Below are 55,822 nucleotides of genomic sequence, written 5' to 3'. Positions count from 1 at the left end.
GTTGAGCTTGGGGTCGCCCACGGCGGCGCGGATGCGGTCCATGTCGCGGGCGGCGTTCACGGTGCCGATGTAGGGCAGGATCTTGCCGGAGTTCTGCTGGCAGAGCGCGGCGAACTGCTTGTTGGCCGCCGCGGCCTCCTGGTGCGTCTGGGCGTCGGGCGGCAGCGTGTCCAGCGAGGTGAACCGGTCCATCTCGGCGCCGTCGCCGCAGCGTACGCCGGAGCTGCGCTCGACGCCGCGCGGGTCGAAGCTGACCAGGTCATAGCGGGCGCGCAGCGCCGTGAGCGCCTTGGCGGCCTGGTCGAGCGTGTCGACGCCGGAGGCGCCGGGGCCGCCGAAGTTGAACACCACCGAGCCCAGCCGCTTGCCCTTGCCGGTGGCCGGCAGCTTGATGAGCGCCAGGTCCAGCTTGTCCCCGTCGGGCTTGGCGTAGTCGAGGGGCACCGCGAGCTTGCCGCACCGTACCGTGGCGTCCTTGTTGGCCGGCGGCTCGCCGTCAGGGCGCTTGATGTCGGTGCAGGGACCCCAGGCGATCTTGTTCGGGTCGGCGGTGGACTCCGTGGCCGGCTCGGCGGGTGCGGTGGAACAGCCGGCGGCCGCCAGAAGCAGGGCGGCGGCTAGAAGGCGACGCATGACGAACTTCCCCTCACATCTCTCAGGGGGAAGTAGTGCCCACAATACGTGACCCTGCACCAAACCTGGGTGAGGCGGCACGTACCCCTCCTGAACGTGCCGCCTCACAGGCCCAACAGCGCGGACGGCCGGATATGACGGCGCTCCCGCGAAAACTCATTCGCGGGAGCGCCTCATTCGGATGACTCAGACCCCCATGGACTGGGTGTCGTTGCTCTCCGCGCCGCCCGCCTCGGTGACGCCGTTCTTGAGGTGGTAGCGGGCGATGGCCTCGCGCAGCACCTCGCCGTCGAGCTCACCCCGCTTGACCAGGCTGGTCAGCACGGCCAGCGTGATCGAGGCCGCGTCCACGTGGAAGTGGCGGCGCAGCGCCGAGCGGGTGTCGGACAGGCCGAACCCGTCGGTGCCCAGCGAGGACCAGTCACCCGGCACCCACTGCGCGATCTGGTCCTGCACGGCCTTCATGTAGTCGCTGACGCCCACGAACGGCCCCTGCGCCGGCGAGAGCACCTGGGTGACGTAGGGGACGCGCGGCTCGGCGTCGGGGTTGAGCAGGTTGTGCTCCTCGCACGCCAGCGCGTCGCGGCGCAGCTCGGACCACGACGTCGCCGACCACACGTCGGCCGACACGCCCCAGTCCTCGGCCAGCAGGCGCTGCGCCTCCATCGCCCACGGGCCCGCCACGCCCGAGGAGAGGATGTTGGCCTTGGGACCCTGCGTCTGCGGCCCGTCGGCGAACTTGTACAGGCCCTTGAGCAGGCCCTGCACGTCGAGGTCCGCGGGCTGGGCGGGCTGCAGGTAGGGCTCGTTGTAGACGGTCATGTAGTAGAAGATGTCTTCCGGCTGGTCGCCGTACATCCTCCGGAGGCCGTCCTTGACGATGTGCGCCACCTCGAACGCCCAGGACGGGTCGTAGGAGACGGCGGCCGGGTTCGTCGAGGCGATGAGCGGGGTGTGGCCGTCCTCGTGCTGCAGGCCCTCACCGTTGAGCGTGGTGCGGCCCGCGGTGGCGCCGAGCAGGAAGCCGCGGCCCATCTGGTCGCCCATCTGCCACATCTGGTCGCCGGTGCGCTGCCACCCGAACATCGAGTAGAAGATGTAGATCGGGATCATGTGCTCGCCGTGCGTGGCGTAGGCCGTGCCGGCCGCGATGGCCGAGGCCATCGAACCCGACTCGCTGATGCCCTCGTGCAGGATCTGCCCCTGCACGGCCTCCTTGTACGACAGCAGCAGCTCCCTGTCGACGGCCTCGTACGTCTGGCCGTGCGGCGAGTAGATCTTGGCCGTCGGGAACATGGCGTCGAGGCCGAACGTACGGGCCTCGTCGGGGATGATCGGCACGAACCGGTGGCCGATCTCCTTGTCGCGCATGAGGTCCTTGAGCAGCCGCACGAACGCCATCGTGGTGGCGACCTGCTGCTTGCCCGAGCCCTTGGCGAAGCCGCCGTAGACCTCGTCGCCGGGCAGCTTGACCGGCTTGGCGCGCATGACCCGCTTGGGCAGCACGCCGCCGAGCGCCGCGCGGCGCTCCTTCATGTACTGGATCTCGGGGTCGTTCTCGCCCGGGTGGAAGTAGGGAGGCAGCTCACCTTCGAGCGCCGAGTCGGGGATCGGCAGGTAGAGCCGGTCGCGGAACTCCTTGAGCTCGGCCTTGGTGAGCTTCTTCATCTGGTGCGTGGCGTTGCGCGCCTCGAAGTCCTTGCCCAGCGTCCAGCCCTTGATGGTCTGGGCGAGGATCACCGTCGGCTGGCCGACGTGCTCGCGGGCCGACTTGAACGCGGCGTAGACCTTGCGGTAGTCGTGGCCGCCGCGCGACAGCTTGCGGATGTCGTCGTCGGTCAGGTGCTCGACCATCTTGCGCAGGCGCGGGTCGGAGCCGAAGAAGTTGTCGCGGATGTAGCCGCCGGACTCGACCGAGTAGGTCTGGAACTGGCCGTCGGGCGTGGTGTTCATCTGGTTGACCAGCACGCCGTCGACGTCGGCCGCCAGCAGCGGGTCCCAGTCGCGGCCCCACACGACCTTGATCACGTTCCAGCCGGCGCCACGGAAGTACGACTCCAGCTCCTGAATGATCTTGCCGTTGCCGCGTACCGGGCCGTCCAGGCGCTGCAGGTTGCAGTTGATCACGAACGTGAGGTTGTCGAGCTCCTCACGAGCGGCCAGGCCGATCGCGCCGAGCGACTCGGGCTCGTCCATCTCGCCGTCGCCGAGGAACGCCCATACGTGGCTGCGGCTGGTGTCCTTGATCTGCCGGTTGAGCAGGTAGCGGTTGAACCGCGCCTGGTAGATCGCGCCGATCGGGCCCAGGCCCATGGAGACCGTCGGGAACTCCCAGAAGTCGGGCATGAGCCGCGGGTGCGGGTAGGAGGGCAGGCCGTGGAAGCCGTGCGACAGCTCCTGCCGGAACGCGTCGAGCTGGGCCTCGTTGAGCCGGCCCTCGAGGAAGGCGCGCGCGTAGATGCCCGGCGCCGCGTGGCCCTGGAAGAAGACCTGGTCGCCCGACTCCCCGTGGTCCTTGCCGCGGAAGAAGTGGTTGAAGCCGACCTCGTAGAGAGAGGCGGCCGAGGCGTAGGTCGCGATGTGGCCGCCCACGTTGGTGCGGGCGTTGGCCCTGGACACCATGATGGCCGCGTTCCAGCGGATGTAGGCGCGGATGCGGCGCTCGACATGCTCGTCGCCGGGGAACCAGGGCTCGCGCTCCGGCGGGATCGTGTTGATGTAGTCGGTGCTGCGCAGGCCCGGCACGCCGACCTGGTGCTCGCGCGCCCGCTCCAGCATGCGGAGCATCAGGTAGCGGGCTCTGGTGCGGCCCTCGGTCTTGACGACGTTGTCGAGAGACTCGAGCCACTCGTTGGTCTCGCTGGGATCGACATCAGGCAGCTGGCTGGGTAGGCCGTCGCTGATGATCGAAAAACGCTGGCGTCCGGAAGCCACTGGGTCTCGCCTTCCGAGATGGACTGATGTCTGGTCTGGGTCGCCTTCCATCCTGGTCGCTAGCCGTAGAAAACGCATCTCTACTAGCCAGTAACCAGAGTGTCCCTGCTGGCAGGGCCATCTACGATGGCCTAGACCACCGATGGTAGGACGAATCGCCACCAAAGGTTACCTCGCGGGAGCAATTTAACAAGACAGGAAAACGAACGAAATTTCGCTCGAATGTCCTGGCGTCCCGGATGCCGCCTCCGTAGCCTTACCCTCCCCCGCGGGAGAGGGTTCTCACCCGCGGCGGGCGAGTCTAGCCGCCGTGCCTCCCGCCTGCCTCGAGTGGGCCTAGAGTGCCTGGTCGAGCGGCACTAGCCCCTGCTGGAGCGCGTAGATCGCGGCCTGGGTGCGGTCGGCCACGCCGAGCTTGGCCAGGATGCTGGAGACGTGCGTCTTGACCGTCTCCCTTCCCATGCGCAGGTCCCTGGCGATCTCGGCGTTCGAGCGGCCGCGCGCCAGGGCGACCAGGACCTCCCGCTCGCGCGGGGTCAGCGTGTCGAGGGGCCGGCGCATGCGGCCCAGCAGGAGTGCCGCGACCCCCGGCTCCAGCACGCTGCCGCCGCGCGCGGCCACGCGCACCGCCTCGACCACGCGGTCGACGGCGGAGGTCTTCGACAGGTACGACAGCGCGCCCGCGCGTACCGCCGCCACCACCCTGTCGTCCTCCTGGAACGAGCTCAGCACGATCACCGCCGGCCGCCGCTCCAGCCCGCGCAGCCGCTCCAGCACCGCCAGGCCGTCCAGCCCCGGCATCACCAGATCGAGCAGCATCACGTCGGGCCGGCACCGCTCCACCGCGCGCAGCGCGCCCTCGCCGTCACCGCTCTCGCCCACGACCTCGACGCCGTCCTCCTGCTCCAGGACGAAACGCAGGCCCTGCCTGACGACCTGGTGGTCGTCCACGATGAGCACGCGGATCGTCGTGCCGGGCGCGTCGCCACCGGTCGTCGTGTCTCCGTGGGCCGTCGTGTCTCCGTGGGCCGTCGGGTCAGGCCCGCCGTCCCCGTCGCCGCCGATCGTCATGTCAGCCTCGCCGTCACCGTCGTACCGCTCTCGTCGCTGTGGAGGTCCAGCCGGCCGCCGAGCTCCGTGACCCGCTCGCGCATCAGCTTGAGCCCCATGCCGTGCCTGGTGGCCACGTCCGCCGGGTCGAAGCCGGTGCCGTCGTCCGACACCGACACGGTGATCGCGCCGTCGCGCTCGCGCAGGCGTACCTCTATCCTGCTCGGGTTCGCGTGCTTGACCGCGTTCCCGACCGCCTCCTGCACCAGGCGCAGCACCGCGTGCTCGGCGGCGGGCGGCAGCGTGACCTCGTCCAGCTCCGCCTCGACCGCGACGCCGAGCCGTTCCTCATAGGCGTGACAGAGCTCACGCAGGGCGGGCAGCAGGCCCGCGTCCTCCAGCGCCACCGGGCGCAGCTCCAGCAGCAGCGCCTGCATCTCGCGCATCGCGCGGGCGGCCGTGCGCTCCATCGCCTCGGACTGCTCGCGCAGGCCGCCCGGCGCCGCCCGGCGCATGCCCGCGGCCAGCAGGCTCAGCGAGAACAGGTCCTGGGAGATCGAGTCGTGCAGCTCCCTGGCGATCCGGCCGCGCTCGGCCTGCCTGGCCTCGGCGCGCGCGGTCGCCCTGTCCGCCTCCACGGCCGCGCCGAGCCGGTCGGCCATGAGGTTGACCGAGCGTTCGAGCGTGCTCACCTCGTCGGAGCCCGCCACCGGGACCCGCGGGCGGAAGTCGCCGGCCGCCACCGCCGTCGTCACGCCGGCCAGGCGGCGCACCCGGCTCGTCAGCCGGCGCGTGCTCAGCAACCCGAACACCAGCCCCACCGGCACCACCAGCGCCAGTGCCAGCCCGCCGGCCGCGACCAGGGGGAGCAACTCCCCGACCGTGGGGGTGGGCGCGGCGTCCGAGGGGGCCTGTACGTAGACGTACCCGATCGCGTCGAAGCCCGCCGAGCCGTCCGGCGACTTGATCAGCACCGGGCTGAAGTGCCAGGTCGTCGGCCCCGTCCTGGTGCTGCCCACGCCGGGGCCGCCCCGGAGTCCCGGCGGGGAGACGTCGAGCGTGCCTCCTACGGGGTAGATCGCGGGCGCCGAGCTCTCGACGACGGCGCCGGACATGTCCACCAGGGCGGCCAGCATGGCCAGCCCCTGCTTGTGCAGCGGCTCGGCGCCGCCCACGAGCGTCCGCGGCGGGACGTCCGTCCGCGGCGGGGGCACGCTCGGGACCGCCCGCGGCGGGTCGTCGCCCGGGACGGGCCGCGGCCGGACCTCGCTCGGGAGCGCCCGCGGCTGGACCTCGCCCGGGACCGCCCGCCGCCGGGCGTCGTCCGCGACCTTACTGTCCCGCGTCCCCGCCGCGACCGCGGCCAGGACTTCGGCGGGCGAGAGGCCGGGGCGGGTGGTGGAGATCCTGGCCACCTCCAGGTTCAGCACAGTGGTGTCGTTGGCCGCCTGCTCCTGCAGCACGGCCGCCAGATCGGTGGCGTTGGCCCAGGGGATCAGGTAGATGGCCGCGATCACGGCCTCGACCAGGAACACCGCAGTCGCGGTGACCAGCACGTACGAGGCCGCCATCTTGCCGCGCAGGCCGAAACGCCACATCCGCGCAGCGTAACGGTCTGGTCATCTTTCTTCCTCCCCCTCTAGGGGGAGCAAAACTTATGAATCGGTCTTTTCCTCCGGCATTCCGCGTACCAATGTGGGAGGTATGAATGCGACGGTAGGAGACCGGCTCCTGGTGCACGGGAATACCGTTGGCGAAAGGGACCGGAGCGGAGTCATCACGGAGGTCCAGGGCATGGACGGCGGGCCCCCGTACATGGTGAGGTTCGACGACGGGCACACCGGGCTGGTGTTTCCCGGCCCTGATGCCGTCGTTGTGCCTAAGTAAGATTTCCCTGTGAGATCTGAAATCATCTCTGTGGCCACTGGTTCCAGAGAGACGGTGCACGACATCACGGCAGAATGTGCCGACTTCGTTCGTGCCCAGGGTGAGGACGGGCTGCTGCACATTTTCGTGCCGCACGCGACCGCGGGCGTCGCCCTGCTGGAGCTCGGCTCGGGCAGTGACGACGATCTGCTGGCCGCGCTGCGCGATCTGCTGCCGGCCGACGACCGCTGGCGTCATGCCCACGGTTCGCGCGGCCACGGCAGGTCACACGTCATGCCCGGCCTGATCCCGCCGTACGCCTCGATCCCCGTGCTGGGCGGGCGAATGGCACTGGGCACGTGGCAGTCGATCGCGCTGGTGGACCTCAACGTCGACAACCCGCAACGTCAGGTTCGCCTGTCGTTTTTGTCTGATTGATTTTGCCTGGGCACAGGCCGGACCCGTGGCGACCGTTGACGACTGAGGGTCACAGCGTGTGGACTGTGCCGAAGCGATAAACCGCATAAGCGGGGCCACTCAAGCAGGAGGGATAAACGTGAGCGCGACCGCGGGTCAGGCGCAGGGCGAGCGCGGCCTGGCCGAACGACTCGGCCTCAAGCCGGGTCAGGTGGTGCAGGAGATCGGTTGGGACGAGGACGTCGACGACGAGCTTCGCGATTCCATCGAGGACCTGACCGGCAACGAGCTGCTGGACGAGGAGAGCGACGACGTCGTAGACGTGGTGCTGCTGTGGTGGCGCGACGGCGACGGAGACCTCTTCGACGCTCTGACCAACGCCATGCGAGCACTCGCCAACGAAGGCCAGATCTGGCTGCTGACTCCCAAGGCCGGGCGCGATGGCCACGTGGAGCCGAGCGACATCGGGGAGGATGCCGCTACCGCGGGTCTCTCGCAGACCAGCAGCATCTCCGCCGCACCCGACTGGTCCGGCACCAGGCTCGTCCCGCCGAAGGGCAGCCGCCGATAGGGGCCTGAGCGTCAGCCGTACGGCAGGATGTTGGTGTGAACGCACATCCTGCCGAGGTCGGCGCCCTGGCTCCGGATTTCGAGCTGCAGGACCAGCACGGCACTCCGGTGAGCCTTGCTCACTTTCGGGGCGAGAAGGTCGTGCTGGTCTTCTACCCGCTGGCGTTCAGCGGGATCTGTCACGGTGAGCTGTCCGCCCTGCGCGATCATCCGATCGAGGGGGCGCGGGTGCTCACCGTGTCCGTGGACTCCGTGTTCACGCACCGTGCATGGGCGGATCGCGAGGGTTATACCTTTGCCCTGCTCTCTGATTTCTGGCCACACGGACAGGTCGCGCGGGCGTACGGTGTGTTCGATGAGGCGAAGGGGCTCGCTCAGCGGGGGACCTTCATCATCGACGGCGAGGGCGTGATCCGGTGGTCGGTGGTCAATCCGATCTCCTCGGCACGTGACGTCGCCGACTACGTCAAGGCACTCGCCGACATTTCATGACCTCGGAGGGAAGGATGCCCTGCTACCGCTGCGGGGCCCGGCAGACAGACCCGGTGCGCGGTGCCAGCCCGTGGCAGCGCGGGGTGCGCAACGAGTCCCAGGTGCTGATCTGCCCGGACTGTCAACGGCTGCACGACCTCGACCTCGACTCCTGCGCCACCTGCAAGTCCACGGCGCTGATCTGCCGGTTGGGGGAGGTGGAGTGCCGGTCCTGCGGGGCCGTGCGGATGGCCCGTTCGTCGGAGACGCTCAGCCCGGCCTCGGTGGCTCCACCGCCCGGATTGTCGGCGGAGGTGGAGGCGGCGCTCAACCGGGTGCTGGGGCGGGCGTAGCGGCCCCAGGAGGCGTCGGCGGGCCGTCGTGGTGCACTGGGGGCTCACCGGGGGTTTCGGGGCTTGGTGAGCGGCTGAGGCCGCCCGCTCTCCCACACCTTTCCCGGACATTTACTGAGCTGCGCTATCGTCTCCTATCGTGTCCGCAATGAGTTCGTTCGTCGTCGCGCTCGACGTCGGTGGCACGTCCATGAAGGGCGGCCTGGTCAGCGAGTCCGGCGCGGTGCTGCTGAGCGAGCGGCGCCCGACTCCCCGCACGGAGGGGCCGGACGCGGTCGTGGCCGCGATCTCCGACTTCATCAGCCACCTGGCCGCCTCGGGCGACGGCATCCCCGCCGGCGTCGGGCTGGCCGTGCCGGGGCTGGTGTCCGAGAACTCGGCCGTGTACGCGGCGAACCTGGGCTGGCGCGACGTCCCCGCCACCGACTTCACCACCCTGGACATCCCGGTGCTGCTGGGGCACGACGTACGCACGGGGGGCCTGGCCGAGAGCATCCTCGGCGCCGGCCGCGGCGTCTCCGACTTCCTCTTCCTCCCCATCGGCACGGGCATCGCCGGCGCCTCGATCATCCGCGGCGAGCCGTACGGCGGCGCCTCCGGCTGGGCCGGCGAGATCGGCCACACGCCGGTGTTCCCGGACGGGGAGCAGTGCGCGTGCGGCCAGTTCGGATGCCTGGAGACGTACGCGTCGGCGGCCTCGGTCGGGCGCCGCTACAGCCAGCGGGCCGGCCTCGACGGCGTCAAGGCCGAGCAGGTGGTGTCGTCGGACGACCCGATCGCCATCGAGGTCTGGGACGAGGCCGTGGAGGCGCTGTCGCTGGCGCTGGCCACGTACACGCTGCTGCTGGACCCCTCGGTGATCGTCCTGGGCGGCGGCCTGGCGGAAGCCGGCCCGGCCCTGTTCGACCCGGTGCGTACGCGCCTGATCAAGCGCCTGGCCTTCCGCGAGGCGCCACCGCTGATCCCGGCCGCCCTCGGGGTGGACGCCGGGATGCTCGGGGCGTCCCTGCTGGGCTGGCGCGCGGCGGGGCGGCCTGAGCTGGGGCCTGGGTGGGTGATGGATGTGCGATCGGGGCCGTTGGTGTCGTAAGGTGTAGTGCCGATCAGGGGCGGTTAGCTCAGCGGTAGAGCACTCGCCTTACAAGCGAGGGGTCACTGGTTCGAACCCAGTACCGCCCACCTGTAGAAAGAGCCCCGTCTCCGATCATGGAAACGGGGCTTCGTGCCATTAACGTGCCATTAGCTCAGGCGGGCGGGCACTCCTGAAGATCCATCGCTTTGGTTGATCTTGTCGTTCATGGAATCGGCGATCTTGCGGTCGGCTTCTGCGGTGCTGTGCTGGTAGATGAGGGCGGCGCGGACGGAGTCGTGTCCCATGCGTTGCATGAGATCTTTGAGACTCGCGCCGGAGCTGGCGGCGATCGTGTTACCGGGCGAGGTGCTCGCGGAGTGCTGGGATGATCGCTTCCGGGATGGCAACCGTACGGACTTCCGCGCGGGACTTGGGTGGGCCGACGAGGAGTTCGTCCGTGTCGAGTTCGACGTGCTGTCGCCAACGCTGACCGTCCGTGCGACAAGCGGCGGCGCGCCGCCGTACCTCCGGCCCTCCGGCCGCCCGCCGTGCGGGCGTGCGACCTGGGGGCCGGTCCCGGACGGCGGCGGGACCCGAGCCGGGCACCGTGCGTCGGCCCCTCCGTAGCGACCGAACGCACCGACCAGGGTTGCCGCGCCGCCTGGCAGATGCAGCCCTACCATCGCCCCTACATGGCTGGCCGCCATACGTGCCTAGGGGCGATCGACGAGATCGTGGCGGAGGTCTGCCGATCTGGCAAGCCATGCTTATCGCTGCAGATGTGGATCCTGCTCATGCCGAACCGGCTCGGGCTGGGCGCGGCACCAGTCCACGACGCGGTACGTGATGCGGTCGAAAGGCGCGTCATCGGTGGGAGGGCGTTCGAAGTCGGCCAGACGTTCCAGGTCCATGGCCAATTCTGCCAAGGTCTCCTCGGTGAAGAGCCCCGACCTGGTGAGCGTCTCCCGCAGGTAGGCCAGGAGACGTTCGTAGTGCTCGTCCCAGTTGACGTTGCCGTTGCGCTGCGCCTCGTCTCGAAGCTTCTCGACTGCACGCAACAGTTCGCCTTGGACGGTGTCCGCCTGGCCTCGACGTGGTACATGGGTCAGCCAGATCCTGCGAGCATCGGCGGCATATGACGCGTCCATGGCGGCCACCGTACAACCATGCCGCTGGCGCGGCCTCCAGCACAGGGGTGGTCTCAGTCAGGGGTGGTGAGCCTTGCGCACCCGCTGGCTGACGCCAAGGCAAGCGACTACACGCGATGTGTCGGGAGCCAGGAAGAGCTGAAAGTGGTAGGCGGGCTCTGTGCTTTTGACGACGCCCAGGATGAGGTGCTGAAGTCCGCAGGCGCTGAGCTGCGCGACCGCCTCCGCAAAGCCGAGGGATGGGATCTCAAGCCGGTGGGTAAGACGTGCGCGACGCTGGTAAGTCCTAGTCAGGTGGAGGGCCTCGACCGGGTCCGGCCATATCTCGAAGTACGCTCCAGCCGCGAGGGCCCGACGGCACGCATGGCGTGCTTCCCCTCCTGCGCTGTCGAGGAGTTGAACGAGCGTCTCTCTATCCACGAAGGCAGCGTATGTACAGCGCAGTGTCTAGGAGCCCATGTGGGTGGATCGCCCGTGACGGCCCACAGGTACGGGAGTGCAGGTCCAGGCGTACTGCCAAGGGGTCATGGCTCCTTGCAAGCGGGGGGGCACTGGTTCGAACCTAGTACCGCGCACCTGCGAAAACACCCCGTCTCCGCTCTTGGAAACGGGCGCGTGACAAACGGAGTTACATGTTGAACGGCTACATGTCGTCGGCTGGCCGTGTGACGACCGGCCGTATCGGCTGACGGTAGACCGGCTCCGTAACCACCGTGTTGGAGCGCCTTATCAGGCGCGAGATGTCCTCGATCGGGATGTCATGATCCGAAAGCAGAGACACACAAAGCCGTGTCGCAGCTCTCTCGGTGCCCCGTCCCTGCCGGTGAGATCCCGGCACGCGGGCCCGGGGCAGCCCCCGCGGCTGTCCCGCTGTCCCTTCGGGTGGGGCGACGGCATACGGGCAGACCAGGGCACATCCCTTGTGGCGCTTAGGCCTCAAGATCTAAGCTTCGGGTTGTTTGGAGTCTGGTCAGAGCGCCTTGGGGCCCGCAGCTCAAGGAGGGGTGGGTATGGAACCGCTCCCGGATACGTCTCGGAGCGTCAGAATCCCGTGATCCCACCCTCCTAGATCATCTTTGAGCGACAAGCTGAGTGACATCGACGTCGCCCACCACAACACGACCATGCACATACTGGCCGGGGCTGCTCACGTGGCAGATCCTGAGGAACTCGCAGGCACCCGTTCCCGCTCTACGAACGGTTCGGCGTCCCGGCGCGATGCTCGCTTGAGATCACCTGACTACACGCCGGCGGGCGGTTCTCGTCACCTGGCTCCGAGGCGCGCGTAGGGGCATGGGTTCCGTCAGTTGGCGAGAGCCCCGGCGATCACGGTTCGGCGGGGCTCCTGCCGCGTCTCCTACTCGACGTGCAACTGCGTCCAGTGCGACGGTGTGCCCTGGTACATCACGTCGTCACAGTTGCAGCTTCCGCAGCCTGGGATCATTCGGTGCCTCCTCCATTGACCGATTGGGCCTTGTACTCAGAGTGACTGATTCATGCGCTTCCGTACATGCCAGAGTTTCGAATCCCCGCAGTGGATCTACGCCCTTGTGACGCAGTCAGGGCCGGAAGCGGCCGGGGCTCGGTCTTCCGGCATGAGAAATGCTTCGGCGTCGGCGCGCCGACCTCCTCGGCTGATCACCGGATCGCGATCCGGTCCCGGCCGGTGGATGGGGCGGGTGCCGTATCGATGCGGCGGCGGGCCGCTGCGAGGGCCAGGGCCGCCAGCAGCGTGGTCACGCAGATCGTCACCGCGAGTGCGGTCCACGTGGCCGCGTCGGGGTGGATCAGGGCCTGACCGCGCAGCGCCTGCCACGCCGTGATGGCGAACAGCGCGGTGTATCCCAGGATGACGACCCCGGTCAGCTGGGCGCGTACGCGTTCGTGGCGGAGCCGGGTGATCCGGGTCGCGAGGGTGGTGAGGATGAGCACCGCCAGCACGAACACCTGGACGGAGTGCAGGCCGATGAAGTGCGGAACGCGCAGGTCGCCGCCCACGGTGCTCCAGTTCGTGATCGGCATGCCGCCACCGTCCGGCACGCCCACCCCGTGGCCCCCCACGAGTGACACCGGGTTGCCGTAGGCGTCCTCGACCGTCCGGGGTCCGTTCGCCGAGGTCGACCCGGTGATGAAGGACGCCAGCGCCATGCCCAGGACGGCCAGCCCGATCCCGGCGCGCAGGGCCCAGGTGAGAGCCGCGTCACCGGTCCGCTGGAACAGCAGCATGACGGCGATGAGCAGGGTCGCTCCGAACAGCCCTATCACGCCCGTGGAGAAGACCAGCTGCCCGATCGCGTTGAACGCGTCGGTTTCGGCGTTGAAGTGGCTGTACGTGCCGCGGGCCGCCTGCACCACGATGAAGCCGACGTCGATCAGACCGGCGACGGCGAAGGCCGTTCCGAGGGTCCACATCGTGCGCCTTGCCTTGCGGAGCTGCGGCAGCATCCAGGCGAGCGTGGCGCCGTACATGACGAACGAGACGCCGAACTTCAACGGCTTCGCCCAGACCGACTGCTCCATGAGCGCGCGGCCGTCCACGAAGAGACCGAAACCCGCGACGACGATGAGCGCCGACATCGCCGCCACCATGACCATCAACGGCCGGTGCCACAATCTGACTGCGTACGGTGTAAGAAGTGTCATGCGTACAGCGTATGCGCGGTATTTCCGCTATACAGCTGGCTAACGCTATAAAGTGAACTAGTAGCCTGAAGAAGTGAACTAGTACACCAAGGGGCCTCATGCAGTCGTCGAGCCAGGATCCGCCTTACCGGCGCATAGTCGAAGAGCTCCGTGCCCGGATCCTCTCCGGCGACCTGCGGTCAGGCGCGCGGATGCCGTCCATCCGGCAGATCGCTCAGCGCTGGGGCGTCGCGATCGCGACCGCGACCAAGGTGATGGCGGCCCTACGCGACGAGGGGCTGGTCGTGGCGAGGGTCGGCGCCGGTACGGTGGTCGCCGCCCGCCCGGACCTCCAGCAGCCGGAACCACCTCCCAGGCAGGCACTGAACCGCGAGCACGTGCTCCGCACCGCCATCGAGATCGCCGACGCCGAGGGGCTCGGTGCCGTGTCCATGAGGCGACTCGCGGCCGAACTCGGCGTCGGCCCGATGTCGCTCTACCGGCACGTGGCGAACAAGGACGAGCTGGTGACGCAGATGGTCGACCAGGTCTTCGGCGAATCGGAACTGCCCACCCCCGGGCCGGAGGGGTGGCGGGCCAAGCTCGAACTGGTCTCCCGCCGGCAATGGCAGCTGGGGCAGCGGCACATCTGGCTGCCCAGGGCCATCTCGTTCACCCGCCCGCTGCTCGTGCCCAACATGATGGCCCACACCGAGTGGACCCTGCGCGCGCTCGCCGGGCTGGGGCTGTCCATGACGACACGGATTCGAGAGGCACTCGCGCTGCACGCCCTGGTCGTCACCGTCGCCCTGTCCAGGGCCGACGAGGTCGAGGCGGAGCAGGAGACCGGTGTGACCCTCACGCGGTGGTGGCTCGAACAGCAGCACCGATCCGACGAACTCCTCGACAGTGGACGTTTTCCCCTGCTGGCCACGATTCCTGGGGAGGCGGTGTCAGATCTGGACGGCCTGTTCGAGTACAGCCTGGCCCGCCATCTCGACGGTTTCGCCGTACTGCTGCAGGAGCGGACGCCGGCGGGGCCCGTCCCTGCTCCAGGCGCCTCGCAGCCCTACGATCGCTCGCCATGAAGAACCGCGACATACTGCTCTGCTTCGTCGGGCTTGGCTTGCTCGCCCTCGTTGTCGCCGCGTTCACGTCTGGAGGCACTTCGGGCGTCACCTTCGCCCTCATCGGGGTTGCCTTCATGCTGGCGTCAGGGGCCATGGCGCTGGTGGAACGAAATGATCAGATGCATACGCCTCCGGCGGGGACTCGGCTCCCGGATGATCGGGAGAGCGGCCCTGGCCGTCCGTAGGGCGCCTAGGCGCGTGGGACGGTGCGCAAGACGGCGAACAGCCCTCGCGTGCGGGTGCCATCCGGCATGTGCCAGGAGCCGGCGACGTGGCCTATCGCGTCCGGTGGGAGGGCAGGCGTGTTGTCCGGGGCGCCGGGACGCAGGAGCCGGCGCAGGCGGAGGGTCGTACCCCGCGGTGCGGGCAGCTCGGTGCCCTCCTGGTCGTCGGTGGCGGTGGTGGTGAAGTCGGCGGGGGCGAGGCCGTCGCCGAGGCAGGAGCGGGTGACCTCCCGGTCGGGGGTGTCGCTGGCGTTCTGGTCCTGGGCCTGGACCCGGCCCTCGATCAGGGCCTGCAACTGGGTGACCAGCACCGGGTCGTGACAGCCGTCGTAGGCCCAGCGCCGCCCCAGCACCCCGTGCTCCATGGTGCCGATCAGGGCGTGCTCCGCCCCGTCGAGCGGGGCACCGCGATAGGTGAGCGGCACCAGGTAGCCGGCCGGGTCAGCGCCGGAAGTGTCGGTGACCACCATGAACTCGATCCCGACCGCACCCTGCGGGTCGTCCAGCCGGAAGCCGCCGGCCTTGGCCAGTTCGGGTACATGCGCGCCGCCGGAGTACCACGGGCGGGAGGGCAGCCAGGCGGTGAGCAGTTCCAGCTTGGTCGGCTTCAGGGCGGTGTTGTGGATGACGGCCATGCCGAGGATTCTCTTCCGTCGAGCGGGTACGGTCCTCAGATCTTCCCATCTGCCGCGGAGCGGGGTCGGGGCGGCAGGTCACCTCGGCCGGTTGCCCTTCCTCCTGCGGCTGGACGACGGCGCGGCCCGGCGGCCGGAGCCATTCTGTGCGGGCTTTCGCGCCTGCCGCTGCGGCGGCTTCTCCCCAGGCTTCTTCCCAGGCTTCTCCGCCGGCTTCTCCGCAGGGGAAGCCGGGGTACGGCCTCGCGAACTGTTCACCGTCCGGCCGCGGACGACGCCGATGAAATCCTCCACCAGGTCAGTGGTCGCGTCCGTGGGCCAGGCCAGCGCGACCTGGGACTGCGGCGCGTCAGCCACCGGGCGGTAGGTGAGGTCTCGGCGGTGGTGGAGGCGGGCCAGCGACTGCGGAACCAGGACGAGCCCGGTGCCGGCCGCCACCAGCTCGACCGCGGCCGCTGTGGTGGGCGGACGGGTGAACGCGGGCAGCCCGGGCCGGGCCGTCCACTCGATGGTGTCGTCCAGGGGATGGAACACCTCGTCGTCGGTCAGGTCGGCGAAGGTCACCTCGTCGGCGGCCGTGACCGCGTGGTCCTTGGGCACCATGACCACCGTGGTCTCCACGTAGAGGGGGATCACGCTGAGCCCGTCCCGGTCGACCGGCAGCCTGACGAACGCGGCGTCGGCGCCGCCGTCCCGCAGGAGTGCCACCACCTCGGCGGCGGGAACCGTGACCAGGGTGATCGGCACGTCGGGCATCCTCTCGGTCCAGACGTTGACCCATTTCGCGGGTGTCACCCCGGGCACGTACGCCAGCCGGAACTCTCTGCCGGTCTCCCCATCAGTCACTTCCTCAGCGTACCGATGTCAGAGAACCCGTTCCGACTGACTACGCTTGGCGCTATGACCTCGTCCAAATCGAAGACCATCCAGACGATGAAGCCCGAGACCGCGGCCAAGAAGCTGGGTGTCCTTCTCTCGGCGACTCCCGCCGAGTTCCAGGCGGGTGTCGTCTCCAGGGACGAGCTGAACGAGCTGCAGGCGACGCCGCCCGCGTGGCTCACCGACCTGCGCCGTAACGGCCCGCACCCCAAGCAGGTCATCGCCGCGAAGCTCGGGGTCTCCATCTCCGGCCTGATCAGAGGCGGGATCACCGAACCGCTCACCACCGCTGAGATCGACGCGCTGAAGGCGGAGAACCCGGCCTGGCTGGAGCGCGAGCGGGCCGTCCAGGCGGAGAACCGCAAGGAAGCGCTCCGCCTCAAGCAACGCTAGACAGCTGAGCTGCCGCACACCTCCGACCCGCCGCTCCGAGCGCTTCCCATGGCGTCCCTGTGGACACTCGGATCCGTGACCGAAGGCGGGGGCCGTTCAGGCCGCGTGACTGTCGGCATTGGGAAGCGCTTGCCAGGGCTTTGCTTTCGCGGCCTGATCAACTACAGGGCGGGTCGCTGCTTCTCGACGCGGAGCTTGCCGGGCACCATGTGTGCGCCCAGGTCCAGCGGGAGATGTTCGAGCCGGGCGGACCTGCCTGTCCGGACGTTGACCGCGTAATAGCCGAACGAGCCGACGGATTCCGGCGTATCGGCCTGGACGAGGAACTCGTCGTCGTCGAGCCAGCCGTACGCGATGGCGTCGCTCGGCTCCGAGAGGAGCCGGAGTCCGAGCTTGCGCTTGACCTTGCCGGTCCCGGCGTCCCGGAGGACGAGGTGTTCCTGGCCGTCCTCGCCGTAGGTGGCGAGCACCTCGGCCGTCCGGCGGCCGTCCGGGGAAAGGGAGCCGGTGAATTCCCCGCCGGTCCATTCACCGATGGTGGCGCCCTGGCGGTTCAGCAGGGTCATGGTACGGCCGGCCGGGTCGTCCTCTCCGGCGTCAAGACAAACGCGGTGGGCGGCTGTCGCGGTGGCGGCCCGGCTCAGGCCGAGTACGCCGCAGAAGCCGGGGAAAGTGGCGGTTCGGGCGGTGGCGAATTCGGTGAGGAGGAGCCGGGGTCGCGCGCCGGTGAACGCGACCGCGAAGAAGCGGCCGTCGGGTGAGATTTCCACGCCGCTCACGTCTGCGAGCGCTTTCGCGTCCAGCCGGGGCGAGATGGCCGCGCGTTGTCCGGTGCGCAGGTCCCACGCGACGTAGCGCATCCACGACTTGCTGAAGTACGCGATGAAGTGGCCATCAGGGGTGACGGCGAGTCGTACAGTTTGCCGGCGCCGATCGGCGTCCACCTGGAATTGGCTGACGGCGTCGGGGAGCTGGACATCGCTTGAGCATTCGTTTGGCTCGGCGTCGGCGCCGCTGCAGCCGGCGCCATAGGTGATGTCCAGGTCCTGTCTTCCCTCGCCCAGCGTGTAGTTGACGTGCAGTCGCCATTCGCTGCACGTGATGATGGCGGGTTCGGCACTCTCCTCCGGTGCCGCGGTGAGGTCGTTGTGGCAGTCGGTATTCTCCGGAATGAATGCGTACTGAACCGGTGGGTCGAACGGGCCCGGATTCCATTCCGGTGCCGCGCTCGGCGGCTCGTCGTCGTGGCCCAGATAGAAGGCTCCCGCGGACAGCAGTATGCAGGCGAGAAGGAACGCGAACAGCCGAGTCCGTCGCATCGCCGAGCCCCCCGTCGCCCCGTTTGGAATCCCGAAAGGAGCTTAGGCCGTACCCGGTATCAGAGCGATAGCGATGGGGGTTTTGGCGGGAGGTCCGCGGCTATTGATGTGCGTTTCCGTAGCTTGGATGAATGGCCTTGCCGGTTCGGTGCGGGTCGCGTTGACGGGGCCTCACCTGGCGGGTCTGAGCTGGCGGGGGATAGTTCTGTAACTTAGAGTTACTTTACATGTGCGATGCGTAGTAGCGTCCGGGGGTGCGAGGGAAGCAGTTCAAGAGACGCGCGGAAAGGGCGGATCGCTCGATGGAGAGGTTGCGCATCGTCAGATCGTCGCTCGCCGTACTGGCGGGGGTCGTCACGGCCGGTGGGTTGCTGCTGGGGGCGGGCGGGCCCGCCTCGGCGGCCGGGGCGGTCGCCGGGCGCGCCGCCGCTGCCGGGGCGGCTCCCGGGTGCGTCGCGCGGGTGGTGGACGAGCAGCCGCACGGCCTGATCGTGTGGCTGCGGAACGAGTGCGGCAGGACCGTGCGGGTCAAGGTCGTCATCAGCTGGGGGCCCGACGGTCCCTGCGCGACGCTCGCCCACGGCAGCTCGCGCGAATGGACGTTCAAGGTGGGGTCGTACGACAAGACGGTCACCTGCTGAAACGTGTCACCTCGCGGCCCCGTACCTCTATGGGCGGGGCCGCTCGGGGGTCGGCGGGTGTGTCGCCAGCGATCGCCGGACTCGGAGTGATCAGCCTGCTGGCCGGGCGATCGGGCCGGGCCGGATTGAGTAGGGGGTACTCATGACCCTCGTCCCGCCGGGGGCGACTCTGGTGGGGCGGGCGCGCAGGCGCCGCATTGCTGGTCACCCTGGGGGGAGAGTCATGGCGGACACGACTAAGCAGGACAACTGGCGGCACTGCCGCAAGTGCTTCGGTCTCTGGTGGAACGGGGCCCCGACGAACGGGGTCTGCCCCGCCGGAGGGTCGCACGACGGGGGCGGTAGCTGGAACTTCTACCTGCCGGCCAACCCGCAGCAGAGCCTGTAGGGCCGAGCCCCGCCCGTCCCCTGGTGGGGGCGGGCGGTGTTTTGTCGGTGGTCAGCCTCGGGTCTCGACCCAGATGTTGACCGTCGTGTGCGGGGTGATGCCCGTGTAGGAGACCGTGCCGACGGGCTGCCACGGGCCCTCGATCGGGATCAGGCCGACCTCCGGCAGGAAGTGCCGTTGCAGAACGCGGATCCGGTGCTCGCCGGTGCCCGAGGTGCACAGGCTCCACGCCCCGCGGGTCTGGGTGTCGAGTTGTGCGGTGCAGCCGGTGGGCGTGGCGGCGGCGCTGGGGGCGGCGACGGCCAGCAGGGCAGAGGTCAGGAGGGCCGAGGTGGCGCCGGCCGCCCATTTTCTCGCGTGCATGATGGCTCCTTGGGGGAAGGGTGGAGCTGGCGAGAATGCTTAGGAAAGTTTCCTAAATGTAGGCGGCGGCGTCAATGGTCACCAGCGGTCGTGGACCTGGGGCCGGATCAGGTCGTCGTAGACGGCGCGCACCGCGTCCAGGGTGGCGGCGTCCAGCGGCGGCACCGAGGCGGCGCTGCTGTTGGCCGCGGCCTGGGCCGGGTTGCGGGCCCCGGGGATCACGACCGAGACGCCCTCCTGGTCGAGGATCCAGCGCAGCGCGAACTGGGCCATGGTGAGACCCGCGGGCACCAGGGGAGCCAGGCGGCGGACCGCCTCCAGGCCCGTGGCGAAGTCCACGCCCGAGAACGTCTCCCCGACGTCGAACGCCTCGCCCTGCCGGTTGTAGTTGCGGTGGTCGTCGGCCGCGAACGTCGTGTGCTCGTCGTACTTGCCGGACAGCAGGCCGCTGGCCAGCGGGACCCGGGCGATGATGCCCACCCCGGCGGCGCGGGCGGCCGGCAGGACCCGCTCCAGCGGCTTGAGCCGGAACGCGTTGAGGATGATCTGCACGGTCGCCACGCCCGGCCGGGCGATGGCGGTCAGGGCCTCCTCGCAGGTCTCGACGCTGACGCCGTACGCGGCGATCTTCTTCTCCGCGACCAGCGTGTCCAGGGCGTCGAACACGGCGTCCGTCGAATAGACCAGCGTCGGGGGGCAGTGGAGCTGGACCAGGTCGATGGTGTCCACGCCGAGATTCCGCCGGGAGCGCTCGTTCCAGGCCCGGAAGTTGGACATCACGTAGTTGGCGGGGATCTGCTCCATCCGGCGGCCCATCTTGGTGGCCACGGTGAGCTCCGGGCGGTCCTTGGCGAAGCGGCCGACGATCTGCTCGCTGCGCCCGTCGCCGTACACGTCGGCGGTGTCGATGAAGGTGACGCCCCCGTCCACCGCCGCCTGGAGGGTGGCGACGGCCTCGTCCTCCGTCACCTGGCCCCAGTCGGCGCCGAGTTGCCAGGCGCCGAGGCCGACCACGCCGACTCGGCGCCCGGTACGTCCCAAAACGCGCTCTTCCATGGGTGTCAACCTTTCTCGTACGTGACCAGCACCAGTGTGCCGTGCGCAGGGAAAACCAGGTGTGGCCGGGGTCATCCCTTCAGTACCGTCGGCAGGGGCGCGGGTCGAAGCCCGTCGGTCATGGGATCAGTGGGTCGCGGGTTCGAGTCCCGCCGTCACGGTGGCCCCGGCGTCGCCGGACGTAGCTCAGATGGCAGAGCAACCGAAGAAAGCCGGTGGGCGATCCCACATCCGCGCCCCTCGATCCACGTGAAGGAGGTCCTCGTGGCCCGTGATCCGCTCGCGTCCGTATCGGCCCTCTCCACCCCGCAGCGCGTGCGCATGCCGGGACGAGCGGACCAGGTGCCCAACGCCGAGGGCGGCTACGTCTTCCCGAAGGACCTGTGGACGAAGCTGACGGACTTCCTGATCCTCGGCACCACGGGCGGCACCTACTACGTGCACGAGTGGGAGCTGACCAGGAAGAACACCAGCGTCCTGGACGAGGCGATCGAGGTGGACGGCCCGCGGGTCGTCGGGCTGCTCACCGAGATCTCCACCGCGCGGCCGCCGCGGGCCCCCAAGCCGCGGCCGGTGCTGTTCGCGCTGGCGGCGGCGTACGCCATGGGCGACGAGGCCACGCGCCGCGCCGCCAAGGCGGCGCTGCCGAAGGTGGCGCGCACCACCGACCATCTCGCCCAGTTCTTCGGCTACTACAAGAACCTCGGCGGCAAGCCCACGGCGCAGGGCGTGTCGATGGTCAGCGGGCGGTCGCTGCGGACCGCGCTCGGCTCGTGGTTCCTGGAGGGGACCGCGGACGACGTGGCGTTCAAGGCGTGCAAGGCGGCGCAGCGCCGGACGCCCCAGGGTGAGAGCTTCTCGCTGCGGGACGTGCTGCGCGTCGCGCACCCGGTGCCGGACGACGAGCAGCGCGCGGTGCTGTTCGGGTGGATCGCCGGGAACGTGCCCGACGAGTCGGCGCGGGAGGTCCTGCCGGCGGTGGACCGGTTCCTCACCGCCAAGGCCGTCACCAGCGCGGACGAGGCCGTGACCGTGGTGCGCGAGCGGAAGGTGCCGTGGGAGTTCCTGCCGGACGCGGTGCTCGGCGAGAGCCGCGTCTGGCAGGAGCTCGTCGGCACCGTCGGGATGACGGCGCTGCTGCGCAACCTCGCGCGGATGACCCGCATCGGGGCGTTCGACCGGGCAGGCGGGGCGACGCGCCGGGCCGTGGCGCGGCTGACCGACCGCGACGCGCTGGCCAGGGCGCGCATCCACCCGATGGAGGTGTTCCTCGCGCTGCGCGTGTACGGCTCGGGGCGGGCCCAGCCGCACCCGCACGCCGAGATCCAGCGCTGGCACCCGCTGCCGGCCATCAGTGACGCCCTGGAGGAGGCGTACGAGCTGTCGTTCGGCAACGTCGAGCCCACGGGCAAGCGGCTGCTCGTCGCCGTCGACTCCTCGGGCTCCATGAGCTACGACCGGGTCCACCTGGGCGGCTCGCCGGTGGGCAGCGCGTACGAGGTCGCCTGCGCGATGGCGGTCATGCTGGCCAGGATCGAGCGGGGCGGCGTCCACGTCATCGACGTCGACACCTTCGTGCACGCCTCGAAGGTGACCCCGCGCACCAACCTGCGCGAGATCGCCTCCTGGCGGCCCTCGGGCGGCGGCACCGACCTGTCGCTGCCCTTCACGTGGGCGCTGGGCGAGCGGATGGAGGTGGACGGCGTCGTCGTGCTGACCGACAACGAGACCTGGGCCGGGCGCTCGCACCCGGCGCAGGCGCTCGAGGCGTACCGAAGGGCGCTCAACCCGCAGGTCAACGTCGTGATCGCGGCGATGACGGCGGCCGGCTACACGGTCGGCGACCCGCAGGACGAGCGGGTGCTCAACGTGGTCGGGCTCGACGCGTCGCTGCCGATGATCGTCAACGCCTTCGTGCGGGGCGAGTCCGAGGGGTGACGGGCCCGGCTCGGCGGGGGGTGGCTCCCGTGTGAGCCGGGCCCGATCCGAGCGGCAGCCGCCTGGCGCGGAACCCGGCGGCGACGTCCGCGCCCCTCTACGCGGCCGTTCGGCGGGCCAGGCGGTGGTCGTCCAGCGTGCGCGTCATGGCGTGCAGTGCCCGGCACAGCGAGACCTCGTTCAGGTGGCCGTAGCTGAAGACGATCCCGTTGCCGGGGGCGCCGTCCGGGTGGTGGAAGGCGGCCAGCTCGGTCACCTGCACCCGCCGGGCCCGCAGCAGCCTGATCACGGACGTGGCCGGCAGGTCCGCCGGGAGCAGGAGCGTGGCCGCCGCGCCGGTGTGCGCGCCGAGCAGCCGGGTGCCCGGGTACGCCCCCAGGGCCTGGCGGACGATCGCCCGCCGGACGGCGTACAGGGTCGTCAGGTGCTCCGCCCGCCCGGCCACGCAGCCCGACGTGAGCAGGTCGGTCACCGCGAGCTGGCAGCTGAACGACGGCCCGGCGGACATGCCGTCCTCGATCTCCCCGGCCAGCCGCCGCGGCACCACCGCGAACGACAGCCGCAGCGTCGGCGTCAGGACGTCGCGGAACGAGCCCACCATGGCGGTCGACCACGCGTCCCCGAGGGCCAGGACGCTGGGGCGCGGGCCGAGCGCGGCGTTGAACAGGCCGTCGAAGGCGGGTTCGAGCACGAGGCCGCCGCTGTCACGTGCCCACGCGGCCAGGGCGCGGCGCCGTTCGACCGTCATCCGGGTGCCCAGCGGGGCGCCCCGCTCCGGCAGGACCGCCACGATGTCGCAGGAGCCGGGGATCCGGTCGGGGCGCGCGCCCGCGCCGTCCGTGGGCAGGGGCAGCACGGTCCCGAGCCGGCCGAGCGCCGCCCGTAACGCCGGCGGCGCGGGGTCCTCCAGCGCGATCACCGGGTCGGGGCCGCCCTGCGCGCGCAGGACCAGCTCCAGAGCGTCGCCCACGTCGGCCGTGACGATCACCTCGTGCCCGTCCAGCACGAGGCCGCGCGTGTCGCGCAGGTACGCGCCGATCGCGGCGCGCAGCGCGGGCAGCCCGGCGGGCGGCGCGTCGAGGGGCGGTGCCTGGCGGCCGGCCCGCAGCCAGGCCGCCCGCCAGGCGGCCAGCGGGAACCCCTGGGCACTGGGCCGGTCCGACCGCAGGTCGATGACCGCCTCGCCGCCGCCCGCCGCGATCAGGCCCGCCGGCCGGCGGTGAGACGCATCGCGCGCGTGCGGGCGGGAGCCGGGCACCGGGTCCGGCGCGGGCGTGCCGGAGCGGCGGACCTGGTTGGGCGCGGGTGTGCCGGAGTGGCGGACCTGGTCCCGCGCGGGTGCGCCGGAGTGGCGGACCTGGTTCGGCGCGGGTGCGTCGGAGTGGTGATCGGGGTCCGACACGTACGTGCCGGAGCCCCAGCGGCTGGAGATGTGCCCCTCGGCCAGCAGCCTCTCGTACGCCGCCAGCGCCACCCCGCGCGAGATCCCCAGCACCAGGGCCAGGGTGCGGGTGGACGGCATCCGGGTGCGGGGCGCGAGCCGCCCACGGGCGATGGCCGAGCGGAGCTGGGCGGCGAGCTGGTCCTGCAGCGGCTCCGGCACATCGCGCGCGAGCTGGATCGGCACGTCGAGCCTTTGCGGATGGCGCATGGAATGTCCCCCAGTGAAGGTACGCGGTGGAAGAACGGGAAAGCGGCCCCCTCACTGGAGGCGTGACATCCCGTTCCACCCGCGTTCCGCGGTCACCGCGGACGGTACGAGCAGCGCACCCCCGTCTGCACCGACCCCCGCAACTCCTCACCGATCACGTGGTCCACGGCCGCGATCCGGCCCAGCGCCCGCCTGATCGCCTTGCCGACCGCGATCCTGGCCCGCTCCTCGCTGCCCGCGAACGGCCGCGCCCGCCCGCCGATCCCGGTCGCGGCGGACAGCTCGGCCACCAGCCATTCGTGCTCCAGCCGCAGCGCCGAGGCCCGTTCGAGGTCGTTCAGCGACTCCAGCTCGTCGATCTCGGCCCGCAGCTGCGCCAGCCGCCGCCGGTAGGTCTCCCTGGCCTGGTCGTCGAGGACGGGCTGCGCCGACTCGCCCTCCCCTTCCGGTCGCCAGGTGCCCGCGGCCAGGTCGGAGGCGAGGATCTCGCGGCCGGGGTTGGCCACCAGCGTGGCCAGGTGCTGCATGCCGACGCTGTGGTCGACCAGCGCCAGCCGCCCGCCGAGCTCGACCTGCCAGTGCCGCCCGTGGCGGCGGAAGCGGCACGCGCCGTCCGCCGCGGACGCCCGCCCGACCACCGCCGGCAGCACCATGCCCAGCTCCCTGGCCTCCCGCGCGGCGCCGGCCTGCTCGGCGCGGGCCACCTCGTCGTGCGGCCCGTCGCGCAGCGCCAGCGCCTGCCCGAGCCGGCAGCGGGACAGCGCGGCGGCCGGCCAGTGGCCCAGCGCCAGGTTGTCGTGCACGGCCGCGCGCAGGTGTCCGACGGCCAGGTCCAGGTCGCCGGTGGTGAGCGCGGCCATGCCCAGCGAGTGCCGGACCGAGCCGAAGCAGGCCACGGCGAGGCTGGCCATCATCGGCAGGTGGGCGTGGGGGCTCAGCAGCGCGTACGCGCTCGCGGCGGTGTCGGCGTCCCGCAGCAGGTACGCGGTCTCCACGACGCAGTACATCGAGATCAGCCAGGTGCTGGAGCTGGGCAGGGCCGCCAGGTCCCGGCCGCGTAACCGGGCCAGGTGCCCGGCCGCCAGGCGCCGCTCGCCGGCCACGGCCGCCGCCAGCGCCAGGCCGGCCGCGTAGGAGTGGTCGATGGGGCTGAGCGTGGGGGAGCTGACCAGGTCGGACAGGACGGGCAGCAGCTCGGCGGCGCGGCCCTGGTACCAGCGGATGGCGCCGAGCTGGCCGCCGTACCAGCCGGTCGCGTCCATGTCGCCGGCCGCCACACCGCGCTCGAAGCACTCGCCGGCCTGCTTCTCCGCCTCGTCGAAGCGACCCGCGCGGATGGCGAGCATGACCTCGATGGCGCTGACCACGTAGCCGACCGCCAGGTGGGCGTGGCCGTCGAGCAGGCGGCGCAACTCCTCCAGGCAGCGCTCCGCGTGCGGGTCCGCGGCCAGGTAGAGGTCGACCGTGCGCCACAGCACTCCCATGAGCAGGTCGCCCCTGCGCCCGGTGACCGCCGCCTGGCCGATCAGCTCCCCGGCCAGCTCCAGCCGGAGCGCCCCGTGCTCGGGGCCGAGCAGGCAGTGGTGCGCCAGGCTCAGCGCCTCGGCCCGGGCCAGGTCGTCGCCCGAGCCCCTGGCCCGCGCCAGCAGGCGCATGATCTCCTCGTGCCCGCCGGCACGGTAGTCCTCCTCGCCCCGCAGCCGCAGCCGCAGCCGCAGCGCGAGCGAGGAGACCGGGTCGATCAGCGACAGCGCGTGCCGCTGCCGGGCTCGCACCATCTCCGACTCCGCGCACGTCCGGTGCTCGTGCACCCAGATCCCGCCCAGCCCCAGCGCCGCCCGCGCCAGCGCCGGCGGGTCGGCGCACGCCTCCGCGTACCGGTAGGCCGTGTCGAACCAGCGCCGCGCGGTCTGCAGGTCGCCGTTCACGAACAGCGCGCGCTCACCCAGTGTGAGGGCCAGCTTGAGATCCGCGCATGAGGGCGGGTGCACCCCCAGCCCTTGTGCAACGCTCACGATTCCGCTCCCCTGTCGGTTGTCTTGATTGAGCGCTTCAACTGTTCGTGGAATACCGTTCTAGGTATAGGACGTATTGCACACTGGGCAGGGTTCAGCGGCACGTACCCTGGCTCCCATGATTCGTCCTGCAACGCCCGCTGACGTGCCCGAGATCGTCAGCATGATCCGCGAGCTCGCCACGTACGAGAAGGCCGCCCACGAAGTGCGCGTGACCGAGGAGCAGCTGCGCGACACGCTCTTCCGCGACAACCCCGCCGCCTACGTCCACATCGCCGAGCAGGACGGCGAGGTGGTCGGCTTCACGCTGTGGTTCCTGACCTTCTCCACCTGGCGCGGCGTGCACGGCGTCTACATGGAGGACCTGTACGTACGCCCGCAGCACCGCGGCGGCGGCCACGGCGTCGCCCTGATGCGGCAGCTGGCCGAGATCTGCGCCGAGCGGGGATACCAGCGCCTGGAGTGGGCGGTCCTGACCTGGAACGAGCCATCGATCCGCTTCTACGAGAAGCTCGGCGCGGTCAACCAGGACGACTGGTTCCGCTACCGGCTGACCGACGAGCCGCTGCTGCGCCTGGCCGAGCGCCGCGACTGACCGCACACACACACGTCACGCAGGTCACGCACAGTGACGTGACCTGCGTGACATATCCGTTAAACGCCGGCGTGCGATCGCGAGCGTACGCGCTCCGCCTCGTCGAACATCCCCGTCCCCGACTCTTCGAGGTCACGGTGGGTCTCTTCCATGCGGAGCGCGATCCCGAGCGCGAAGAACGTGGGAGCCCACTCCCCGATGAAGATCCCCCACCGGTCGGCCCGGTCCAGCCCAGCCGACTCGGCGTTCCTCGACACGAACCAGCTCGCGCAGGACAGCGCGATGGACACCACCCCCGCGGTGTACATGTGGTTCGAGCGCACACCCATGTCATGCAGCTTTTTGATCATGTTTCCCCCCTTGCTGTGAGTGCTGTTACCCCAGGAAGGGCCTGGTAACCGATCATTACGAGCATGTTTCCGGCGTGACGCTTGTGCGTGGCTTGTTACCGAGGTGAATCACACGTAACGAACGCACAGCCACGCACGGTCAAAGTGCGTAACGAGCGCTTCCTACCTTGGAGATCCCCGGACGCCGAGCGTAGGAGAGGTCGATGGCGCGCTGGATCGCCGAGTGGCACCCCGATGACCCAGCCTTCTGGGAGAAGACAGGCAAGCGCGTCGCACGGCGCAACCTGATCTTCTCGATCTTTGCCGAACACCTCGGCTTCACCGTATGGACCTTGTGGAGCATCGTGGCGACCAAGATGGGGTCGTACGAGTTCACCACCGACCAGCTCTTCTGGCTGGTCGCCCTGCCGAACCTGATCGGCTCGGTCCTGCGGGTCCCCTACACGTTCGGGCCCGCGAAGTTCGGCGGGCGCAACTTCACCGTGGTCAGCGCGACGTTGCTGCTCATCCCGGCGGTGCTCCTCGGGGTGACGGTGAACAACCCGGACACGCCCTACTGGCTCTTCCTGGTGATCGCGGCGCTGGCCGGCGTCGGCGGCGGGAACTTCGCCTCCAGCATGGCCAACATCACCTACTTCTACCCCCGCAACAAGCAGGGGGTCGCGCTCGGCCTGAACGCCGCCGGCGGCAACGTCGGCGTCAGCTCGGTCCAGCTCGTCATGCCCCTGGTGATCGGCTCGCTCGGCCTGGCCGCCGCCGGCTGGTTCTGGATCCCGCTCATCGTGGTCGCCGCCGCCTGCGCCTGGTTCTTCATGGACAACCTGACCAGCGCCAGGGCCAACCCCCGCGACCAGCTCGCGGTCGCCGGCAAGGCCCAGACCTGGATCATGTCGTTCCTCTACATCGGCACCTTCGGCTCGTTCATCGGCTACTCCACCGCCTTCCCGCTGCTGAGCAAGAGCCTCTTCCCCGACGCGCCCTTCGCGGTGGTGGCCTTCGTCGGCCCGCTGGTGGGGTCGCTGATCAGGCCGCTGGGCGGCCTGCTGGCCGACAGGCTCGGCGGCGCCCCGGTCACGCTGTGGAACTTCGCCGCGATGGGCGGCGGCGTGCTGCTGGTCTGGGCGGCGAGCACCTCCGGCAGCTTCTGGCTGTTCTTCCTGGCCTTCCAGCTGCTCTTCCTCACCGCCGGCATCGGCAACGGCTCCACCTACCGCATGATCCCGGCCATCTTCCAGGCCAAGGCGGTGGCCGAGCGCGGCGAGAGCGAGGAGGCCCTGCTGTACGGCAAGCGCCAGGCCTCGGCCGCCATCGGCATCATCTCGGCGGTCGGAGCGCTCGGCGGGTTCCTCATCAACCGCGCGTTCGGCATGTCGTTCGCCGCGGCCGGCACCCCGACCCCCGCCTTCCTCACCTTCGGCCTCTTCTACGTGTCCTGCTTCGCCCTGACCTGGTGGTGCTACACCCGCAAGGTCGGCGTCAACGTGGTGGCGAGCCTCGCCCATGCCCGGGTCTGATGTGGCGACGAAGACGCACTGCCCGTACTGCGCCCTGCAGTGCGGCATGGAGATAACCGCGGAGAAGGTCACGGAGACCGGCCGCGAGCTGACCATCAGCCCGCGCACCGACATCCCGGCCAACGCCTCGGGCGCGCTGTGCCAGAAGGGATGGACGGCGGGCGAGCTGCTCACCAACGGCGAGCGCCTGACCACCCCCCTCCTGCACGGCGAGCCCGTGGAATGGGACGTCGCGCTTGATTACGTGGCGTACCGGTTGTCCGCCATCCGCGCCGAGCACGGCCCCGACGCCGTGGCCGTGTTCGGCGGGGGTGGGCTGACCAACGAGAAGGCGTACACGCTGGGCAAGTTCGCCAGGGTCGCCCTCGGCACCAGCCAGATCGACTACAACGGCCGCTTCTGCATGTCCTCGGCCGCCGCCGCCTCCACCAGGGCGTTCGGCATGGACCGGGGCATGCCGTTCCCGATCACCGACCTGGACGACGCCGACGTCGTCATGCTGGCCGGCGGGAACGTGGCCGAGACCATGCCGCCCTTCGTCCGCCACCTGTCCGGGCCGCGCGTGATCGTCATCGACCCGCGCCGCACCCAGACGGCCAAGCTGGCCTGGCTGCACCTGCAGCCCACCCCCGGCACCGACCTGGCGCTGGCCCTCGGGATGCTGCACCTGGCCATCGCCGACGAGCTGGTGGACGAGGAGTACGTCGCCGCCAGGACCACCGGGTTCGACGAGGTACGCACCTCGCTGGCCTCCTGGTGGCCCGAGCGCGTCGAGCGGATCACCGGGGTGCCCGTCCACCAGATGCGGCAGGCCGTCAGGGCGATGGCCGCGGTGGACAAGGCGTACATCCTGACCGGGCGCGGCGCCGAGCAGCACGCCAAGGGCACCGACACCGTCACCGCGTTCATCAACCTGGCCCTCGCGCTGGGCCTGCCCGGCACCCACGGCTCCGGCTACGGGTGCGTGACCGGGCAGGGCAACGGGCAGGGCGGCCGCGAGCACGGGCAGAAGGCCGACCAGCTCCCCGGCTACCGCAAGATCGACGACCCGGCGGCCAGGGAGCACATGGCCCGGATCTGGGGGATCCCGGCCGAGGAGATCCCCGGGCCCGGGCGGTCGGCGTACGAGCTGCTCGACGCCCTCGGCACCCCCGGCGGGCCGCGGGCGCTGCTGCTGTTCGGCAGCAACCCGGTCATCTCCGCCCCGGCCGCCGAGCACGTGGCCGAGCGCATCGGCGCGCTCGACCTGCTCGTGGCCTGCGACTTCGTCATGTCAGAGACCGCCGCGCTGGCCGACGTGGTCTTCCCCGTGACCCAGTGGGCCGAGGAGACCGGCACCATGACGAACCTGGAGGGCCGCGTCCTGCTGCGCCGCCGGGCCGTCACCCCGCCCGAGGGCGTCCGGAGCGACCTGGACGTCATCGCCGGGCTGGCCGAGCGGCTCGGCCACCGCTTCGAGACCGAGCCGGCCGAGGTGTTCGACGAGCTGCGCCGCGCCAGCCAGGGCGGCCTGGCCGACTACTCCGGCATCACCTACGACCGCATCGTGAACGAGACCGGCGTGTTCTGGCCCTGCCCCGACGAGGGCCCTTCCTCCCGGCACCCGGGAACGCCGCGGCCGTTCCTCGACTCCTTCGCCACCCCGGACGGCCGGGCCAGGTTCGTGCCCGTCCAGCACCGGCCCCCGGCCGAGGAGGTCGACGAGGACTACCCCGTCTACCTGAGCACCGGCCGGGTGCTCGCCCACTACCAGAGCGGCGCCCAGACCCGCAGGATCGCGCCACTCGTCCAGGCGGCTCCCGAGCCGTTCGTCGAGCTGCACCCGGACCTTGCCGAGCAGCTCGACATCGCCGCTGGGGACATCGTGCGGGTCAGCAGCAGGAGGGGCGAGGCCAAGGCCGTCGCCCGCATCAGCGACGCCATCAGGCGCGACACCGTGTTCATGCCCTTCCACTGGGAGGGCGCCAACCGGCTCACCAACCCGGCCCTCGACCCGACGTCGAGGATGCCGGAGTTCAAGGTCTGCGCGGTCAGGGTGGAGAGGGACTCATGAGGCTCGTCGTCGTGGGCAACGGGATGGCCGGGTCACGCCTGGTCAGCGAGGTGCGCACCCGTGACCCGCACATGAAGATCACCGTGTTCGGCGCGGAGACGTGCCGGCCCTACAACCGGATTCTGCTGTCGAACGTGCTGGCCGGCAGCTCCCGCCCCGACCAGGTGCGGCTCGTCGACGCCTCCTGGTACGAGGCGCACAACGTGGAGGCCGCCTTCGGCAGCGCGGTCGCCCACATCGACAGGGAGACCCGGCACGTCGTGACCGAGGACGGGCGGCGCGAGCCGTACGACCTGCTGGTCCTGGCCACCGGCAGCGACGCCATCGTGCCGCCGATCCCCGGCGTGGAGCGGGCCATCCCGTTCCGCACGCTCGACGACTGCGAGCGCATCATGCAGTCGGCCGAGCGGGCCCGCAGGGCCGTGGTCGTCGGCGGCGGCCTGCTCGGCATCGAGGCCGCCCGCGGCCTGGCCGGGCGCGGCCTGCCCGTCACGCTGCTGCACCTGGCCGGGCACCTCATGGAGCGCCAGCTCGACGTCGAGGCCGGCGAGGTGCTCGGCGAGACGCTGGCCGGGCTCGGCGTCGAGATCCGCACCGGCGTCAGCGCCTCCGGCGTGGACGAGGGCGGCGTCCGGCTCGACGACGGCGAGCTGATCGAGGCCGACCTCGTTGTCCTGGCCTGCGGCGTCCGCCCGGTGACCGGCCTGGCCGCCGACGCGGGCCTGGAGGTGCGCCGCGGCGTCGTCGTGGACGACGAGCTGCGCACCGACGACCCGTCGATCTTCGCCATCGGAGAGTGCGCCGAGCACGACGGCACCGTGTACGGCCTGGTGGCGCCCGCCTGGGAGCAGGCATCCGTGGCCGCCGACGTCATCACCGGGGGCAAGGCGCTCTACCGCGGCTCCCGGCTCGTCACCCGGCTCAAGGCCAAGAGCGTCGAGCTGGCCGCGATGGGCGAGACGCAGCTCGGCGAGGAGCACGCCGAGGTGGTGCGCTTCAGCCACCGCGCCCGCGGCACCTACCGCAAGCTCGTCATCCGCGACGGCCGGCTGGTCGGCGCGATCCTGCTGGGCGAGAGCGACGCCGTCGGCACGCTCACCCAGCTGTTCGACCGCGGCGGGCCGCTGCCGGGCGACCGGGCCGGGCTGCTGTTCCCCGGGCTGTCGTCGGCGCCCGTGGCCGACAGCCCGACGCTGATGCCGGACGCGGCCAAGGTCTGCCAGTGCAACAACGTGACGAAGGGCCAGATCAGGGCGTGCTGGGAGGCCGGCGCGCGGGACGTGGCCGCGGTGGCGTCCGCGACCAGGGCCACGACCGGATGCGGGACCTGCCGCGACGCCGTGGAGGGCATCGTCGGCTGGCTGTGCGAGCAAGAAGGAGTCTCCGTATGAACAGGATCGTCGTCGTAGGGTACGGACCGACGGCTCACCGGCTCGTCGAGACCCTCGCGGGCAAGGGCTTCGACGGCACCGTGACCGTGATCGGCGAGGAGCCGCGCCCCGCGTACGACCGGGTGGCGCTGACCTCCTACCTCTCGGGCACCAGTGCCGAGGACCTCACCTACGAGGTGCCCGCCGGCATCGTGACCAGGCTGAACACCCGGGTCACCGGCATCGACCGGGACGCCCGGCTGGTCACGCTGGCGGACGGCGGCACCGAGCCCTACGACGTGCTCGTGCTGGCCACCGGCTCCGCCCCGTTCGTGCCGCCGGTGCCGGGCGCCGAGCACGCCTTCGTCTACCGCACCATCGAGGACCTGGACGCGATCAGGGTGGCCGCCAAGGACGCCGTGGAGGGCGTCGTGATCGGTGGCGGCCTGCTCGGCCTGGAGGCGGCCGACGCGCTGCGGGCGCTCGGCCTGAAGGCGCACATCGTCGAGATGAGCCCCTGGCTGATGCCGCGCCAGGTGGACGAGGGCGGCGGCTCGGTGCTCAAGTCGCACATCGAGGGGCTCGGGCTGAGCGTGCACGCCGGCGCGGGCGTCAAGGAGATCGTCACCGACGGCGGGGGCCAGGTGACCGGGCTGCGCAAGCCCGACGGGACGCTGGTGGACGCCCAGGTCGTGGTGTTCTCCGCGGGCATCAGGCCGCGCGACGAGCTGGCCAGGTCGTCGGGCCTGGACGTGGGCGAGCGGGGCGGCATCGTGGTCGACCCCGGGATGCGCACCTCCGACCCGTCGATCTACGCGGTCGGCGAGTGCGCGCTGGTCGGCGGCATGGTGTACGGGCTCGTGGGGCCGTGCAACACGATGGCCGAGGTGGCGGCCGACCGGATCACGGGCGGCTCCTCGACGTTCGAGGGCGCCGACATGTCCACGAAGCTCAAGCTGCTGGGCGTCGAGGTGGCGCAGTTCGGGGCGATGGAGGGGGCGCTCGACGTCACCTACATGGACCCGGTGGGCGGCGTCTACAAGAGGCTGTTCATCAGCGACGACGCGCAGACGCTGCTCGGCGGCATCTGCGTGGGCGACGCCTCGCCGTACACCTCGCTGCGGCCGTTCGTGGGCAAGGCACTGCCGGCCTCGCCGTCGGACCTGCTGTTCAGCGGGGCCGGCGCGAGCCTCGACCTGCCGGACGAGGCGCAGGTGTGCTCGTGCAACAACGTGTGCGCGGGCGACATCCGCACGGCCATCGCCGACAAGGGCGTCACCGACGTGCCCGGGATCAAGGCGTGCACGCGGGCCGGCACGACCTGCGGCAGCTGCGTGCCGATGCTCAAGCAGCTGCTGGAGAAGTCGGGCGTCGAGGTCAGCAAGGCGCTGTGCGAGCACTTCATGTACTCGCGGGCCGAGCTGTTCGACATCGTACGGGTCCGCAAGATCACGACGTTCTCCCAGCTCATCACCGAGCACGGGCAGGGCCGGGGCTGCGACATCTGCAAGCCGGCCGTGGCCTCGATCCTGGCCTCGCTGCACAACGGGCACGTGCTGGAGGGCGAGCGCGCCGCGCTGCAGGACACCAACGACGCCTTCCTGGCCAACATCCAGAAGAACGGCACGTACTCGGTGGTCCCGCGCATCCCGGGCGGCGAGATCACGCCGGACAAGCTGATCGTGATCGGCGAGGTGGCCCGCGACTTCGGCCTCTACACGAAGATCACCGGCGGGCAGCGCATCGACCTGTTCGGGGCCCGGGTCGAGCAGCTGCCGGAGATCTGGCGGCGGCTGGTGGACGCCGGGTTCGAGTCGGGGCACGCGTACGGGAAGGCGCTGCGTACGGTGAAGTCGTGCGTGGGCTCGACCTGGTGCCGCTACGGCGTACAGGACTCGGTGGGCATGGCGATCGCGCTGGAGCTGCGCTACCGCGGCCTGCGCTCGCCGCACAAGCTGAAGTCGGCCGTCTCCGGCTGCGCCCGCGAGTGCGCCGAGGCCCGGTCGAAGGACTTCGGCATCATCGCCACCGAGCAGGGCTGGAACCTGTACGTCGGCGGCAACGGCGGCTTCAAGCCCCGCCACGCCGACCTGCTGGCCAACGACCTGTCCACCGACGAGCTGATCAGGACCATCGACAGGTTCCTGATGTTCTACATCCGCACCGCAGACCGGCTGCAACGCACCGCCGCCTGGCTCGAGTCGCTGGACGGCGGGCTCGACTACCTCCGCGAGGTGATCATGGAAGACTCGCTCGGCATCTGCGCCGACCTGGACGCGCAGATGGAGCACCACATCGCCACGTACGCCGACGAGTGGCAGGCCACGCTGGACGACCCGCAGAAGCTGAGCAGGTTCGTCAGCTTCGTCAACGCCCCCGGGATGCCCGACCCGTCGATCGTGTTCGGCAACGAGCGCGGCCAGATCAAGCCGGTGATGGCCCGATGAACTGGACGACGATCTGCGCCTACGACGTGCTGCCGCCGGAACGCGGCGTCTGCGCCCTGGTGGAGGGCGTCCAGGTGGCCGTCTTCCGCACCTACGACGGCGACCTGTACGCGCTGGACAACCTCGACCCCTTCAGCGGGGCGTACGTGCTCTCCCGCGGCATCGTCGGCACCAGGAAGGGTGAGCCGACGGTCGCCTCCCCGCTGCACAAGCAGGTGTTCTCGCTGGTGACGGGGCGCTGCTTGGACGACGGGGGCGTGTCGGTGCCGGTCTACTCCGTGCGGGTGGGCACCGGCGGGCACGTGGAGGTCAGCCTGGAGCAGCGGGTGGAGGTAGGCGTCTAGCGGAACTCTCCGGCGAGGACCGGGCCCCGGGTCGTACGGCCTGGGGCCCGGTCTTTCTTCGCGTACCGGCTGCGACGCGGGCGAACGTCAGGCTAGGCTCTGGGTCTCCGCGGCGCCCGCTTCCACCGGGGGATAGACATGTGGGCTGCGGTGGGCCGCCGGAAGCACGCATCGACGTCCGGACTCGACGCTGTCACAACGTTCGGCTTCCTCGCGCTGGGGGAGAGGTTCGGGGTTCGCCTGGGTTCGCGGCACTGGATGGACGGTATCGGCGCTCCCGTTCGCGCTGGTCTCGGGACGACAACGATCACGGCACTGACCTGTCTCGCCAATTCCAGTGAACCGTTACGGTGAGTAATACCCGGACCAGGCAAAGGGGTCGTGCGGAGTGCCTAAACCCCGCATTCGCCGCCGACGGACGCGGGCATCAAAGCGGTCATGAGCAAGATTTCTCAGCGCAGGGCACTCCTGCTGGCCGCGATCGTCCCCGCCCTCCTCGTCGCGGGCTGCTCCGCCGGGAGCAACACGCAGGCGATGAAGGGGGCGGCGAGCCCCGGCACGCCCACCGACATGGACTCCATGCCACCGGAGGAGACCGACACCTCCTCTCCCGAAGCCACGGACACCGGCGAGGCCACGCCGACCGAGACCGGGGCCGGCGGCCAGGCGCAGTCGGCCGTCCAGGGCTACTTCAACGCCCTCAAGTCGGGGAACGTGGACCAGGTCGTCAGCTCGTTCGCCGACGACGGGATCGCCGCCGTGGACGGGGAGGCCACGGCGGAGGGCAGCCAGGCGATCCGCACCCTGTTCCAGAAGCAGTTGCAGGGCGCGAACGACATGGGGAAGGCCACGCACACCATCGACGAGGCGCGTACGGCCGGCAGCGACGACGCGATCGTCCGCTCGACGAGCAAGCAGGGGGGCGACAACTACCGGGAGCTGTTCGTGCTCACGCGGGACGGCGGGGAGTGGAAGATCGCGCAGTTCATGAACAACCAGGCATCATGAGGCACCCGCGCGGTTGAGAGCTCCCGATCGGGGTGCTCCCGGGGTGGGGTGGCGGCGTTTCCCGGGTTGGGGGTCTTCCCCCTTCCCGGCCGATCCGTCGCCACCGGCGGCCATTCCGGGGTCGAAACGGCTGGAGGTAACTAGCCGTATACCGCGCGGTTAAGGCTCGTCATATCCGGTAATATGGGCTTTTGGAGGCTTGGGTTAATTTTGCTGGTTGTCGCCGGGAATGCGCGGTCTGATGCGGCGCTGATCCACCAGGGCGAGGTAGACGGCGAAGGCGCCCTGCGTCCACATCGCGGCTTGTTGCGCGGTCAACCGGATCTCCTCGCCCTCGTGTGAGACGATCATGTAGCCGCCCAGCGGCATTCGTCGCCACGCGACCAATACGTTCTCGTAAACGAGCACGTCGAGCATCGCGGTCAGATATTCGCGGCCGGCGGCGGACACGGCGCAAGCCTCCTCGCTCCTCCCGAATTCTCGCTTCTGCCTTCATTGCGCTGCCTCTATTGTGCGCGCCGTATCGGGAAATGTCGCACCTTTCGCGCGGCGCCCGAGAACCTGGGCCCGGCCACCGGTGTATGTAGACCGGAGGTGGTCTCATGAGGAAGATCCTTGTCGCGCTGGCCGCGGCGGTGGCGCTGGCCGCCGGAGCCGTCCCGGCCGCGGCCGCCGGCGGGTGGGCGGTGACGTACCTGGATCCGCCGCCGTCCCGGTTCGAGGCCGGTCAGTCGTACGCGCTGGGATTCTGGGTGCTGCAGCACGGCACCCACCCGTTCGTGGGCAAGCTGGACCCCGTCGGGCTGCGGCTCACGCGGGCGGACGGCGAGAGCGTGACGTTCGAGGGGACGGCCCTGCCCGAGGCCGCCCACTACGCGACGTCCGTGGTGGTGCCCGAGGGCGTGTGGAAGGTGGAGGGCCTACAGGGGTGGTTCCGGCCGTACGAGGTGGGGACGCTCACCGTTCCCGGCTCGCTGCGGATCAACCCCGTGCCTCCTGACCTGGTGGCGGGGCCTGTCGAGGGCGCCAAGAACCACTGGGGCGACGTGCGCCCGCCCGGCTTCGAGCCCGGCACTGCGGCGGCTGCGCCGGCACAGGCGTCGGCTCCTCCGGTGTCGGCCCCGGCGTCGGCAGCGGCAGCGGCTTCGACCCCGGCGGAGGCGCAGGCTTCTTCGGCGCGGGTCGAGGAGGCCGGTGGGGTGCCCGCGTACACGCTGCTGCTCGCCGCCATCGGCGGGGCGGTGCTGGCGGTGGCGGCGCTCCGACTCCTGACGCGGCGGAGGGACGACGAGCCCGATCCGCCGGTTGACGAGAAGGAGGACACCATCGTCATTTCTGGGTAGGGGGCAGACCGCCGGGGTGCGCCCGCGACGCCGTTTTCCCGAGCGGCACCCGTCGGGGCGCACCCCGGCTCTCGTTCTCGCGTCGGGGGTGGGGTTGATGGGTGCGGTGCTGGGGCTCGTGGCGCTGCTCGCCGTGGGGGTCGCCGGGGTCTATGCCGTGTCCGCCTTTCTCGCGCCCCGGGGGGTGGTGCGGGCGGGGCCCTTCCTGTCGGGGGCGCGGCCCAGGGAGCACGCGCTGTCCCGGTTCCACGTGCGGTGGTACGCGGTGACGCTGATCTTCCTCGCCTTCGACATGGAGATGATCTTCATGTACCCGTGGGCGGTCGTGGTGGCCGAGGTGGGGGCCATGGCGGTGGTGGAGATGTTCGCGTTCCTGGCGTTGTTGCTGGTGGGGGTGCTCTACGCCTGGCGGGAGGGGGCGTTCCGGTGGGTGTGAGCGGGTGGTTGCTGCGGCGGGCCGCCGTCCGGCCGCGGATCCTGGTCGTGGGATGCCCGTACGGGACCCGGGCCCGCTTGCTCGCCGAGGCCGAGGCCGGGCGGCGGGGCTGGCCGGCGGCGCGGGCCCCGGCCGAGGCGGGGGTGCTGGTGGTGTGCGGGACTCCCGGGGACGAGATGGCGGCGGCCGTCGGCACCGTCTGGGACGACATGCCGGGGCCCCGGGCACTAACCGAGCTGGCGCCGGACGTGTCGGAGAGCGAGGTCGCCGCCGCCTTGGACACGGCCGTCGAGGTGCTGGGCGACGAACGGGCCCAGGACGCCGACCGTCCTGCGGGGATGTCGAGTGTGGCGGGGGGCGACCGACCTGCGGGGCCGCCGGGTGATCGGACGCACGGCGGCGACGGGCACATGGGGGCGGCCGGTGGGGTGGGTACGGCGGAGCGCGGGCCGGATCGGGACGGGCTGAAGCTGGATCGGCTGCACGTGCCGCTGGGGCCCGTGCTGGCCGACTGGCCCGCCGGGCTCGTGGTCGAGACCGTGCTGCAGGGAGATGTGATCCAGGAGGCCGTCGTACGGGTCGTACCGCCGGGCCGCCCCGGTGGCGTGGGGTTCTGGGACGAGCCCTGGCGGCGGGCGGGCGGAGTGCGCCGCGAGGAGGCGGGGCGGCGGGCGGCGGCGGCTCGCCTGGACAGCCTCGGGCGGCTGCTCGGCGTCGCCGGGTGGCCCGCGGCGGCCAGGGAGGCCCGGTCGCTCCGGGACCGGCTGCTCGCGGGCTCCTCCGCCGCCTCGGTGAGACGCGACTACGAGCGGTTCTCCCGGCGGGTGCGGCGGTCCCGGGTGCTGCGCTGGATGCTTCGGGGGGCGGGGGTGGTCGAGGGCGGGCCGGGATGGATGCGGGGGGACGTGCTCGATCGGGCGTATCGGTGGCTGGACTCGGCCGGGGCCGCTCTCGACGCCCTGGACGGACGCGCGCCCGCGGGGGCGGCCGGACACTTCGATGGGTCCACGTCCGTGGCGGCGCTTTCGATGTTGCCGGAGCTGCTCGCCGGGGCCGAGCTGGCCGTGGGGCGGTTGGTCGTGGCGAGCCTCGATCCGGACGTCGAGCAGTTGCCCGCCGGGTCGGCGGTGTCCAGTGAGTGAGCACGTTAGTGAGCGTGTGGGTGAGCACGTAGGCGTGCGCCGTGGGTGAGGCGGTGGGGCTGGTGCTCGGGCTGGTGGGGCTCGGGTGGGTGGCCGCCGCGCTCGATGCCGGCCTGGGCGGGGCGCGGCGTGGTGCCATGGGGGTGCCGTTGGGGGAGGTGGCGCGGTTGGTGACGCAGCGGCGGCGGCGCACGCTCGTACCCGATGGCCTGCTCGTCCGTACCGGCATCATCGCCCTGCTCCTCGCCGCCCTCCTGGCCGCCGTCGTGCTGCCCGTCGGCGAGGCGCCCGTGCTCGACACGAGTGTCGGGATCGTCTGGTTCAACGCCATGGAGGTGTGCGTCTGGGGTGCCCTGTGGCTGGTCGGGTGGGGGGTCAACTCCGTGTACCCGCTGATCGGCGGCTACCGGTTCCTGGTGCAGGGGCTGAGCTACGAGCTGCCGCACATGTTCGCGCTGATCACGGTGGCGCTGGGTGCGGGGTCGTTGCGGATCGGCGACGTGGTGGCGGCTCAGCGGGAGCTGTGGTTCGTGGTGTGGATGCCCGTCGCGTTCGTGGTCTACCTGATCTCGGCGGCGGCGATGGCGTTCTGGGGTCCCCTGGGGCAGCCGCTGGGCCGGGACGTGGCCGGCGGGGTGCCCGCGGAGCTGGCGGGGGCCGACCGGTTGTTGTTCACGATCGGCCGGTACGCGCTGCTGATCGTCGTGGCCGCCGCCGCGGTGCCGTTGTTCCTGGGCGGCGGCGCGGGGCCGGTGCTGCCCGGCTGGGCGTGGGCGGCGATCAAGACCGTGGCCGTGTTGTGCGTGTTGGTGCTGGTCAAGCACCGGGTCCCGGCCGTACGGATGGATCGGTTCACCAAGTTCGCGTGGGTGGTGCTGATCCCGCTCGCGCTCGTGCAGACGCTGGTCGTCGGAATCGTGGTGCTCCCGTGAGCGTGGCCTTCTGGGTGCTCGCCGTCCTCGCCGTGGCGAGCGGCGTGGCCGTCTTCGTGGTCGACTCGATGGCGCGGGCCACGTTCGCGCTGCTGGCCTCGCTGCTGGCCGTGGGCGGGACGCTGCTGCTGGTCGATCTGCACTACGTGGGCGCGCTGGTGATCCTGATGATGGTCATGGAGATGCTGGTCATGGCGGTATTCATGATCATGTACATGATGAACCCGGGCGGGTTGACCCCCATGAAGATGGTGCACAACCCCCGGGGCGCCGAGCTGATCGCGGGGGCCGTCTTCGTGCTGCTGGCCGCGGGGGTGTTCCTGGCCCCGTGGCCCGAGCGGAAGGGGCGGCCGCCCGCCGACCCCACGCGCGCGCTCGGCCTGTCGATCATGGGGCCGAAGATGCTCGTGATGATGGTCATCGGTGTGGCCATCCTGGCGACCATGATCTCCACCGTCGTGCTGGCGACCCACCGGGGGCGGTACGACCGATGACGCTCGAAGCCTTCCTCCTGCTGGCCGCCACGCTGTTCTCCGTCGGCCTGTACGGCGCCCTGTCCCAGCAGTCCATCGTCATGCTCATGATGGGCCTCGAACTCATGATCAACGGGCTGATCGTGGCCGGCGGCGCCTTCTGGTACTTCGTCGCGCCCCAGACCGCCGACGGCCAGGTCCTCGTGCTGGTCGCCGTCACGGTCATGGCGCTCGAGATGGCCATGGGCTTCGCGGTCACCACCGCGATCTTCCGCGCGCGCGACGTGGACATGACCGACGACGCCGGAGACCTCAGAGGGTGAGCGCTCTCCTGTGGCTCCTGCCCCTGCTGCCCATCGGCGCGGGCGGCGCCCTCCTGCTCGTACGGCGGGCGGGCCGGGCCGTGGCGATCCCCGTGGCCGCGCTGACACTGGCGCTGGCCGCGCACGCGGCCGTGACCAGGCCCGCCGTGACCACCCGGCTGCTCCTCCAGGAGGGGCTGGCCGTGGACGGGCTGTCGGCCGTCATGGTGATCACGGTGGCGGCGGCCGGGCTGGCCGTGCTGGTCTTCGCGGCGGGGGAGCTGCGGGAGGCCAGGTTCCACGGGCTCATGCTGATCTTCCTGGGCGCGATGCTGGTGACGGTCACGGCCACGGACCTCCTGCTGCTGCTGATGGGGTGGGAGGTCATGGGCGCCATGTCGTACGCGCTCATCGGCTACTGGTGGCACGAACCGGGACGGGTCCGGTCCGGCACCGTCGCCTTCCTCACCACCCGGGCCGGGGATTTGGGGCTCTATTTCGCGGCCGGGGCGGCCATGGCAGGGGGCGGTGCCCTCCTGCTGTCGGGGCTGCCGCAGGCTCCGTGGCGGGATCTGGTGGCGGGCGGGATCGTGCTGGCGGCGCTGGGGAAGTCGGCACAGCTGCCGTTCTCGTTCTGGTTGTCGCGGGCGATGGCCGGGCCCAGCCCGGTGTCCGCGCTGCTGCATTCGGCGACGATGGTGGCGGCGGGGGCGTACCTGCTGCTGCGGGTGCAGCCGCTGCTCGCCGCCACCGGGTGGGCGGCGGCCGTGGTGACCTGGGCGGGGGCGGTGACGGCGCTGCTGCTCGGGGCCGTCGCGGTCGCGCAGCGCGATCTCAAGCAGCTCCTGGCCGCCTCCACGTGTGCGCAGCTCGGGTTCATGGTGGCGGCGGCGGGGCTGCCGGCCGTCGCCGGGGGTGTCGCGCACCTCGTCGCGCACGCCGCCGTCAAGAGCCTGCTCTTCCTCGGGGCCGGGGCCTGGCTGTCGGCGCTCGGGACGGAGGAGTTGCGCGGGCTGGGCGGGGCGGGACGGCGGTATCCGGTGGTGGGGGTGGCGTTCGGGGTGGGGGCGGTGGCGCTGGCGGGGGTGCCGCCGCTGTCGCTGTGGGTGACCAAGGACACGATCCTGGGGGCGGTGCGGGAGCCCGGGCTGTACGCGGTGCTGCTCGTGGCCGCGCTGCTGGCCGCCGCGTACTCGGCCAGGGCGCTGGTCGCGGTCTGGGGGCGGCCTGCCGGCGGTCGCCCGCCCGGTCGGGTGGTGACGGGGTGGGAGCGGGCGCCGATGCCGGTGCTCGCCCTGGCCGCCGCCGGGCTCGGGGTGGTGGGGGTGCCCGGGGTGTTCGAGGCGTGGGGGCGGCTGGTCGGCGATCCCGGCGCGGCCGCGCCCACGATCGGCGGCCTTGCGCTGTCCGGCGGCCTGGCGCTCGCCGTGGTGGCCGCCGTGATCCTGATCCGGCCCGGTACGGTCGTCGTCCCGGCGCGGCGGGCGGGCGGGGTGCTCGGCGGGTGGCTGGGTCTGGAGCGGGCGGCCGTGGTGCTCGTCGCGCGGCCGGTCATGGCGCTGGCCCGGACGCTCGCCCGGTTCGACGACCGGGTGCTGGACGCGGGCGTGCACGGTGCCGCCCGGGCGGGCAGGGCGGTGGCGGGGGCGGCCGGGGCGTTCGACGACCGGGCGGTCGACGCCGCCGTGGCGGCGGTGCCCCGCGCGGGCCTGGGCGCCGCCCGGATCGTCAGGGCCCCGTTCGAGGCCGGGCTGGACGGCGCCGTACGGGCGGTCGCCGCCACGGCCGGCCGCCTCGGCGCGCTGGCCCGGCGCCCGCAGACCGGCCAGGTACACCTCTACTTCGCCCAGGCGGCCGTCGCGCTGATCGTGCTGGCCGTCGCATTCGCCATCCTGAGGTGAGCGTGCTCTCCATCGTGATCTTCCTGCCCCTGGCGGCCGCCGCCGCGCTCCTGGCCCTGCCCCGGCTCGGCGCGCGGGCGGCCACCTGGATCTGGATCGCCGCCACGGCCGCCGACCTGGCCCTGGTCGTCGCCATGTGGGCCGGGTACGGCGGCGGCACCGCGTACGAGACCAGGCTGCGCTGGATCCCCTCCGTCGGCGCCGGCTACCACGTCGGGGTGGACGGCCTGTCGCTTCCACTGATCGCGATGACCTCGCTGCTGTTCCTCCTCTGCGCCGTCTACTCGCTCGGCGAGACCCACCGGCCCCGGGCGTACGCGGCGCTGTTCCTGTTCCTGCAGACCGTCTGCCTCGGCGTGTTCGCGGCGCTCGACCTGCTGCTGTTCTTCGTCTTCTTCGATCTGGCGATCGTCGGCATGTACTTCGTGATCGTCGGCTGGGGGCACGGGGACCGGGCGCGGTCGGGGCTGAAGTTCTTCCTGTACACGTTCCTCGGCTCGCTGGCGCTGCTGCTCGGCTTCATCGGCCTCTACCTCGCCGCCGAGCCGTACACGTTCGACATGGCCGACCTGATCGCGAACCCGCCGCCGGCCGGCGCGGCGGTGCTGCTCGCCGTGGGGATCGGGCTCGCGGTGAAGACGCCGGTGGTGCCCGTGCACACCTGGCTGCCGCCCGCCCACACCGACGCGCCCGCCGCCGGCTCGGCGATCCTGGCCGGGGTGCTGCTGAAGATGGGCACGTACGGCCTGGCGCGCATCGCCGTGCCCATGCTGCCGGGGCAGTGGCGGGCGTACGCCTGGGTGGTCATCGCGATCGGGGTCCTCAGCGTCCTGTACGGCGCCCTGGTCGCCCTCGCCCAGGAGAACCTGAAACGCCTGATCGCCTACACCTCCGTGAACCACATGGGCTACATCGTCCTGGCCCTCGGCGCGGCCGGGCTGAGCGGCGGCCGGGCGGCGCGGGAGCTGGCGGTCAGCGGGGCCGTCACGCAGATGGTCAGCCACGGTCTCATCACCGGCGCGCTGTTCCTGATCTCCGGCGTCCTGTGGGACCGGGCCGGGAGCTACCAGATCGGTAAATATGGCGGGATCGCCGGACAGGCGCCGGTCCTGAGCGGGCTGACGGCGATGGCGGCGTTCGCCTCGCTGGGCCTTCCCGGCTTTTCCGGATTTATCGCCGAATTTCAAATTTTCACCGGCGTCATCGGGGCGGGCGCCGTGGTCGCGGGCGCGGTCTCCCTCACCGGCATCCTCATCACGGCGGCCCTGCTGCTGCGGATGCTGCACCGGGCCTTCCTCGGCGAGCCGGGCGAGCTGACCGGCCGGGTCGCCGACCTGCGCCCGCACGAGTCGGCCGCGATCGCCCCGCTGCTGGCCCTGTCGCTGGTCATCGGCATCGCACCGCGCTGGCTGCTCGACCTGATCGAGCCCGCCGCCCAGGCCGTCGTGACGCTGGCCGGCCGATGAGCCTTCTGGCGCTGCTTCCCGAGCTGCTGATCCTGGCGGGCGCGGTGGCCGGGCTGGTCACGGGCCTGTTCGTGGCGCGGGATCGCCAGCGCGTGGTGGCCTGGACCAACGGGGTGGCACTGGCCGGCGCGGCCGCCGCGACCACGATGAATCCCGAGACGATGGCGTTCGACGGGTACGTCGTGGACCGCGTCACGAACGTCACCCGCCTCACCGTCGCCCTCGCCACCATCCTCGTCATCTGCCTGGCCGCCGGCCGGGCCAGGGGGAACGCGCGCGAGAGCGAGCTGTACACGCTGGTCGCGCTGGCCGCCCTCGGCACGATCGCCATGGCGGGGGCGGGGGACCTGCTCGTGCTCGTGGCGGCGTACCTGCTGGCGAGCATTCCCGCGTACGCGCTGGCCGGTTTCGCCAAGGACGCGCCGGGCACCGAGGCGGCGCTCAAGTACTACCTGATGGGCGCCTTCCTCGGCGTGCTCATGCTGGCCGGCGTCACGATCGCGTACGGCTCCTCCGGCGCCACCGCCTACCCCGAGACCCGCGCCCCCGCCGTGGCGGCGGTCCTGCTGCTGGCCGGGCTGCTGTTCAAGGCCGGCGGGGTGCCCGCCCACTTCTGGGTGCCCGACGTGGCGGAGGGTGCGTCGCGGCCGGTGGCGGCGTTCGTGACGACAGTGCCCAAGATCGGGGCGCTGGCGGCTCTGTACCGGCTGGCGTCCGGGGTGTTCGACGAGCCCGCGCTGATCGCGGTCGTCGCGGCGGCCACGATGACGCTGGGCAACCTGGCCGCCTTCCACCAGGACAACGTGCGCCGCCTGCTGGCGTACTCGACGGTCAGCCAGGCCGGCTACCTGCTGGTCCCGGTGGCCGTGGCCGGGCGTACGGACCTGGCGGAGCCGGCGCTGCTGTTCTACCTGGCCGCGTACGCGATCACGAACCTGGGCGCCTTCGCCGTCGTGGTCACGGCGGGCACGGACACCCTGGCCGACTACGCCGGGCTGGCCAGGCGGTCGCCGTGGACGGCCTTCGCCCTGGTCGTGTGCCTGCTGGGGCTCGTCGGAACCCCGCCGACGGCCGTCTTCGCCGGCAAGCTGCTGATGTTCGCGGCAGCCTGGGACGGGGGATACGCCTGGCTCGCGGTCCTGGCCGTCGCCAACACGGTGGCCAGCGTCTTCTACTACCTGCGCTGGATCCGGCCGGTCTTCGCCCAGGAGGGCGGAGCCGGGGAGAGCCGGACGGGCACGGTCGCCCTCGTGGCCGCGGCAGGTTCTCTCGCGCTGGGAATAGCCGCCGGCGTCGTCCTGCTCATCGCATGACGGCCTACGGTGTGGGCCGAGGAGGTAACGGCGAGCGGCAGCCGTCACCCGTGACGGGGCAGACGTCCACGGAATATTCGCGGTCGGTGAGAATTCGCTGCAGGGAGGCTTCCACGAGCGATCGCTGGAAGTCGGTGCGGATGCGGCGTGCGATGACCACGATGGTCACTTCCGCGGCTCCCCCGAGCAGGAGCGCGGCCGGCTGCGGACTGCGCGTGCCCGCCCTGGACCCAGGTGTCCTTCAGCACGACGATGTGCCTGCCTGCCACTGTCGCAGGATCAGGCACGATGAAGTGCTCGGGCCGAGCCTCTCGTCGCTGCGCCTCCGGAATGTCAGGAGCGGCTTCGAGCCTCAGCCGGGCCCAGCGATCTGGAAGGACGGCTGCCAGCGTGGCGAGAGGATGGGTGCCAGTACGTCCCCGAAGCGAGGGAACCGTCGTCACGCCTGTGACGGGCCTGGCGGCCACGACATCGAGACACGACGCGTGGGTACGGGAAAATCCCAGAAGGAGAAGAAGTAACCGCTGGTAAGAGGGATTGCGGAGCCGCTGGGCTTCGGGCATCGGATCTTTGTACCGGTACATGTCCCGGTCCGCCTGGGTGCCCACAATGGCATAGCTCAACGGGACGACCCGGCCCGCGACGGGCACTTGTCCTCGGCTGGCATCCACGTTGCAGCGGTAGCACCGCCTGTATTGCGGGGAGACGGGACCTGTGCAGATGTCGCACGTGACATTCGGTATGCGGAGAGGGTTCGACATGACCGCGCCAAGCCGCTCACGAATCATCTGCCGGAGCGCCGGTGATGTCTCCGACAATGGAGTCAGCCAATCCCCGAAAGGAAACTCTCAAGCTGCTTGGGACGGTCCAGCAGGTCATCGACGATGGCCATCGCCTCGTGGGTGTCCTGAGCCACGTGGACGTCGGGCTTGCCCGCCGTGACCCGTCCCCACTCGGTGCGGTCGAGCACGGAGCGCATCAGGATCACGGGCCGGCCGTGTTCCACCGCCTTGCGCGCCTGGATGCGGGTCCCGCTCCGCTCACCGGCCTCGACGATGATCGTCGCCAAACTGTAGCCCGACATCGTGCCGTTGCGCAGCGGGAACGTCGTCTTGTCCGGTGCTCTGTCCGGCCAGAACTGAGAGAACACCGTCCCTTGCTCCGCGACCTCCCGATGAAGATCGCGATTTTCGGGGGGAAAATGTTTGCGGATCCCCGTACCTATGACGGCCACCGTTCGGCCGCCCGCGCGGAGTGCGGCCTGATGTGCGGCCGTGTCGACGCCGGCGGCCAGGCCCGAGACCACGGTGAGGCCACGCTCCACGAGTCGCGTGGCCAACTCGGCCGTGATGGCCCGGCCTTCTGATGAGACCGCTCTGGAGCCGACCACCGCCACCCCGTCGTCCTCAGCGCGGACCGCCCCACGGGCGAAGAGCAGCGGGGGCCGGTCGAACACGTCGCGGAGGCGGTGTGGGTAATGATCATCGCCCAGGGTGATCACCTGGATGCCGTCCCGTTCGCAGGACGTGATCTCCTCCGTGGCTCTGGCGATAGCCTCATCCACGGGATCCGAGAACAGGTCGACGGGCGCCAGGTGCTCGCGCAGCACCGTCACCGGCGATGCTTCATCGGCGAGTCGCTGGACGAGCTCGCGCTCGCCCTTCTCCGTGGAGGTGTGCCGAAGTAGCGCCACCAACGCGGCGCGCTCCCTGTCGTCCCACCGGCCCACATCACCAGCCTAGTGTCTCGACCTGTCTCACGTCATCCTGGACATCGAACACATGTGCCCATTGTCCCGGTTCGGTCATGCAACTGCGGCACGTCCACGACCGGTGAGGGCAGCCGCTCAGCGCATCCTGACGATCAACCGGCGGATCTTGCGCAGGTCGCGCAGCCTGTGCTCGTACGTGGCGCCGGTGAACAGCAGGAACGCGCCCGCCAGCGCGATCGGCAGCCAGCGCGGGCCCTCGCCCATCAGCTCGGCGAGGGTCGGCGCGAACTCGTGCGCCGCCGTCACCACCAGCACCCCTCCACCGAGGATCAGCGGTGCCTGCAGTCGGGTCCACGCGCCGGCCAGGGTCGCGGCGAACGCGGCCACGCCCAGCAGCAGCGGTCTGGCCAGGGCCGGGTCGTTCCAGGCGGCGTAGGCGCTGGGCAGGAACGTCAGCGCCAGCGCCGGGCCGTACCCGCTCCAGGAGGAGATCCCCGGGTCGCGGCGCCTGGCCGTCCACGCCGCGACCAGCCCAGCCACCGAGAGGGGCAGGGTGTACGCCTCGGGGGCGGTGACGCCGACGTCGGCCAGCCGCAGCCAGAGGGCGAGCTGCAGCAGCCCCAGCCCGAACCAGGCGGCGCGCCGCCGGTCCCGGCGCAGGGCGGCGACGGCCAGGGCGAGCCCGCCGGTGCAGGCGAGCGCCAGGCTCAGCAGGCTCGGGTCCCGCACCGCCATGGCGAGCGCGGCCGCGGCCAGCCCCCACCCGGCCACCTCAACCCCCACCGCCACCCGAACCGGCCGCCGCTCGTCCGCCCCGGCCTCCATCGCCACCCGCAGCGTCTGCCGTTCGTCGGCCTCGGCTCCCGTCGCCGCTCGAACCGGCCGCCGCTTGTCCGCTTCGGTTTGCGCCGCCGCAGGGGTGGGGTGTCGGACCGGCGTTTCGGTTTTCGGTGCCATCCGGATTACCCGGCGTCCGGCGGCGGGGCCGAGGGGGAGGGCGGTGGTGGGGAGGGCGATGGCTGGGAGGGTGGACAGGCGGGTGGCGGCGAGGGCGGTCAGGGCGGCGGTGGCGAGTACGGCGAAGGCCGCCTGCTCCACCCGCAGCCCCGCCGACAGCGCCGTGGCCGCCGCCAGCCCGCCCGCCGCGATCGCGGACGTCGCGGCCGCACCCGTACGCGCGGTCTCGCTGCGTGCCGCCACCCCGGCCACCGCCCCCAGCACCGCCACCCCGCCCAGCACCGCCAGCGTGTACGCCTCCACGTCCAGCGACCACACCACCAGATGCCCGCCGAACACCGGCGCCAGCACCCCCGCCACCCCCGGCCGGACCCCCGAGACCGCCTGCGCGGTCAGCGCCACCAGCACCGCCCCGTAGAAGGCCAGCACCCACGGGTACGCCAGATCCCCCGCGACCGGCACCAGCACCAGGCACCCCGGTACGACCACGGTGGCCACGGCCCGCCCGGCGAGCGCGCCACGCAGCCCGCGTGCCACGAGCACGCCGGTCACCGCCACGAAGGCGCCCACCCCCAGCGCGGTCACCACCGCCGACAGCTCGAACCCGGGATCCACCACGAACGCCTCCCCCCGGGCCTCGAACGACCGGGCAAGGATCGGCCACCCCCCGAAGCGTTCGCTCCAGGGCCGGCCGATCCCCGCATACGGCAGCCCCAGCGCCATCCCCCACACAGCCAGATGCGGCAGCAGAGCCACCCCCGCCACCAGGCCCGCCAGCACGTACGCGCCCACCCGGGTCCCCGCCCGCAACCGCCCCGCCGCCCCGGCCAGCGCGAGCGCGCCCACGGCCAGCACCAGCGTCAACCGTGCCACGTCCTGCGACAGGACCATGGCCACCGGCCACAACGCCAGCGCGGCCCCGCCCAGCGGCCCCGCGACCGCCCCCGGCAGGTTCGGCAGCGCGGCGGCCCGCGACAGCAGCACCGTCACCAGCAGCAGGACCAGTGCCGCGTTCGTCTCGCCGAGCCCGCCGCCCAGCGCCGCCGCCACGCTCTCCGCCCCCACCGCCAGCCCGGCCACCGTCGAGGCCACGCTCGTCACCGGCGAGCCCTTGCCCCGGAACGCGCACACCAGCCACGTCACCACGATCGCCGCCAGCACCGCGAGCGTCGCCGTACGGTCGGCCAGCGACCAGGACACCGCCAGCGTCGCCGTCCACAGGCTCGCGCTGCCCACGGCCGACCGGCTCATCGCCGACCAGAGCGCCAGCCCCGCCGTGAGGGCGACGAGGAAGGCCAGTGCCGCCCAGTACGGCAGGTCGGCGACCACCGGCAACGTCGTGGCCGCCAGCGGGAACGCAACCCTCGCCACCCCCATCGCGGCCGGCCTGCCCCAGCGGGCCCAGGCGGCGAACGTACCGGCGGCACCGGCCAGCACCAGGACGGGCAGCAACATCGGCTGCTCGTGCCACGGGCCCGAGGGGCTGAGCGCCTCCCGCGCGCCTTCCGCCGCACCCGCCCAGGCGTGGGTCAGCCAGCCGTACGGGCCGACGAGCGCGGGCACGACGGCACTGCTCAGCGGCAGCGGCGCGAGCGCGGCCAGCACGCACGCCTCGACCGCCGCCACCGTACGCCAGGGGCCTCTGGGCCGCCGCCACGCCGAGGCCGCCGCCAGCACCGCCGCGATCGCCGTCAGGAGCGCCAGCCACTCCACCGGGAGCGAGTGCCCGGCCAGCGCGAACACCCCGACCGCCACGGCCGCCGCCTCCGCCGCCGTCCGCCCGCCCGGGCGCACCAGCCTGGTCAGCCGGTCCAGGGAGCCGAGGGCGAGGGTGCGGCTCGTCCGCCGAGCCCGTACGACGGCTGCGGCCAGCCTGCGCGACGGCCTGGTCACGACGAGCGTGGCGGCCCGCACGCCGAGCAGCGCCAGCGCCGCGGCCGGCCCGTTCCCGAACAGCGCCCAGACGAGCATCGCGGCGGCGAGCGTCGCTCCAGCCCCGCCCACGGCCTGCACGGCCCACGGCCGGCCGGCGACGGCGCAGGCCAGGAGCGCGACCAGCAGCCCGCCCGCCACCGCGGCCGAACCCTCCCGATCAGCCAGCGCCCAGCACGCCACCAGCACGGCCAGGTACCCGCCCAGCCACAGCGGCGCCACATACCCGCCGCCCAGGCGCTTGTGCCCGGAGGTCGTGTCCGGGCCCGGCTCTTTCGGCGGCGTGCTGCGGGCGGCCGTCCAGAGCAGCGCGCCCGCCAGCGCCACGGCCACGGCCAGCGCCGCCTCGTACGGCATCCCCGCCGCCACCGGCGCCGTGAGCACGGCGAGCGAGGCCGAGACCAGCAAGAGGGTACGCCGGAGCCCGGCCGTCCACAGCTCGCCGCCCCGAGACGGCACGAGCGCCAGCCCCGCCACCACGGCCGCCATCACGACGGGCGTGGCCTCGGCATCGTGCCAGACGAGCCCCGGCCCCAGCAGGTCGGACGCGCGGCCGGTGACGTCCCGCCAGATGGACGTGAGCCAGCCCAGCGGGCCGATCGCGACCGCGCCCACCGCGTACGCCTTCCACGCGGCGGTAACCGCCAGCACGAGCGCGCCGCCCGTACGAACGCCGTCCCGCAGGCGTACCGGAAGCCTGAGGGCGGCGACCAGGACCAGCAGGCCGGCGCCCGCTACGACGGCGGGCCGCCACGAAGGCGGCACCATGGAGGCGGGCACGGCGCAGCAGGCGCCCGCCGCGGCGAGGGCGGCGCAGGCGGCGATCAGCGCGCGCGCCCCCCGGGCCCGCGTCGCGGACGCCCACAGGAGGGCCACCGCCGCGGCGACCCCCAGCACGAGCGCCATCCCGGGCCGGGGAAGGTCGACGTTCGCCACCGTCACGTACGCGGCCAGCCCCGTGCTGGCGACCCAGGCGAGCGAGCCCGCCACGGCGGTGGTCACGTACTCGGCGGCGGCCCGTGCCCGCCGGGCCGCCCGCCACAGGGCCAGGTCGAAGGCGGCCGTGGCCACCAGGGCCCCGGCGACCCAGGCCAGAGCGGGCGCCGGGCCCTGCTGGACGGCCAGTGCGGCCAGCGGCAGCGGTGCCTGGGCCAGGGCGATCGCGACCGGCGTGGGCAGGCGCAGGGGAGCCCGCCACGCGTACAGGGCCCACATCACGCTCAGCGCGGCGGTGCCCAGCGAGTAGCCCCACAAGGGGTCCAGCCCTGGTCCCCCGGAGGGACGGCCGTCGTCGAAGATCTGCGTGATGGCGACGCCGTCCAGCGGGATCAGCACCAGCCCGATGAGCGCCACCGTCTCGGCGGTCGCGACCAGGCGGCGGCGTACCAGCAGCCAGGGGGCGGCCAGCACCGCCAGCGTGAACAGGCTCAGGATGAGCGCCCGCAACGCGGGCACCTGCCAGCTCACCAGCGTGAACACCACCGCCGCGATCGACAGCAGCACCCCGCCGAGCAGGAGCAGCAGGTTCTGTACCGCCCGATGCGACAGATCCCGCCGCGGCCCCCGCACCCCCTCGGCCGCCGGGGCGGGGTCGCGGGTCGTCGCGGCCTCGGCCGCCGGTCCGGCTTCGGCGGCGTGCGCGGGCGCCCGGACCGGCTCGGCGGGTGCCGCCCCGGCGGTGGAAACGGCGGTGGGGGTGCTCGCGCGCATGCCCGCGAGCGCCTGGTCGCGGCGCTTCAGCAACTCGGTACGGCGCTGCTCGAGCTTGGTGAGCGCGGCCGCGGCGGCCAGGTAGTCGGAGGCGGCGCGGCCTCGGAGGTGCAGCCGGCAGTCGGGGCAGGTGTCCACCGGGCCGGACAGGGCGGTGCGACAGGAGGGACAGGTCGGCCAGTCCATGCGGGCACCTCGCGAAGATCGGCGTTGCCCAAGACCTTGCCGTACGAATCACACTTTGTCTGGAAATCCCAACAGCCGCAGCCCCGTCGTGACCCAGCCTTCGGAGGCCGAGAGCGCGGGCCCGGTGGTGTGGATCGGGCCCGTGGTGTTCGGGCCGGGCGGAGAGGCGGGTGGGTGGGTGTGGCGGGGTGGGGTCAGAGGTCGCGTTCCTGCTGGTCGAGGATGGCGACGCAGACCGCGATCGCCTTCGCCGCGTCCCTCTCCTCGATCGCCCCCAGCAACTCCTCGTGCGACGTGTCCGGATCCAGCGCCGCCTGCTCCTGGTCCCGGACGCTGTCGCGCAGGGCGTCGCTCATGCTGCGGTAGAGGTCCGCGAGCAGCGGGTTGTGCGCCGCGTCGGCCACCTGGAGGTGGAAGTCCACGTCCGCGTCCGCGAAGCCGTCGAGGTCGCCGGCCCGGCCGGCCGCGTTGCGGCGGGCCAGGGTCTCGCGCATCGCGGCCACGTCCTCCTCCGTGCGCCGGCCCGCCGCCAGCCGGGCGGCGACGAGGTCGAGGCCGCGGCGTACGTCGATGATGTCCATGGCGGCGGCCGTGTCGAGCCGCCGGCGCAGGGCGACCTTGGACTCGTCGGTCGCGGTCACGTACGTGCCGTCACCCTGCCGGGTGTGCAGCAGGCCCGCGTGGGCCAGGACCCGCACCGCCTCCCGTACGGACAGCCTGCTCATGCCCAGGCTCTCCGCGAGCCGGCTCTCGGACGGGATCTTGGTGCCGACCGGCCATACCCCTTCGGAGATCTCCCGGCGGAGCTCGGCGATGGCGGCGTCCACGAGCGAGGTCCGGGCGACGTTACGCATGAACTCTCTCCTCATCGGCTGAAGAATCTCCACCCTAGATCCTGCCGGGGGATGGGTCCGGATGGTGGGACGGCCACGGCACGGTCAGGCGAGCTCCGCGGCGAGGCGTTCGATCGTGTCGCGGCCCTCCAGCGGCGCCAGCCACGCGGCGGGCAGGGCGGCGGTGCCGTGGAGGGCGCCCAGGAGGTTGCCGCACACCGAGCCGGTCGAGTCGCTGTCGCCCGAGTGGTTGACCGACAGCAGCAGCGCCCTGTCCACGGCGGGCTCGACGAGGGCGCAGTAGACGCCGATGGCCAGGGCCTCCTCGGCCACCCAGGCGCCGCCGAGCGATTCGACCGCCTCGGGCGAGTGCTCCCCGGTCGCCGCCAGCAGCAGGGCGGCGCGGAGCGCGGTGGTGGTCTCCTCGTGGCCCGGATAGGTGGACAGGAGGTCCATGGCCTGGCGGACGGCGGGCTCCAGGGCCGCTCCCGCCATCAGGCGGGCGATGATCGCGGCGAAGGCGCCGGCGGCCAGGTAGCCGGTCGGGTGGCCGTGGGTGATCTGGGCACAGGCCGCGGCCAGCTCGAACGCCTCTCGGGCGCCGATCCGGCCTGGATCGGAGGGCTCGCCGGCGGTGCCCCGCCCCGGACCGGACGGTTCCCCGGTGGTGGTCCGGCCTGGATCGGAGGGCTCGCCGGCGGTGGTCCGGCCTGGGTCGGACGGCCCTGCGGCCCGGGCCAGGCCGAACGGGGCCGAGCGCATCACCGTGCCGCAGCCTTTCGAGTCGGGGTTCACCGGCCCCGGCTCGCCCCACGCCGCCGGGCCAGGGAACGGCCGGTGCAGGCCCGACAGGCAGGCGCTGCCCGGTGCGCGCCGGGAGTAGAGCCAGGTCTCCTCCCGCAGCCGGCCCGTCTGGTGGGGGAGGGCCGCCGGCGGGGGATCGGGGTTCCGCTGGGTGTCGAGCCAGCGCAGGTACGCCTGCCGCACCGCACCGACCACCTCCCCGACCACCTCCGCCGGTTCCCGCGCGGCGCCGAGACCTTCGCCACCCGCTCCGCTAGCTTGGGCGGTGGCGGCGCGGGCGGCCAGGAGGCCCTCGACCGTGAAGAGCGTCATCTGGGTGTCGTCCGTGATCAGGCCGGTCTTACCGCGCCAGGTCGTGACATATCCCGAGATGCCGTCGGCACCATGATCCCTGCGGATCTCACGCAACGACTGGAACTCGATCGGCGCCCCGAGCGCGTCACCGATCGCTCCGCCCAGGAGGCAGCCCCGGACCCGATCCCGAACATCCATACCTGGGATCTTGCCACCTCCCGGGCTGTCTGAGAGATTGCGCTTTATTTGGTCAATTGTCCCGGAGGACATGCGTGTCACAATTACGCCCAGCCCTCTTCGCAGTCGCCCTCACCCTCGCGATCGCGACCCCGGCCCAGGCCGCTGCCGGTCCTGTCATCACCGTCGAGAACGGCCGCACACAGCCGGTCTTCTCCTACGCGGACGCCGTCCGTGAGCACGTGTACGTCGAGTCGACCGTCGACAGCGACCTCGACGGCAACCTCGACAAGGTCAGGGTGGACATCATCCGGCCCAAGGAGTCCGGACCGGGGCTCAAGGTCCCGGTGGTCATCGACGAGAGCCCGTACTACGACAACTCGGGCCGCGGCAACGAGGCCGAGCGCAAGGTCTACGACGCCGCCGGAAATGTCACGAAATTTCCGCTCTTCTACGACAACTACTTCGTCCCCCGCGGCTACGCCGTCCTCAACGTCGACATGCTCGGCACCACCAGGTCGGACGGCTGCCCGGACATCGGCGGCAAGGCCGACGTGCTGGGCGGCAAGGCCGTCATCGACTGGCTGAACGGCCGCGCCAAGGCGGTACGCGCGGACGGCACCCCGGCCGTGGCCGACTGGACGACCGGCAAGGCCGCCATGATCGGCAAGTCGTACGACGGCACCCTGGCCAACGCCGTGGCCGCCACCGGGGTCGAGGGCCTCAAGACCATCGTCCCCATCTCGGCGATCAGCTCCTGGTACAAGTACCAGCGCTCGAACGGCGTCGTCTACAACTACGACTACGCCTCCTGGCTGGCCAACTACGTCGACACCGACCCCGAGGCCAAGTGCCAGCAGGTACGCGACCAGATGGACGCCCAGGACGGCGACGACACGGGCAACTACAACCCGTTCTGGGCCGAGCGTGACTACATCAACGGCCTGCTCGGCGACGCCTCCAAGGTCAAGGCCAGCGTCTTCGTCATCCACACGGTCAACGACCTCAACGTCAAGCCCGACAACTTCTCCGCCTGGTGGAAGGCCCTGGCCGACCGGGACGTGCCGCGCAAGATCTGGGTCGGCCAGACCCAGCACGTGGACCCGTTCGACTTCGAGAACCGCAGGGGCCTGTGGGTGGACACGCTGCACCGCTGGTTCGACTACTGGCTGCACGGCGTGCGCAACGGGATCGTGAACGAGCCCCGCGCCGACGTCGAGATCGCCCCGGCGCAGTGGATCACCCAGCGCGACTGGCCGGCCCCGTTCGCGCTCAAGGCGTCGCTGCGCCCGTCGGCCGACGGCTCGCTCGGCCTGCGGCCCGCCGCCAGGAACAGCACCGCCTCCTTCACCGACGTCGCCATGAGCGAGAACGACATGGTGGCCGACGTGGGCACGGCGAACCCGGGCCGGGTGGCGTTCACCACCGGCGCCCTCCCGCTCAACCTGCGCCTGTCCGGCACGCCCACCGCCGACCTGCGGGTCAAGCTGGACAAGCCCACCTCCAACCTCACCGCGCTCCTGGTGGACTTCGGCGAGGACACCCGCGTCGACTGGCGCCGCAACCAGGGCATCACCACGCTCACCGAGGAGGACTGCCACGGCGAGAGCACGGCGGACGACGACGCCTGCTACCGCAAGGTCGTCACGAACGTGGCCACCCGCCCGCTGGAGATCGTCGCCCGCGGCTGGATCGACGTGCAGAACCGCGACTCGCTCAGCCAGTCCGCGCCGCTGCCCGTGGGCACGTATGGCAAGGTCAAGTGGCTGACGCTGCCGCAGGACTACACGTTCAAGAAGGGCCACCGGATCGGTCTCGTCGTCGCCGGCACCGACTCGACCTACACGGACGAGGCCGGCACCGGCGCGAACGTCACCATCGACCTGGCCAAGAGCAGCGTGACCGTGCCGTTCGTGCTGGGCACGCCGCTGGCCGACGTGCCGCAGGACAAGGCCAAGTTCCGCGGTCCCGACCGGATCGAGCTGCCGGCGCCCGAGCCCGAGTTCCAGTTCTTCTGATCCCCCGGCCGGTAGGGGCCCCGGGCCCCTACCGGCACCCGCTCCAGTGGCCGCCGTCGCCGTCGTCCCGCGGGAGCGTGGTCCAGGCCACGTTCAGCGTCAGGGTGCCGCCGGCGGCGGTGGTGCCACCGGTGCGCCGCCCGTCGCCGGTGGTCCGGCCGGTCCACCGGACGGTGATCTTCCCCCGCTCCACGCCCGGCCGGGGATCGCAGGCGTCGCGCTCCCTGATCCGGAAGCGGGTCCCGGACACGGCGACGCCCTCGGTGCCGGTGGCCGAGGTGATCTCGCACCGGCCGGTGCACGACAGCGCGAACGACCCCGTACGCTCCGCGCCCAGCCACATCGACGACGGCGACAGCCGGGCCACCGGCGGCGCGGGCCTGGGCAGCGCGGTCTTCCTGGGCATGGCCTTGAGCGCGGACCCGGCGGTGTCACCGGTGGTG

Annotated in this window: 52 protein-coding genes and 1 tRNA gene (2 of these 53 running past the window's edge); 31 read left to right on the top strand and 22 right to left on the bottom strand. The window is 71.6% G+C overall.

Features of this window, described 5'->3' with window-relative positions; translation table 11 throughout:
• From ACBJ59_RS40090 to ACBJ59_RS40075, 4 genes are all read right to left on the bottom strand, one after another.
• Positions 1-633, bottom strand: partial view of an alpha/beta hydrolase gene (locus tag ACBJ59_RS40090; protein ID WP_375115351.1) — the 5' end (the start) only. It extends 864 nt beyond the left edge of the window; only the first 633 of its 1,497 coding nucleotides appear in the window; it begins with the start codon at positions 631-633; its stop codon lies off the left edge, out of view.
• 186 nt (positions 634-819) lie between these two features.
• Positions 820-3,567, bottom strand: coding sequence for a pyruvate dehydrogenase (acetyl-transferring), homodimeric type (gene aceE, locus ACBJ59_RS40085; RefSeq protein WP_364138439.1), 2,748 nt, complete (start codon positions 3,565-3,567; stop codon positions 820-822).
• 336 nt (positions 3,568-3,903) lie between these two features.
• On the bottom strand, positions 3,904-4,638 hold the full coding sequence (locus tag ACBJ59_RS40080; RefSeq protein ID WP_375115350.1) for a response regulator: 735 nt from the start codon (positions 4,636-4,638) through the stop codon (positions 3,904-3,906).
• Positions 4,635-6,215, bottom strand: coding sequence for an ATP-binding protein (locus tag ACBJ59_RS40075; protein WP_375115349.1), 1,581 nt, complete (start codon positions 6,213-6,215; stop codon positions 4,635-4,637). Before ACBJ59_RS40075 ends, ACBJ59_RS40080 begins: the two co-directional genes overlap by 4 nt.
• A gap of 106 nt (positions 6,216-6,321) precedes the next feature.
• Here ACBJ59_RS40075 and ACBJ59_RS40070 point away from each other — a divergent pair, with 106 nt between their 5' ends.
• From ACBJ59_RS40070 to ACBJ59_RS40040, 7 genes are all read left to right on the top strand, one after another.
• The gene (locus ACBJ59_RS40070) at positions 6,322-6,504 is read left to right on the top strand and encodes a DUF1918 domain-containing protein (protein ID WP_364125456.1); all 183 of its coding nucleotides are present in this window, start codon (positions 6,322-6,324) and stop codon (positions 6,502-6,504) included.
• Positions 6,505-6,513: 9 nt separating this feature from the next.
• Complete coding sequence (locus ACBJ59_RS40065; protein WP_375115348.1) at positions 6,514-6,921, top strand: secondary thiamine-phosphate synthase enzyme YjbQ; 408 nt, start codon at positions 6,514-6,516, stop codon at positions 6,919-6,921.
• A gap of 118 nt (positions 6,922-7,039) precedes the next feature.
• Complete coding sequence (locus ACBJ59_RS40060; protein WP_364125452.1) at positions 7,040-7,471, top strand: DUF3052 domain-containing protein; 432 nt, start codon at positions 7,040-7,042, stop codon at positions 7,469-7,471.
• Between the two features lie 35 nt (positions 7,472-7,506).
• Entirely contained in the window at positions 7,507-7,962 is a 456-nt protein-coding gene (locus ACBJ59_RS40055) for a peroxiredoxin (protein WP_375115347.1), read from the top strand.
• A gap of 53 nt (positions 7,963-8,015) precedes the next feature.
• A complete protein-coding gene (locus ACBJ59_RS40050; protein WP_375115346.1) occupies positions 8,016-8,294 on the top strand; it encodes a hypothetical protein in 279 nt (92 codons plus the stop codon).
• 148 nt (positions 8,295-8,442) lie between these two features.
• Positions 8,443-9,384, top strand: a complete 942-nt coding sequence (locus tag ACBJ59_RS40045) for an ROK family protein (protein ID WP_375115345.1) — start codon at positions 8,443-8,445, stop codon at positions 9,382-9,384.
• 17 nt (positions 9,385-9,401) lie between these two features.
• A tRNA-Val gene (locus tag ACBJ59_RS40040) sits at positions 9,402-9,473 on the top strand.
• A 60-nt stretch (positions 9,474-9,533) separates the two neighbouring features.
• On the opposite strand, the gene ACBJ59_RS40035 is transcribed toward ACBJ59_RS40040, so the two are convergent.
• Positions 9,534-9,671 (bottom strand): hypothetical protein, encoded by a 138-nt coding sequence (locus tag ACBJ59_RS40035; RefSeq protein WP_375115344.1) that lies wholly within the window; start codon positions 9,669-9,671, stop codon positions 9,534-9,536.
• Positions 9,672-9,678: 7 nt separating this feature from the next.
• On the opposite strand from ACBJ59_RS40035, the gene ACBJ59_RS40030 reads away from it, so the two are divergent.
• Positions 9,679-9,993, top strand: coding sequence for a hypothetical protein (locus ACBJ59_RS40030; protein ID WP_375115343.1), 315 nt, complete (start codon positions 9,679-9,681; stop codon positions 9,991-9,993).
• Between the two features lie 140 nt (positions 9,994-10,133).
• Here ACBJ59_RS40030 and ACBJ59_RS40025 read toward each other — a convergent pair whose 3' ends face one another.
• Both ACBJ59_RS40025 and ACBJ59_RS40020 read right to left on the bottom strand, forming a co-directional pair.
• On the bottom strand, positions 10,134-10,514 hold the full coding sequence (locus ACBJ59_RS40025; RefSeq protein ID WP_375115342.1) for a hypothetical protein: 381 nt from the start codon (positions 10,512-10,514) through the stop codon (positions 10,134-10,136).
• 1,638 nt (positions 10,515-12,152) lie between these two features.
• A complete protein-coding gene (locus tag ACBJ59_RS40020) occupies positions 12,153-13,157 on the bottom strand; it encodes a hypothetical protein (RefSeq protein WP_375115341.1) in 1,005 nt (334 codons plus the stop codon).
• A 98-nt stretch (positions 13,158-13,255) separates the two neighbouring features.
• Between ACBJ59_RS40020 and ACBJ59_RS40015 the strand changes: the two genes are divergently transcribed.
• Together ACBJ59_RS40015 and ACBJ59_RS40010 are read left to right on the top strand one after the other, a co-directional pair.
• Positions 13,256-14,224 carry a TetR/AcrR family transcriptional regulator C-terminal domain-containing protein gene (locus ACBJ59_RS40015; protein WP_375115340.1) on the top strand — a complete coding sequence of 323 codons (969 nt, stop codon included), beginning with the start codon at positions 13,256-13,258 and terminating at the stop codon, positions 14,222-14,224.
• Positions 14,221-14,451: a hypothetical protein gene (locus tag ACBJ59_RS40010; RefSeq protein ID WP_375115339.1), complete on the top strand. Its 231-nt coding sequence runs from the start codon at positions 14,221-14,223 to the stop codon at positions 14,449-14,451. Before ACBJ59_RS40015 ends, ACBJ59_RS40010 begins: the two co-directional genes overlap by 4 nt.
• A gap of 5 nt (positions 14,452-14,456) precedes the next feature.
• On the opposite strand, the gene ACBJ59_RS40005 is transcribed toward ACBJ59_RS40010, so the two are convergent.
• Complete coding sequence (locus tag ACBJ59_RS40005) at positions 14,457-15,125, bottom strand: 1,4-alpha-glucan branching protein (protein WP_375115338.1); 669 nt, start codon at positions 15,123-15,125, stop codon at positions 14,457-14,459.
• Between the two features lie 78 nt (positions 15,126-15,203).
• Entirely contained in the window at positions 15,204-15,971 is a 768-nt protein-coding gene (locus tag ACBJ59_RS40000; RefSeq protein ID WP_375115337.1) for a LysR family substrate-binding domain-containing protein, read from the bottom strand.
• Between the two features lie 54 nt (positions 15,972-16,025).
• Here ACBJ59_RS40000 and ACBJ59_RS39995 point away from each other — a divergent pair, with 54 nt between their 5' ends.
• Positions 16,026-16,397, top strand: a complete 372-nt coding sequence (locus ACBJ59_RS39995) for a DUF5997 family protein (protein WP_364125409.1) — start codon at positions 16,026-16,028, stop codon at positions 16,395-16,397.
• 161 nt (positions 16,398-16,558) lie between these two features.
• Here the strand turns inward: ACBJ59_RS39995 and ACBJ59_RS39990 are convergent, their stop codons facing one another.
• Complete coding sequence (locus ACBJ59_RS39990) at positions 16,559-17,716, bottom strand: hypothetical protein (RefSeq protein ID WP_375115336.1); 1,158 nt, start codon at positions 17,714-17,716, stop codon at positions 16,559-16,561.
• A 302-nt stretch (positions 17,717-18,018) separates the two neighbouring features.
• Between ACBJ59_RS39990 and ACBJ59_RS39985 the strand changes: the two genes are divergently transcribed.
• Together ACBJ59_RS39985 and ACBJ59_RS39980 are read left to right on the top strand one after the other, a co-directional pair.
• Positions 18,019-18,357 (top strand): hypothetical protein, encoded by a 339-nt coding sequence (locus tag ACBJ59_RS39985; RefSeq protein ID WP_375115335.1) that lies wholly within the window; start codon positions 18,019-18,021, stop codon positions 18,355-18,357.
• A 223-nt stretch (positions 18,358-18,580) separates the two neighbouring features.
• Positions 18,581-18,745 (top strand): hypothetical protein, encoded by a 165-nt coding sequence (locus ACBJ59_RS39980; RefSeq protein ID WP_364125397.1) that lies wholly within the window; start codon positions 18,581-18,583, stop codon positions 18,743-18,745.
• Between the two features lie 51 nt (positions 18,746-18,796).
• Here the strand turns inward: ACBJ59_RS39980 and ACBJ59_RS39975 are convergent, their stop codons facing one another.
• Entirely contained in the window at positions 18,797-19,108 is a 312-nt protein-coding gene (locus ACBJ59_RS39975; RefSeq protein ID WP_375115334.1) for a hypothetical protein, read from the bottom strand.
• Between the two features lie 78 nt (positions 19,109-19,186).
• Positions 19,187-20,164 (bottom strand): aldo/keto reductase, encoded by a 978-nt coding sequence (locus ACBJ59_RS39970; RefSeq protein WP_375115333.1) that lies wholly within the window; start codon positions 20,162-20,164, stop codon positions 19,187-19,189.
• 264 nt (positions 20,165-20,428) lie between these two features.
• On the opposite strand from ACBJ59_RS39970, the gene ACBJ59_RS39965 reads away from it, so the two are divergent.
• Positions 20,429-22,102, top strand: a complete 1,674-nt coding sequence (locus tag ACBJ59_RS39965) for a TROVE domain-containing protein (RefSeq protein WP_375115332.1) — start codon at positions 20,429-20,431, stop codon at positions 22,100-22,102.
• Between the two features lie 97 nt (positions 22,103-22,199).
• Here ACBJ59_RS39965 and ACBJ59_RS39960 read toward each other — a convergent pair whose 3' ends face one another.
• Both ACBJ59_RS39960 and ACBJ59_RS39955 read right to left on the bottom strand, forming a co-directional pair.
• Positions 22,200-23,753, bottom strand: coding sequence for a PLP-dependent aminotransferase family protein (locus ACBJ59_RS39960; RefSeq protein ID WP_375115331.1), 1,554 nt, complete (start codon positions 23,751-23,753; stop codon positions 22,200-22,202).
• Positions 23,754-23,845: 92 nt separating this feature from the next.
• Positions 23,846-25,768: a hypothetical protein gene (locus ACBJ59_RS39955; protein ID WP_375115330.1), complete on the bottom strand. Its 1,923-nt coding sequence runs from the start codon at positions 25,766-25,768 to the stop codon at positions 23,846-23,848.
• Between the two features lie 118 nt (positions 25,769-25,886).
• On the opposite strand from ACBJ59_RS39955, the gene ACBJ59_RS39950 reads away from it, so the two are divergent.
• The gene (locus ACBJ59_RS39950) at positions 25,887-26,363 is read left to right on the top strand and encodes a GNAT family N-acetyltransferase (RefSeq protein ID WP_364125378.1); all 477 of its coding nucleotides are present in this window, start codon (positions 25,887-25,889) and stop codon (positions 26,361-26,363) included.
• Positions 26,364-26,422: 59 nt separating this feature from the next.
• Here the strand turns inward: ACBJ59_RS39950 and ACBJ59_RS39945 are convergent, their stop codons facing one another.
• Positions 26,423-26,713 carry a hypothetical protein gene (locus ACBJ59_RS39945; RefSeq protein WP_375115329.1) on the bottom strand — a complete coding sequence of 97 codons (291 nt, stop codon included), beginning with the start codon at positions 26,711-26,713 and terminating at the stop codon, positions 26,423-26,425.
• 203 nt (positions 26,714-26,916) lie between these two features.
• Between ACBJ59_RS39945 and ACBJ59_RS39940 the strand changes: the two genes are divergently transcribed.
• The 6 genes from ACBJ59_RS39940 to ACBJ59_RS39915 all read left to right on the top strand — a co-directional run bounded on the left by ACBJ59_RS39940 (position 26,917) and on the right by ACBJ59_RS39915 (position 35,449).
• Positions 26,917-28,227 carry an MFS transporter gene (locus ACBJ59_RS39940; protein ID WP_375115328.1) on the top strand — a complete coding sequence of 437 codons (1,311 nt, stop codon included), beginning with the start codon at positions 26,917-26,919 and terminating at the stop codon, positions 28,225-28,227.
• Positions 28,214-30,280 carry a molybdopterin oxidoreductase family protein gene (locus ACBJ59_RS39935; RefSeq protein ID WP_375115327.1) on the top strand — a complete coding sequence of 689 codons (2,067 nt, stop codon included), beginning with the start codon at positions 28,214-28,216 and terminating at the stop codon, positions 30,278-30,280. The genes ACBJ59_RS39940 and ACBJ59_RS39935 overlap by 14 nt, the downstream gene beginning before the upstream one ends.
• Positions 30,277-31,671, top strand: a complete 1,395-nt coding sequence (locus ACBJ59_RS39930; protein ID WP_375115326.1) for an FAD-dependent oxidoreductase — start codon at positions 30,277-30,279, stop codon at positions 31,669-31,671. Before ACBJ59_RS39935 ends, ACBJ59_RS39930 begins: the two co-directional genes overlap by 4 nt.
• The gene (gene nirB, locus ACBJ59_RS39925; RefSeq protein WP_375115325.1) at positions 31,668-34,097 is read left to right on the top strand and encodes a nitrite reductase large subunit NirB; all 2,430 of its coding nucleotides are present in this window, start codon (positions 31,668-31,670) and stop codon (positions 34,095-34,097) included. The genes ACBJ59_RS39930 and nirB overlap by 4 nt, the downstream gene beginning before the upstream one ends.
• A complete protein-coding gene (gene nirD / locus ACBJ59_RS39920) occupies positions 34,094-34,441 on the top strand; it encodes a nitrite reductase small subunit NirD (protein WP_375115324.1) in 348 nt (115 codons plus the stop codon). The genes nirB and nirD overlap by 4 nt, the downstream gene beginning before the upstream one ends.
• Positions 34,442-34,879: 438 nt before the next feature.
• Positions 34,880-35,449 carry a nuclear transport factor 2 family protein gene (locus ACBJ59_RS39915; protein ID WP_364125359.1) on the top strand — a complete coding sequence of 190 codons (570 nt, stop codon included), beginning with the start codon at positions 34,880-34,882 and terminating at the stop codon, positions 35,447-35,449.
• Positions 35,450-35,653: 204 nt separating this feature from the next.
• Here ACBJ59_RS39915 and ACBJ59_RS39910 read toward each other — a convergent pair whose 3' ends face one another.
• Positions 35,654-35,899, bottom strand: coding sequence for a hypothetical protein (locus ACBJ59_RS39910; protein WP_375115323.1), 246 nt, complete (start codon positions 35,897-35,899; stop codon positions 35,654-35,656).
• Positions 35,900-36,051: 152 nt separating this feature from the next.
• On the opposite strand from ACBJ59_RS39910, the gene ACBJ59_RS39905 reads away from it, so the two are divergent.
• The 9 genes from ACBJ59_RS39905 to ACBJ59_RS39865 all read left to right on the top strand — a co-directional run bounded on the left by ACBJ59_RS39905 (position 36,052) and on the right by ACBJ59_RS39865 (position 44,757).
• Positions 36,052-36,792 carry a hypothetical protein gene (locus ACBJ59_RS39905; RefSeq protein ID WP_375115322.1) on the top strand — a complete coding sequence of 247 codons (741 nt, stop codon included), beginning with the start codon at positions 36,052-36,054 and terminating at the stop codon, positions 36,790-36,792.
• 97 nt (positions 36,793-36,889) lie between these two features.
• Entirely contained in the window at positions 36,890-37,228 is a 339-nt protein-coding gene (locus tag ACBJ59_RS39900) for an NADH-quinone oxidoreductase subunit A (protein ID WP_375115321.1), read from the top strand.
• Positions 37,225-38,370: a hypothetical protein gene (locus tag ACBJ59_RS39895; RefSeq protein WP_375115320.1), complete on the top strand. Its 1,146-nt coding sequence runs from the start codon at positions 37,225-37,227 to the stop codon at positions 38,368-38,370. Before ACBJ59_RS39900 ends, ACBJ59_RS39895 begins: the two co-directional genes overlap by 4 nt.
• A gap of 41 nt (positions 38,371-38,411) precedes the next feature.
• Positions 38,412-39,302 (top strand): NADH-quinone oxidoreductase subunit H, encoded by an 891-nt coding sequence (locus tag ACBJ59_RS39890; RefSeq protein ID WP_375115319.1) that lies wholly within the window; start codon positions 38,412-38,414, stop codon positions 39,300-39,302.
• Positions 39,299-39,796 carry an NADH-quinone oxidoreductase subunit J gene (locus ACBJ59_RS39885; protein WP_375115318.1) on the top strand — a complete coding sequence of 166 codons (498 nt, stop codon included), beginning with the start codon at positions 39,299-39,301 and terminating at the stop codon, positions 39,794-39,796. The genes ACBJ59_RS39890 and ACBJ59_RS39885 overlap by 4 nt, the downstream gene beginning before the upstream one ends.
• Entirely contained in the window at positions 39,793-40,098 is a 306-nt protein-coding gene (gene nuoK, locus ACBJ59_RS39880) for an NADH-quinone oxidoreductase subunit NuoK (protein ID WP_375115317.1), read from the top strand. The genes ACBJ59_RS39885 and nuoK overlap by 4 nt, the downstream gene beginning before the upstream one ends.
• Complete coding sequence (locus tag ACBJ59_RS39875) at positions 40,095-41,978, top strand: NADH-quinone oxidoreductase subunit L (RefSeq protein WP_375115316.1); 1,884 nt, start codon at positions 40,095-40,097, stop codon at positions 41,976-41,978. The genes nuoK and ACBJ59_RS39875 overlap by 4 nt, the downstream gene beginning before the upstream one ends.
• Positions 41,975-43,444 (top strand): NuoM family protein, encoded by a 1,470-nt coding sequence (locus ACBJ59_RS39870; protein ID WP_375115315.1) that lies wholly within the window; start codon positions 41,975-41,977, stop codon positions 43,442-43,444. Before ACBJ59_RS39875 ends, ACBJ59_RS39870 begins: the two co-directional genes overlap by 4 nt.
• Positions 43,441-44,757 carry an NADH-quinone oxidoreductase subunit N gene (locus ACBJ59_RS39865; RefSeq protein ID WP_375115314.1) on the top strand — a complete coding sequence of 439 codons (1,317 nt, stop codon included), beginning with the start codon at positions 43,441-43,443 and terminating at the stop codon, positions 44,755-44,757. Before ACBJ59_RS39870 ends, ACBJ59_RS39865 begins: the two co-directional genes overlap by 4 nt.
• A gap of 4 nt (positions 44,758-44,761) precedes the next feature.
• Here ACBJ59_RS39865 and ACBJ59_RS39860 read toward each other — a convergent pair whose 3' ends face one another.
• The 5 genes from ACBJ59_RS39860 to ACBJ59_RS39840 form a co-directional block, all read right to left on the bottom strand.
• A complete protein-coding gene (locus ACBJ59_RS39860; protein WP_375115313.1) occupies positions 44,762-44,926 on the bottom strand; it encodes a hypothetical protein in 165 nt (54 codons plus the stop codon).
• 654 nt (positions 44,927-45,580) lie between these two features.
• Positions 45,581-46,486, bottom strand: coding sequence for a DNA-processing protein DprA (locus ACBJ59_RS39855; protein WP_375115312.1), 906 nt, complete (start codon positions 46,484-46,486; stop codon positions 45,581-45,583).
• A gap of 117 nt (positions 46,487-46,603) precedes the next feature.
• Positions 46,604-51,253 (bottom strand): SCO7613 C-terminal domain-containing membrane protein, encoded by a 4,650-nt coding sequence (locus ACBJ59_RS39850; protein ID WP_375115311.1) that lies wholly within the window; start codon positions 51,251-51,253, stop codon positions 46,604-46,606.
• Between the two features lie 194 nt (positions 51,254-51,447).
• Positions 51,448-52,107, bottom strand: coding sequence for a FadR/GntR family transcriptional regulator (locus ACBJ59_RS39845; RefSeq protein WP_375115310.1), 660 nt, complete (start codon positions 52,105-52,107; stop codon positions 51,448-51,450).
• An 84-nt stretch (positions 52,108-52,191) separates the two neighbouring features.
• Entirely contained in the window at positions 52,192-53,382 is a 1,191-nt protein-coding gene (locus tag ACBJ59_RS39840; protein WP_375115309.1) for an ADP-ribosylglycohydrolase family protein, read from the bottom strand.
• 74 nt (positions 53,383-53,456) lie between these two features.
• On the opposite strand from ACBJ59_RS39840, the gene ACBJ59_RS39835 reads away from it, so the two are divergent.
• Positions 53,457-55,379, top strand: a complete 1,923-nt coding sequence (locus ACBJ59_RS39835; RefSeq protein ID WP_375115308.1) for a Xaa-Pro dipeptidyl-peptidase — start codon at positions 53,457-53,459, stop codon at positions 55,377-55,379.
• 28 nt (positions 55,380-55,407) lie between these two features.
• Here ACBJ59_RS39835 and ACBJ59_RS39830 read toward each other — a convergent pair whose 3' ends face one another.
• Positions 55,408-55,822, bottom strand: partial view of an RNA polymerase sigma factor gene (locus ACBJ59_RS39830; protein WP_375115307.1) — the end only. Its footprint extends 1,355 nt past the window's final position; only the last 415 of its 1,770 coding nucleotides appear in the window; the start codon falls outside the window, past its right edge; the stop codon is at positions 55,408-55,410.

The sequence above is a fragment of the Nonomuraea sp. MTCD27 genome, from assembly GCF_041950495.1.
Taxonomy (GTDB): Bacteria; Actinomycetota; Actinomycetes; order Streptosporangiales; family Streptosporangiaceae; genus Nonomuraea.
This window is presented reverse-complemented; position numbering and strand designations above follow the sequence as displayed.

Bases quoted from the DNA above. Each gene is read 5' to 3' on its own strand.
- ACBJ59_RS40080 (WP_375115350.1), bottom strand. From the start codon at position 4,638: ATGACGATCGGCGGCGACGGGGACGGCGGGCCTGACCCGACGGCCCAC.
- ACBJ59_RS40075 (WP_375115349.1), bottom strand. From the start codon at position 6,215: ATGTGGCGTTTCGGCCTGCGCGGCAAGATGGCGGCCTCGTACGTGCTG.
- ACBJ59_RS40070 (WP_364125456.1), top strand. From the start codon at position 6,322: ATGAATGCGACGGTAGGAGACCGGCTCCTGGTGCACGGGAATACCGTT.
- ACBJ59_RS40045 (WP_375115345.1), top strand. From the start codon at position 8,443: ATGAGTTCGTTCGTCGTCGCGCTCGACGTCGGTGGCACGTCCATGAAG.
- ACBJ59_RS40035 (WP_375115344.1), bottom strand. From the start codon at position 9,671: ATGGGACACGACTCCGTCCGCGCCGCCCTCATCTACCAGCACAGCACC.
- ACBJ59_RS40030 (WP_375115343.1), top strand. From the start codon at position 9,679: ATGAGATCTTTGAGACTCGCGCCGGAGCTGGCGGCGATCGTGTTACCG.
- ACBJ59_RS40025 (WP_375115342.1), bottom strand. From the start codon at position 10,514: ATGGACGCGTCATATGCCGCCGATGCTCGCAGGATCTGGCTGACCCAT.
- ACBJ59_RS40020 (WP_375115341.1), bottom strand. From the start codon at position 13,157: ATGACACTTCTTACACCGTACGCAGTCAGATTGTGGCACCGGCCGTTG.
- ACBJ59_RS40015 (WP_375115340.1), top strand. From the start codon at position 13,256: ATGCAGTCGTCGAGCCAGGATCCGCCTTACCGGCGCATAGTCGAAGAG.
- ACBJ59_RS40010 (WP_375115339.1), top strand. From the start codon at position 14,221: ATGAAGAACCGCGACATACTGCTCTGCTTCGTCGGGCTTGGCTTGCTC.
- ACBJ59_RS40005 (WP_375115338.1), bottom strand. From the start codon at position 15,125: ATGGCCGTCATCCACAACACCGCCCTGAAGCCGACCAAGCTGGAACTG.
- ACBJ59_RS39995 (WP_364125409.1), top strand. From the start codon at position 16,026: ATGACCTCGTCCAAATCGAAGACCATCCAGACGATGAAGCCCGAGACC.
- ACBJ59_RS39990 (WP_375115336.1), bottom strand. From the start codon at position 17,716: ATGCGACGGACTCGGCTGTTCGCGTTCCTTCTCGCCTGCATACTGCTG.
- ACBJ59_RS39985 (WP_375115335.1), top strand. From the start codon at position 18,019: ATGGAGAGGTTGCGCATCGTCAGATCGTCGCTCGCCGTACTGGCGGGG.
- ACBJ59_RS39980 (WP_364125397.1), top strand. From the start codon at position 18,581: ATGGCGGACACGACTAAGCAGGACAACTGGCGGCACTGCCGCAAGTGC.
- ACBJ59_RS39975 (WP_375115334.1), bottom strand. From the start codon at position 19,108: ATGCACGCGAGAAAATGGGCGGCCGGCGCCACCTCGGCCCTCCTGACC.
- ACBJ59_RS39970 (WP_375115333.1), bottom strand. From the start codon at position 20,164: ATGGAAGAGCGCGTTTTGGGACGTACCGGGCGCCGAGTCGGCGTGGTC.
- ACBJ59_RS39960 (WP_375115331.1), bottom strand. From the start codon at position 23,753: ATGCGCCATCCGCAAAGGCTCGACGTGCCGATCCAGCTCGCGCGCGAT.
- ACBJ59_RS39950 (WP_364125378.1), top strand. From the start codon at position 25,887: ATGATTCGTCCTGCAACGCCCGCTGACGTGCCCGAGATCGTCAGCATG.
- ACBJ59_RS39945 (WP_375115329.1), bottom strand. From the start codon at position 26,713: ATGATCAAAAAGCTGCATGACATGGGTGTGCGCTCGAACCACATGTAC.
- ACBJ59_RS39940 (WP_375115328.1), top strand. From the start codon at position 26,917: ATGGCGCGCTGGATCGCCGAGTGGCACCCCGATGACCCAGCCTTCTGG.
- ACBJ59_RS39935 (WP_375115327.1), top strand. From the start codon at position 28,214: ATGCCCGGGTCTGATGTGGCGACGAAGACGCACTGCCCGTACTGCGCC.
- ACBJ59_RS39930 (WP_375115326.1), top strand. From the start codon at position 30,277: ATGAGGCTCGTCGTCGTGGGCAACGGGATGGCCGGGTCACGCCTGGTC.
- nirB (WP_375115325.1), top strand. From the start codon at position 31,668: ATGAACAGGATCGTCGTCGTAGGGTACGGACCGACGGCTCACCGGCTC.
- nirD (WP_375115324.1), top strand. From the start codon at position 34,094: ATGAACTGGACGACGATCTGCGCCTACGACGTGCTGCCGCCGGAACGC.
- ACBJ59_RS39915 (WP_364125359.1), top strand. From the start codon at position 34,880: ATGAGCAAGATTTCTCAGCGCAGGGCACTCCTGCTGGCCGCGATCGTC.
- ACBJ59_RS39905 (WP_375115322.1), top strand. From the start codon at position 36,052: ATGAGGAAGATCCTTGTCGCGCTGGCCGCGGCGGTGGCGCTGGCCGCC.
- ACBJ59_RS39900 (WP_375115321.1), top strand. From the start codon at position 36,890: ATGGGTGCGGTGCTGGGGCTCGTGGCGCTGCTCGCCGTGGGGGTCGCC.
- nuoK (WP_375115317.1), top strand. From the start codon at position 39,793: ATGACGCTCGAAGCCTTCCTCCTGCTGGCCGCCACGCTGTTCTCCGTC.
- ACBJ59_RS39865 (WP_375115314.1), top strand. From the start codon at position 43,441: ATGAGCCTTCTGGCGCTGCTTCCCGAGCTGCTGATCCTGGCGGGCGCG.
- ACBJ59_RS39850 (WP_375115311.1), bottom strand. From the start codon at position 51,253: ATGGACTGGCCGACCTGTCCCTCCTGTCGCACCGCCCTGTCCGGCCCG.
- ACBJ59_RS39845 (WP_375115310.1), bottom strand. From the start codon at position 52,107: ATGCGTAACGTCGCCCGGACCTCGCTCGTGGACGCCGCCATCGCCGAG.
- ACBJ59_RS39840 (WP_375115309.1), bottom strand. From the start codon at position 53,382: ATGGATGTTCGGGATCGGGTCCGGGGCTGCCTCCTGGGCGGAGCGATC.